This is a genomic window from Streptomyces sp. NRRL WC-3626 (genome assembly GCF_000718785.1).
Taxonomy (GTDB): domain Bacteria; phylum Actinomycetota; class Actinomycetes; order Streptomycetales; family Streptomycetaceae; genus Streptomyces; species Streptomyces edwardsiae.
On sequence record NZ_JOCA01000001.1, the window covers coordinates 570,722 to 628,392 of the forward strand.

38 protein-coding genes (2 of these 38 running past the window's edge) are annotated in these 57,671 nt (G+C 73.2%); 28 read left to right on the forward strand and 10 right to left on the reverse strand.

All coding sequences use genetic code 11. The features are described from left to right. Positions 1-62: the 3' portion of an AfsR/SARP family transcriptional regulator gene (locus tag IF28_RS0102425; RefSeq protein WP_078620808.1), read on the forward strand. It extends 637 nt beyond the left edge of the window; 62 of the gene's 699 nt are visible here — the last part of the coding sequence; the start codon falls outside the window, past its left edge; it ends in the stop codon at positions 60-62. 10 nt (positions 63-72) lie between these two features. Here the strand turns inward: IF28_RS0102425 and IF28_RS0102430 are convergent, their stop codons facing one another. Then, on the reverse strand, positions 73-1,122 hold the full coding sequence (locus IF28_RS0102430; protein ID WP_324616042.1) for an LLM class flavin-dependent oxidoreductase: 1,050 nt from the start codon (positions 1,120-1,122) through the stop codon (positions 73-75). 246 nt (positions 1,123-1,368) lie between these two features. On the opposite strand from IF28_RS0102430, the gene IF28_RS0102435 reads away from it, so the two are divergent. Both IF28_RS0102435 and IF28_RS0102440 read left to right on the forward strand, forming a co-directional pair. Beyond that, positions 1,369-2,655 carry a DegT/DnrJ/EryC1/StrS family aminotransferase gene (locus IF28_RS0102435; RefSeq protein WP_037892333.1) on the forward strand — a complete coding sequence of 429 codons (1,287 nt, stop codon included), beginning with the start codon at positions 1,369-1,371 and terminating at the stop codon, positions 2,653-2,655. Then, positions 2,642-2,848: a tautomerase family protein gene (locus tag IF28_RS0102440; RefSeq protein ID WP_030213087.1), complete on the forward strand. Its 207-nt coding sequence runs from the start codon at positions 2,642-2,644 to the stop codon at positions 2,846-2,848. The genes IF28_RS0102435 and IF28_RS0102440 overlap by 14 nt, the downstream gene beginning before the upstream one ends. 64 nt (positions 2,849-2,912) lie before the next feature. Here IF28_RS0102440 and IF28_RS0102445 read toward each other — a convergent pair whose 3' ends face one another. Beyond that, positions 2,913-4,658, reverse strand: coding sequence for an ABC transporter ATP-binding protein (locus IF28_RS0102445; protein ID WP_030213090.1), 1,746 nt, complete (start codon positions 4,656-4,658; stop codon positions 2,913-2,915). Further along, positions 4,658-6,469, reverse strand: coding sequence for an ABC transporter ATP-binding protein (locus IF28_RS0102450; protein ID WP_051713578.1), 1,812 nt, complete (start codon positions 6,467-6,469; stop codon positions 4,658-4,660). The genes IF28_RS0102445 and IF28_RS0102450 overlap by 1 nt, the downstream gene beginning before the upstream one ends. A gap of 199 nt (positions 6,470-6,668) precedes the next feature. On the opposite strand from IF28_RS0102450, the gene IF28_RS0102455 reads away from it, so the two are divergent. Further along, positions 6,669-7,397 (forward strand): TetR/AcrR family transcriptional regulator, encoded by a 729-nt coding sequence (locus IF28_RS0102455; protein ID WP_037892335.1) that lies wholly within the window; start codon positions 6,669-6,671, stop codon positions 7,395-7,397. Between the two features lie 362 nt (positions 7,398-7,759). Here IF28_RS0102455 and IF28_RS0102460 read toward each other — a convergent pair whose 3' ends face one another. After that, positions 7,760-9,058 (reverse strand): phenylacetate--CoA ligase family protein, encoded by a 1,299-nt coding sequence (locus tag IF28_RS0102460; protein WP_030213099.1) that lies wholly within the window; start codon positions 9,056-9,058, stop codon positions 7,760-7,762. Between the two features lie 240 nt (positions 9,059-9,298). Between IF28_RS0102460 and IF28_RS0102465 the strand changes: the two genes are divergently transcribed. From IF28_RS0102465 to IF28_RS0102500, 8 genes are all read left to right on the forward strand, one after another. Continuing rightward, on the forward strand, positions 9,299-10,378 hold the full coding sequence (locus tag IF28_RS0102465) for a ketoacyl-ACP synthase III family protein (RefSeq protein ID WP_030213102.1): 1,080 nt from the start codon (positions 9,299-9,301) through the stop codon (positions 10,376-10,378). Next, complete coding sequence (locus IF28_RS0102470; RefSeq protein ID WP_051713579.1) at positions 10,378-12,057, forward strand: (2,3-dihydroxybenzoyl)adenylate synthase; 1,680 nt, start codon at positions 10,378-10,380, stop codon at positions 12,055-12,057. Before IF28_RS0102465 ends, IF28_RS0102470 begins: the two co-directional genes overlap by 1 nt. A 53-nt stretch (positions 12,058-12,110) precedes the next feature. Beyond that, on the forward strand, positions 12,111-12,392 hold the full coding sequence (locus tag IF28_RS0102475) for a phosphopantetheine-binding protein (RefSeq protein WP_030213108.1): 282 nt from the start codon (positions 12,111-12,113) through the stop codon (positions 12,390-12,392). Then, a complete protein-coding gene (locus IF28_RS0102480) occupies positions 12,389-13,909 on the forward strand; it encodes an amidohydrolase family protein (protein WP_234324831.1) in 1,521 nt (506 codons plus the stop codon). The genes IF28_RS0102475 and IF28_RS0102480 overlap by 4 nt, the downstream gene beginning before the upstream one ends. Further along, the gene (locus IF28_RS0102485) at positions 13,906-14,742 is read left to right on the forward strand and encodes a 2,3-dihydro-2,3-dihydroxybenzoate dehydrogenase (protein WP_051713580.1); all 837 of its coding nucleotides are present in this window, start codon (positions 13,906-13,908) and stop codon (positions 14,740-14,742) included. Before IF28_RS0102480 ends, IF28_RS0102485 begins: the two co-directional genes overlap by 4 nt. A 90-nt stretch (positions 14,743-14,832) precedes the next feature. Further along, positions 14,833-15,519: an isochorismatase family protein gene (locus IF28_RS0102490; RefSeq protein WP_030213113.1), complete on the forward strand. Its 687-nt coding sequence runs from the start codon at positions 14,833-14,835 to the stop codon at positions 15,517-15,519. Continuing rightward, entirely contained in the window at positions 15,516-17,468 is a 1,953-nt protein-coding gene (locus tag IF28_RS0102495) for an anthranilate synthase family protein (protein ID WP_037892338.1), read from the forward strand. The genes IF28_RS0102490 and IF28_RS0102495 overlap by 4 nt, the downstream gene beginning before the upstream one ends. After that, positions 17,468-18,697, forward strand: coding sequence for a 3-deoxy-7-phosphoheptulonate synthase (locus IF28_RS0102500; protein ID WP_030213120.1), 1,230 nt, complete (start codon positions 17,468-17,470; stop codon positions 18,695-18,697). The genes IF28_RS0102495 and IF28_RS0102500 overlap by 1 nt, the downstream gene beginning before the upstream one ends. A 286-nt stretch (positions 18,698-18,983) precedes the next feature. Here the strand turns inward: IF28_RS0102500 and IF28_RS39665 are convergent, their stop codons facing one another. Continuing rightward, positions 18,984-22,094, reverse strand: a complete 3,111-nt coding sequence (locus tag IF28_RS39665; RefSeq protein WP_030213122.1) for a helix-turn-helix domain-containing protein — start codon at positions 22,092-22,094, stop codon at positions 18,984-18,986. Between the two features lie 538 nt (positions 22,095-22,632). Here IF28_RS39665 and IF28_RS0102510 point away from each other — a divergent pair. The 9 genes from IF28_RS0102510 (at position 22,633) to IF28_RS0102550 (ending at position 44,462) form a co-directional block, all read left to right on the forward strand. Beyond that, a complete protein-coding gene (locus IF28_RS0102510; RefSeq protein ID WP_030213124.1) occupies positions 22,633-22,899 on the forward strand; it encodes an acyl carrier protein in 267 nt (88 codons plus the stop codon). Further along, positions 22,883-23,806 carry a thioesterase domain-containing protein gene (locus tag IF28_RS0102515; RefSeq protein ID WP_051713581.1) on the forward strand — a complete coding sequence of 308 codons (924 nt, stop codon included), beginning with the start codon at positions 22,883-22,885 and terminating at the stop codon, positions 23,804-23,806. Before IF28_RS0102510 ends, IF28_RS0102515 begins: the two co-directional genes overlap by 17 nt. Continuing rightward, positions 23,803-29,946 carry a type I polyketide synthase gene (locus tag IF28_RS0102520; RefSeq protein WP_030213127.1) on the forward strand — a complete coding sequence of 2,048 codons (6,144 nt, stop codon included), beginning with the start codon at positions 23,803-23,805 and terminating at the stop codon, positions 29,944-29,946. The genes IF28_RS0102515 and IF28_RS0102520 overlap by 4 nt, the downstream gene beginning before the upstream one ends. A gap of 92 nt (positions 29,947-30,038) precedes the next feature. Further along, the gene (locus tag IF28_RS40115) at positions 30,039-37,241 is read left to right on the forward strand and encodes a type I polyketide synthase (protein WP_030213129.1); all 7,203 of its coding nucleotides are present in this window, start codon (positions 30,039-30,041) and stop codon (positions 37,239-37,241) included. 31 nt (positions 37,242-37,272) lie between these two features. Beyond that, positions 37,273-38,892, forward strand: coding sequence for a PfaD family polyunsaturated fatty acid/polyketide biosynthesis protein (locus IF28_RS0102530; RefSeq protein ID WP_030213132.1), 1,620 nt, complete (start codon positions 37,273-37,275; stop codon positions 38,890-38,892). Further along, positions 38,889-40,607: an acyl-CoA dehydrogenase gene (locus IF28_RS0102535; RefSeq protein ID WP_030213134.1), complete on the forward strand. Its 1,719-nt coding sequence runs from the start codon at positions 38,889-38,891 to the stop codon at positions 40,605-40,607. The genes IF28_RS0102530 and IF28_RS0102535 overlap by 4 nt, the downstream gene beginning before the upstream one ends. Beyond that, positions 40,607-42,412, forward strand: a complete 1,806-nt coding sequence (locus IF28_RS0102540; RefSeq protein ID WP_030213136.1) for an acyl-CoA dehydrogenase family protein — start codon at positions 40,607-40,609, stop codon at positions 42,410-42,412. Before IF28_RS0102535 ends, IF28_RS0102540 begins: the two co-directional genes overlap by 1 nt. An 8-nt stretch (positions 42,413-42,420) precedes the next feature. Beyond that, positions 42,421-43,143: a 4'-phosphopantetheinyl transferase family protein gene (locus IF28_RS0102545; RefSeq protein WP_106981963.1), complete on the forward strand. Its 723-nt coding sequence runs from the start codon at positions 42,421-42,423 to the stop codon at positions 43,141-43,143. 17 nt (positions 43,144-43,160) lie between these two features. Further along, positions 43,161-44,462: an NAD(P)/FAD-dependent oxidoreductase gene (locus IF28_RS0102550; protein ID WP_030213141.1), complete on the forward strand. Its 1,302-nt coding sequence runs from the start codon at positions 43,161-43,163 to the stop codon at positions 44,460-44,462. Between the two features lie 6 nt (positions 44,463-44,468). On the opposite strand, the gene IF28_RS0102555 is transcribed toward IF28_RS0102550, so the two are convergent. Beyond that, a complete protein-coding gene (locus IF28_RS0102555; RefSeq protein WP_030213144.1) occupies positions 44,469-45,134 on the reverse strand; it encodes a MerR family transcriptional regulator in 666 nt (221 codons plus the stop codon). A gap of 103 nt (positions 45,135-45,237) precedes the next feature. On the opposite strand from IF28_RS0102555, the gene IF28_RS0102560 reads away from it, so the two are divergent. From IF28_RS0102560 to IF28_RS0102590, 7 genes are all read left to right on the forward strand, one after another. Further along, a complete protein-coding gene (locus tag IF28_RS0102560; protein WP_030213146.1) occupies positions 45,238-45,660 on the forward strand; it encodes a DUF3291 domain-containing protein in 423 nt (140 codons plus the stop codon). A gap of 65 nt (positions 45,661-45,725) precedes the next feature. Then, positions 45,726-47,222 carry an MFS transporter gene (locus tag IF28_RS0102565; RefSeq protein ID WP_234324832.1) on the forward strand — a complete coding sequence of 499 codons (1,497 nt, stop codon included), beginning with the start codon at positions 45,726-45,728 and terminating at the stop codon, positions 47,220-47,222. 95 nt (positions 47,223-47,317) lie between these two features. Further along, on the forward strand, positions 47,318-48,532 hold the full coding sequence (locus tag IF28_RS0102570) for a sensor histidine kinase (RefSeq protein ID WP_051713582.1): 1,215 nt from the start codon (positions 47,318-47,320) through the stop codon (positions 48,530-48,532). 101 nt (positions 48,533-48,633) lie between these two features. Next, entirely contained in the window at positions 48,634-49,254 is a 621-nt protein-coding gene (locus tag IF28_RS0102575) for a response regulator (RefSeq protein ID WP_030213153.1), read from the forward strand. A 166-nt stretch (positions 49,255-49,420) separates the two neighbouring features. Continuing rightward, on the forward strand, positions 49,421-51,166 hold the full coding sequence (locus IF28_RS0102580) for a hypothetical protein (RefSeq protein WP_030213155.1): 1,746 nt from the start codon (positions 49,421-49,423) through the stop codon (positions 51,164-51,166). Next, positions 51,163-52,479 carry a hypothetical protein gene (locus tag IF28_RS0102585; protein WP_051713583.1) on the forward strand — a complete coding sequence of 439 codons (1,317 nt, stop codon included), beginning with the start codon at positions 51,163-51,165 and terminating at the stop codon, positions 52,477-52,479. Before IF28_RS0102580 ends, IF28_RS0102585 begins: the two co-directional genes overlap by 4 nt. Positions 52,480-52,482: 3 nt before the next feature. After that, positions 52,483-54,138: a nitrite/sulfite reductase gene (locus IF28_RS0102590; protein WP_030213159.1), complete on the forward strand. Its 1,656-nt coding sequence runs from the start codon at positions 52,483-52,485 to the stop codon at positions 54,136-54,138. A 387-nt stretch (positions 54,139-54,525) separates the two neighbouring features. On the opposite strand, the gene IF28_RS0102595 is transcribed toward IF28_RS0102590, so the two are convergent. The 4 genes from IF28_RS0102595 to IF28_RS0102610 all read right to left on the reverse strand — a co-directional run. Beyond that, positions 54,526-55,416 carry an ABC transporter permease gene (locus IF28_RS0102595; protein ID WP_030213161.1) on the reverse strand — a complete coding sequence of 297 codons (891 nt, stop codon included), beginning with the start codon at positions 55,414-55,416 and terminating at the stop codon, positions 54,526-54,528. Further along, positions 55,403-56,134 (reverse strand): ABC transporter ATP-binding protein, encoded by a 732-nt coding sequence (locus IF28_RS0102600; protein WP_234324843.1) that lies wholly within the window; start codon positions 56,132-56,134, stop codon positions 55,403-55,405. Before IF28_RS0102600 ends, IF28_RS0102595 begins: the two co-directional genes overlap by 14 nt. Before the next feature lie 127 nt (positions 56,135-56,261). Further along, positions 56,262-57,353 carry an ABC transporter substrate-binding protein gene (locus tag IF28_RS0102605; protein WP_030213165.1) on the reverse strand — a complete coding sequence of 364 codons (1,092 nt, stop codon included), beginning with the start codon at positions 57,351-57,353 and terminating at the stop codon, positions 56,262-56,264. After that, positions 57,350-57,671 carry the final stretch of a sulfate adenylyltransferase subunit 1 gene (locus tag IF28_RS0102610; protein ID WP_030213167.1) on the reverse strand. 1,004 nt of this gene lie beyond the right edge of the window, so the window shows 322 of its 1,326 coding nt (coding positions 1,005-1,326); its start codon lies beyond the right edge, outside the window — the gene reads right to left on this strand; its stop codon occupies positions 57,350-57,352. Before IF28_RS0102610 ends, IF28_RS0102605 begins: the two co-directional genes overlap by 4 nt.

The window sequence follows — 57,671 nt, forward strand, 5'->3', positions numbered from 1 at the left end:
TGCGCTCCCAGGTCGAGGAGCTGTCGCTGCTCCTGGGTTCCCGGGCGCTCAGCCGCCGCTGACGGGCCGGGCTCAGCCGGTGAAGGCGGGGGCGACCTCCTGCGCGAACAGTTCCATCGCGCGGGCGGCCCGGCCGTAGGCGAGGCCGCCGGGGTTGAACTGCAGGCTGACGGTCAGGTCCGCGCCGAACTCCTCGCGGGTGCGCTCGAGTTGCGCGCGTACCTGGTCCGCGTCGCCGGCGAACACCTTGTTCGCCGCGAGGGAGGCCGCGAAGTCGTAGTTCCTGGCCTTCTCGAGGAATTTATCGTAGCCCGGGTAATCGGCCCGGTTTCCCTTGGCGAGCGGCTCCACCGCCTTCGCCATGTGGTCGATGTAGGAGCGCTCGTAGAATTCTCCGGTGCGGCGGGCCTCTTCGGCGTCGTCCGCGAGATAGCAGGTGTATTTGATCTGAATGCGGCGGGCGGCCGGGTCGTGGCCGGCCTCGTCCCAGGCGGCCCGGTATTTCTGCAGCATTCCCGAGAGCTGTTCGGCGCTGGTGACCGACGGCACCACCTGGAGGTGGTGGCCGGCCGTGCCGGCGGCCGCGCACGATTCCGCGCTCGTCGCGGAGGCGATGAACACCGGCGGGTGCGGGGCCTGGTAGGGCCGGGGCAGCAGGGTGACGGGACCGAAGCGGTGGAAGCGGCCCTCGAAGACGACGTCCTCCTCGCTCCACAGCCGTACGCACGCCTCGACGCCCTCGTCGAACCGGGCGCGGCTCTCGTCCATGGGGATGCCGAACGCCTCGAACTCCGTGGGCAGGAAGCCCCGTCCGAAGCCGACGTCGAGCCGCCCGTGCGAGAGGTGGTCGAGCATGGCCAGCTTGCCGGCCAGCTTGACGGGGTGGGTGAAGGCCGGGACGACCGCGCCCGTCGTGATGCGGATACGGCTGGTGCGGGCGGCCATCGCGGTCAGCAGGGTGACGGGGTCGGGGCTGTAGCCGCCGTACCCGGTGAAGTAGTGCTCCACGGTCTGGACGTGCTCGTAGCCCAGCGCCTCCGCGAGTTCGACGAGGCGGAGGGTCTCGTCGTAGTAGGCCGTGGCGCTCTTCTGCGCGGGATCGATCACCGGAAAGAAATTCACGCCGAATTCCATGAACGCTTCGCCCCTCGTGTCGGCTGGATGTACGGCCCTCTCGTGCGGTCCGTCGTGAATCATCGGCCCGGCCTTTGCGGCGGGGCAAGCTTTCCCGGAAAGATTGACGGGCTGTCAAACCCGTGTCAGGTGCGCCGACTTGCTCTCTGCGCCGCGCGCTCACAAACGTAAGGTCACTCGTGTCGCCTTGTTCGGCGACGGGAAAACCATCCCCGAATCTGCCGGAGGGTACTTATGCGCGGGGCCTACAAAGTTCCGTACGCGAGTCGCGGAAGCATCCTCGGAGCGACGGAGGCGGCGGCTCTGGGACAGCTGCTCGAATCCGGTGAGTCCCTGTCCATGGGTTCCTGGCGGGAGCGGTTCGAGCGGCGTTTCAGTGAGTACGCCGGCACCCGGTACGCGCTGAGCGTCACCAGTGGGACCGTCGCCCTGGAACTCGCCGTCCACCTGCTCGACCTGGCGCCGGGGGACGAGGTCGTCGTCACCCCGCAGACCTTCCAGGCGACCGTGCAGCCCCTGCTCGACCGACAGGTCCGGGTGCGGTTCTGCGACATCGACCGGGAGTCCCTGAACATGGACCCCGCCTCGCTGAAGAGCCTCATCACGGACCGGACCCGGGCGATCCTGCTGGTCCACTACGGCGGCTGGCCCGCCGAGATGGACGAGATCGTCACCATGGCCAGGGAGCGGGGCATCCTCGTCGTCGAGGACTGCGCGCACGCCCTGGGGGCCCGCTACGACGGCCGGCGTCCCGGATCGCTCGGTGACATCGGCTGCTTCAGCTTCCACGCGTCGAAGAACATCACCACGCTCGGCGAGGGCGGCATGCTCACCTTCGACCGGGACGACTGGGCGGAGCGGGTCGACCGGCTGCGCTCCAACGAGATCGACGGCGTGTTCGTCGCCGGCGACGCGTCGCCGCTGGACGCGCCGGAGCTGCTGCCCTGGATGAAGTACTCGTCGTCCGTGTACCGGGACGCCTGCCTGGGCGTGCGCCGCAGCGGCACCAACGCCACCCTGTCGGAGGCGGCCTGTGTGGTCGGGCTGCACCAGCTGGACCGGCTGGAGGACCTCGTCGACCGGCGGCGCGCCATCGCGGCCCGGCTGAACGCGGTCGTGGACCGGCATCCGCACGCGCGGGCCGGCCGTCCCCGTCCGGGGGTGCATCACGCCCAGCATCTGTACACCTGCTTCGTGTCCGGCCCGCGCGGCACCCGTGAGGCGCTGGTACGCGGACTCGACGCACGGGGTGTCGAGGTGCAGCTGCGCTACTTCCCGCTGCATCTGCTGCCGGAGTGGCGCTCGCGCGGTCATCTGCCCGGCGAGTGCCCGGTGGCGGAGGAGCTGTGGTTCACCGAGCACGTCAACCTGCCCTGCCATCCGGGGCTGACCGACGAGCAGGTGGACCACCTGGCCGACGCGCTGGACGCGGCCCTGGACGACGCGCGCAACGTGATCGAGAACGCCGAGAGCCTCACGACCGTACCGAGCATCAAGGAGACCTCGCATGCCGCTCATTGACGTCAAGCTGTACGAGGGCCGCCTGGACGGCGCCACCGAGACGGAACTGATCGCCCGGATCACGGACGCGGTCGCCGAGGTGTTCGGCGACCAGGCGCGCGCGGCGACCTGGATCGTCCTCCAGGAGGTGCCGGCCACCCGCTGGGGCATCGCCGGCGTACCGGGGAAGCCGCCGCTCTCGGCGCGGGGGTGAGCTCCGGGAGCGACGGCCACACCGATCCCCCGGCGGTCCGCGTAAGTGGGCCGCCGGGGGATTCTCAGTTGGCCACGGGGGTCTTGCTCAGGCGCCAGCCGCGGCTGCGGCTGCGCTCGGCCCAGAAGTCGGCGTAACGGCCGTCCTGGGTGATCAGTTCCTCGTGCGTACCGCGCTGGACGATGTGGCCGCCGTCCAGCACCAGGATCTGGTCGGCGGCGCGCACCGTCTGCAGCCGGTGCGCGATCACCAGCAGGGTCTTGTCGCGGGTGAGCTCCGACAGGGCCTGCTGGACGGCCCGTTCGTTCGCCGGGTCCAGGGACGACGTCGCCTCGTCCAGCAGCACGATCGGCGCGTCCTTGAGCAGCGCCCGCGCGATGGAGATGCGCTGCCGTTCACCGCCGGACAGGCCCGCGCCGCCCGCCCCGACCTGTGCGGACCAGCCGCCGGGCAGCCGCTCGGCGATCTCGTCGACCCGCGCCTGCTCGGCGGCCCGGCGCACCTCGGCGTCGGTGGCGTCGGGGCGGCCCGCCCGGATGTTGTCCTCGATGGTGCCCTCGAAGAGGTACACGTCCTGGAACACCACGGAGATCCGGGACATCAGCTCCTCGGCCGGCAGCTCACGGACGTCCACACCGCCCACCCGCACCGCGCCGCCGTGCACGTCCCAGAAGCGGGCGATCAGCCGCGCGATCGTCGTCTTGCCGGAGCCGGACGGCCCGATCAGCGCGGTCATCGTGCGCTCGGGGATACGGAAGCCGACCCCGTCCAGCACCTTGCGGCCGTCGTCGTACGAGAACTCCACCGCGTCGAACTCGATGCCGGTGCCGGCCGGGCGGGCCGGGTGCTCCGGTTCGGGCAGCGGCTTCTCGTCCAGCAGCCGCTGCACCCGGCCGAGGGCCGCGCTCGTCGAGCGCAGCGCCGAGCCCAGGTTGGCGGCCTCCGCCATCGGCTCCACGAACCGGGCGGCCAGCACCAGCAGGGCCAGCAGTTCGGGTACGTCGAGCGAGCCGCCGAGGGCGAGATAGGTGCCGTACACCAGGATCACCGTGAACGCGGCCTGCACGGTGAGGGTGAAGCCGACCTGGCCCGGGACGCCCGCCACCATGACCTGGCGTCCCGCGTCCCGCTGGGCGGACAGCGCCTCGTCGAGGCGGTCGCCGCCGGCGGCCCTGGAGCCGGGGAAGGCGCGCAGCACCGGCTGGACGTCGGCGTACTCGATGACCCGGTTGGCGCCCTCGGTCATCGCCCCGGCGCGCAGCCGGTCGGCGGCTGCGGTGCGGTGGGTGCTCCAGCGCAGCACCAGGGCGATGAACGGGGCGGTGCAGGTCGCGGCGAGCGCGAGCCGCCAGTCGAAGAGGTACATCAGCACGACGACCGCGGCCGGGGTGAGCAGCCCGTTGATCAGCGGGCGGAACAGATAGCCGGGGACGCGCATGATGCCCATCACGGACTGGGTGGTGAGGTTGCTCAGCTCTCCGGTCCTGGTCGGGCCGAACCAGCCGAGGGGCAGCATGGAGACGTGGTCGCCGATGCGGTGGTGCAGCACCCTGGAGAGGGCGGCGCCCGCCTTGAAGCCGGTCTTGGTGGCCAGGTAGTGGACCACCGACTGGGCCACGGCCGCGGCGGCCAGCGCCCATACCCAGGGCCAGGCCTGCTCCGGGTCGTCGCCGAGCAGTCGCTCGAGCACCGGCACGATCAGGACGAACGCCACGGCCTGGAGGATCGCCCCCACGACCTGGAGGGCGAGTACGTTGCGCAGCAGCCGGCGCTCGGCGGGGCCGACCACGGCCATCAGTTGACGGATCATCAGACGGCCTCCTCGACCGCGGGGCGGTTGCCGGTGACGGCCTCGTGCGCGGCGGCGGGTTCCTCCGCGCCGCCGGGCCGCCATACGGTGCTGCGCTCGTGGGCCTGCCACATGCCCGCGTAGGTGCCGCGCAGGGCCAGCAGTTCGGTGTGCGTGCCCCGCTCCACCACCCGGCCGGCGTCCAGGACGACGATCTGGTCGGCGTCCTTCACCGTGGACAGACGGTGCGCGATGACCAGCAGGGTGCGGCCGTACGTGAGCTCCGACAGGGCGTCCTGCACGGCCGCCTCGGACTCGGGGTCCGCGTACGCGGTCGCCTCGTCCAGGACGAGGACGGGGGTGTCCGCGAGCATCGCGCGGGCGATGGACAGGCGCTGGGCCTCGCCGCCGGAGAACCTGGCGTCCTCGCCGACCACGGAGTCGTAGCCGCGCGGCAGTTCGGTGATCCGGTCGTGGATACGGGCGCGCCTCGCGGCGTCCATGAGCTGTTCGTCGGTGGCGTCCGGGCGGGCGATCAGCAGGTTGGCGCGGACGGTGTCGCGCAGCAGCCGTACGTCCTGGAAGACGAACGACATCCGGCGGTAGATCTCCTCGGGGGCGAGGTCCCGCAGGTCCTTGCCGCCGACGCGGACGGTGCCCTCGTCCGGGTCCCAGAAGCGCGGCAGCAGCGACGCGAGCGTGCTCTTGCCGGCGCCCGAGGGGCCCACCAGCGCGGTGGTCGTCCCGGGGGCCAGGGTGAGGTCGACGCCGTCGAGGACGCGGTGCTCACCGTCGTGGGAGAAGGTGACGTTCTCGAAGGTCACCGCTCCCGGGCCCGCCTTCGCGGGGTGCACGGGCAGGGCCAGTTCGGGGGTGGCCAGCACCTCGCCGATACGGTCCGCGGCGGCCTTCGCGGCCCGGACCTCCTCCTCGGCGAAGCTGATCGTCAGCACCGGCGTGGTGATGCCCACCGCGAGCAGCGCGAACGGGATCAGGTCCTCCGGGGCGGTGCGTCCGGCCGTGATCAGCGCGGTGCCGCCGAGCAGCACCGTGAACAGCATCGTGGGCGCCGACAGCACGATCTCCGACAGGGCCCTCGGGGTGACCAGCGAGTCGACCCAGCCGCGGAAGAACGCGGCGAACCGGTCCGCCGCCTCGGTGTAGCGGCGGTGGGCCCGGCGGGTCTGGCCGAACGTCTTCACCACGGCGATGCCCTGCGCGAACTCGACGGCCGAGCCGTTGATGTCCGTCATCGCGGCGTCCAGCGCGGGCAGGTTCTTCTTGAACGCGGCACCGGTGCGGCCGAACAGGCCGATGCCGAGGACCAGCGGGATCATCGTGATCAGGGCCATCCGCCAGTCCACCCAGAACAGGTAGGCGAGCGTCGACAGCGGCACGATCACCGCGGCCGTCAGCTCCAGCAGGGAGTGCGCGACCAGGTGGTGCAGTGCGTGTACGTCGTCCTGCACCGCCTTCTTCACGGCGGCTCCGCCCCGGCCCGAGAACCAGCCCAGCGGGACTCTGTCCAGCCGGCCGATCAGCAGCCTGCGGACGGAGAGCTGCAGGTCGTTCTCCGCGAGGTGGCTGACCACGCTCGCGGCCACCAGGAACAGCAGCCGCACCAGGAGACAGGCGCCGGCCAGCGCCGTGACCGTCCAGGCGCGGTCGCGGTCCACCGGGCCGTCCGCGAGCAGCACCCGGGCGAGCTCGGCGACGGCGACGAACGGGGCGATGTTGAGCAGGGCGGCGACGGCCTGGCAGAGCACCGCCAGAGCCAGCCGCCTGCGGACGGGCTGCAGTAATGACGGGAGCGCGGCGGGTTCCGCGGGCATCGTCGTCCTCCAGATCGGGATACGGGGGGATAGGGGTGGGCGGGGGTGTGAGCGCTACGAGGGGTTACTACCCAGTGGGTAATACTAGATGCTACTACCCACTGGGTAATAAACTCTGCCCACCATACGATGGACCGGGCGGGCCGGGTCAAGAAGTACCGGGACGCCTGGACACAGAGGAGTGGATACATTGCGTGCCATGCCCAGCTCACCCGCACCCGGTGGCCGTGGGCGGCGGCCCGCCGACCGGCCGCCGATCACACCCACGGGCATCGTCGACGCGGCGCTGCGGCTCACCGAGACGGACGGGCTCGACGCCTGGTCCACCCGGCAGCTCGCCGCCGCGCTGGAGGTCTGGCCGCGCGCCGTCTACCACCACGTCGGGGACCGTGACGCGGTGGCGGACGCCGTGGCCGACCGGGTGGTGAGCATGATTCCGCTGCCGCCGCGGGAGCTCGAGTGGCGGGAGTGGTTCAGCACGCTGCTGCTGGAGGGGCGGCCGCTGCTGCGGCGGTACCGGGGGGTGGCGCGGCGGCTGGTGCGGATCGGGCCGATCATTCCGTCGGCGCTGACGATGATGGACCGGGGGATCCTGGTGCTGCAGCAGGCGGGGTTCGCGGACGGGGCGACGGCGGCGTACCGGTATCTCACGAACTCGGCGTTCACGCTGGTGATGGTGGAGGACGACCGGGCGGAGAACCTGCCGGAGGCGCGGGTACGGCTGGCGGGTGCGCTGGCCGCCCACCGGGACGATCCGGAGCGGCGGGGTCTGGCCGCGGTGGGCGCGGCGGTCACGAGCCGGGGCACGGACGATCCGGAGGCGATCGCGGCACTGGAGGACGACTTCTACGCGTACACGGTGGCCCGCTCCCTGGACGGCGTCGCCACGGTCCTCACCCGCCCGGACCGCGGCGGCCTGCCCGGCTGAGCGGCCTCGGACCTGACGCCCGCGCCCCCACCGTCCGTCCGGTGGGGGTTCGGGCAGCGCCCAGGCGGCCCCCCGCCCTCCGCGGGCACTCGTGCCGCTGGGGCGGCACGGGTGGGCGCGACGGCACCCCGTAAGCGCCGGCGCCCGCCGCACCCCGCCCTCCGCGGGCAGTCGTGCCGCTGGGGCGGCACGGGTGGGCGCGACGGCACCCCGTAAGCGCCGGGCTGCGCGAAGACCCCCCGGCCCACACCAACGCCGGGCACCCGTACGACACCGGGGCCCGGCCCTTTCACCACCGCGCGGGTGGGCGCGACGGCGACCGCAGGCGCAGGGGGCGCAGGCCCCGCAAAAGGCCGGCCAGGTCAGTAGTAGAGGAGGGCCTGGGCCCAGTCCTCCTCCGGGCCGAAGAGTCCGCGCGGCTTCAGTGCGTCGGGGTTCGACGTCAGTACCGACGTCGGGACCAGGGAGCCCGGCGCCAGCGCCTCCACCCGGCACGGCACCCCGAGGGACCGGGCCACCGCCTCCGTGAGCCGCCGCTCCACTCCCGCCGCCTGCGACTCCACCTGGATGTGCAGAAGGTCCCGCCCCGCCCGCGCCCGCCAGAACAGCACGCCGTCCGACGCCGGCAACCCGAACACCAGGTCCTCCACCTGCTGCTGATCCACCGTGCCCGTACCCACCGGCCACGCGAACCCGCCCCGCCCCAGCACCCGCACCACCGGCAGCCGCCACCCGCAGGCGCAGTCCGTGTACTCCACCTCCACCTCGTCGTCGAGGTTGTACCGCAGCAGCGGCATCGCCTCGCGGTACAGCGGGGTCACCACCAGCCGCCCCCGGCCCTCCTCCGACAGCTTGCCGCTCGACGGGTCGAGGACCTCGCACAGCACCCGGTCCGCCCACAGATGCAGCCGGCCCTGCGGGCACTGCCCGGCCAGTGTCCCCGTCTCCGTGGAGCCGTACTCCTCGACGACGGGGGCGTTCCACAGGGAGCTGATACGGGCCCGCCGGGCCGGGGACAGCGGCTCGCCGCCGACGAACAGGGCCCGCAGGGAGGGGAAGTCGGTCGCCGGGTCCAGGCCGGCCGCCCGCGCCGCCGCCGCCCACAGCAGGGCCTCCGTCGGGTTGGACCACGTCAGCGTGACACCGAGGCGGTGCAGCAGCCGTACCGTACGGGCCGCGGGCGTCGCCGCGGAGCGGCTGTCGGCCGGGACCACGGTCGCCCCCTTCGAGCGGGCCGCGGCCTGCGCCAGATGGCCCGTGATCATGAGGGCGTAGGGCGTGCGGACCAGGAAGACGTCGCTCGGCTCGATGCCGACCCACTTGCGGGCGTAGCGCTCCGCGAGGTCCGCCCAGTCGCCCTCGGTGTAGTAGGAGGCCGTGGGCTGCCCCGCCGAACCGCTCGACTCGTGGTAAGTGGCAAGCTCCGTACGGTTCACCGCGAGCAGCCCGAACGGGTACGCGTCCCGCAGGTCCTGTTTGCTCGTCGGCTCCAGCGAGCGCAGGTCGGCCGCGGTGGCGGGGGCCGAGCGGCCGCTCTCGCGGGCCCGGTAGAAGGGGGAGCGGGCGGCTCGGGCGAGGAGCGGCGCCAACTGCCGTTCCTGGAGCGCGCGCAGTTCCTCGATGCTCTTCCAGTCACCGATCTGCGGCCTGGTCACTGTCATGGCGGGTGCCTCCTCGGGACGTCGCCCACGCCTGTCGGGTCAGCACAGCAGCCGGGAGGCCGGTCCTCGTGAGTGCGCGCCACTCATCCCCCCGCGGTCGCGTCGCACACCCGAAGGGGCGCTGTCCGGGGCGGGCGGCGCGTCAAGCTGAGTGACTGCTACTCAGGTGGGCCCCCTCGCCCGGATGTTGTGCTGACCGGCATCCACCGTGTGCACACAGCCAAGAGGAGAGGGGCCGGGGTGAAGGTCGAGGACATTCATCTGGCGGGCGTGGGCTGCTACGTTCCCGAGCTCGTGCCGACCGACGTGGCGGTCAAGGAAGGCCGTCTCGACGCCGGAGTCCGGGAGGCGTCGGGCATCGAGTCCGTCGCCGTCGAGGACACCGTGCCGGCGCCGGACATGGCGATCCGCGCCGCCCGTACGGCACTGGCACGATCCGGGCAGCAGCCCGACGACTTCGCCGCGCTGCTGCACAGCAGCGCCTACCACCAGGGGCCCGACGGCTGGTCGGCCCCGCACTACGTACTGCTGAACACCCTCGAGCGGAACATCCCGGCGATGGAGATCCGGCAGGGCTGCCTCGGCATGGTGGCCGGCCTGGAGGCCGCCGCCTGCCGACTGTCCCTGGACCGGTACACCGGCGGCACGGGCCCGGACAGCGTCCTGCTCACCACCGGGGACAACTTCTCCACCCCGATGGTCGACCGGTGGACGTCCTCCAAGCTGTTCCTGTTCGGGGACGCCGGCTCCTCCCTCGTGGTGTCGCGGCGGCCCGGCTTCGCCAAGGTGCTCGCCGTCGGCTCGCTGTCGGACCCGCGCATGGAGGCCCTGCACCGGGGCGGCGAGGCCCTGCTGCCGCCGAGCGTCACCGCGGGCATCCCGCTGGACTTCGACTCCCGCGTCCAGTACTGGCGCAAGCAGTGGGCGTCCGGGGTGAAGCCGCCCATCGGGCACTTCGGCGACCAGGTCGCGGCGATCGCCGAGCGCACCGCCGCCGAGGCCGGTGTCGCGCTGTCCGACATCCGCCGCTTCTGCCACGTCGGCTTCAACGAGGACCCGCTGCTCACCATGTTCCTGGAGCCGCTCGGCGTCAGCCTGGAGCAGGGCACCTGGGAGATCTGCCGGCGGATCGGCCACACCGGGGTCAGCGACTTCGTCATCGCCCTGGAACGGCTGTGGCTGGACGGCGAGGTCGGCCCCGGTGACCACGTGATGCTCATCGGCGCCGCCACCGGCATGGAGGCCGGGTGCGCCGTACTGGAGATCACCGCGGAGCCGACGGCCGAGCAGCGTGCGGTGACGTCGGGCGGGGAGGCGTGATGCTGGAGCACTGCACCGCCTGGCCGGCCGACCGGGCCGAGCGCTACCGCCGTGAGGGGTACTGGCGGGGCGAGAGCCTGGTACGGCTCCTCGCGGACGCCGCGCGCACCCACGGCCCGAAGACCGCCCTGGTCGGCGCCGGACGGCGGATCAGCTACGCCGAGCTGGAGCGGGAGGTGCGGCGGCTCGCCGCCGGCTTCCGGGACCGGGGCATCGGCGACGGCGACCGGGTCGTGGTCCAGCTGCCGAACACGCCGGACTTCGTCCGGGTGTGCTTCGCCCTGTTCACCGTCGGCGCCCGGCCCGTCTTCTCGCTGCCGGCGCACCGGGATGTCGAGATCCGCCATCTGTGCGAGCTGTCCGGGGCCGTCGGCTATGTGCATCCGGGGCTGCTGCGGGGCTTCGACCACGCCGCTCTCGCCCGTCGTATCCGGGGTGAGGTGCCCACGCTGCGGCATCTGTTCGTGTGCGGGGACGACCCGTCCGGTACGGCGGACGATCCCGTCGTGCCGCTGTCCGAGGTGGACGGCGACCCGGAGGCGGCCGGCCCGTTCCCGGTGCTCGATCCGTCGGACGTGGCGTTCTTCCTGCTGTCCGGCGGGACCACCGCGCTGCCCAAGCTGATCCCGCGCACCCACGACGACTACACCTACCAGGTGAGGGCCGCCGGTTCGGCGACCGCGCTGACCGAGCGGGACGTCTATCTCGCCACGCTGCCGGTGGCGTTCAACTTCACCTGGGGCTGCCCCGGGGTCGTGGGCACGCTGCGGGCCGGCGGCACGGTGGTGTTCGCCGAGGACCCGACGCCGGAGACCTGCTTCCCGCTCATCGCGGCCGAACGGGTCACCGTCACCTCCGTGGTGCCCAGCGTCGTCCAGCTGTGGCTCGAGGGCGCCGAATGGCTCACCGACGACCTGTCGAGCCTGCGCACGGTACAGATCGGCAGCGCCAAGCTGCACCGCAACATCGCCGAGCAGATCCAGCCCACGTTCGACTGCCGTCTCCAGCAGGTCTTCGGGATGGCGGAGGGGCTGTGCACCTTCACCCGGGACGACGACCCGGCGGAGACGGTGCTCGCCACCCAGGGGCGGCCCATCTCGGCCGCGGACGAGATCCGCATCGTGGACGAGGACGGCAAGGAGCTGCCGGCCGGCGGCATCGGCGAACTCCTCGCCCGCGGCCCGTACACCCTCCAGGGCTACTACCGCGCGCCCGAGCACAACGCCCGCGCCTTCACCGAGGACGGCTTCTACCGCAGCGGCGACCTGGCCAGGCTGACCGAGGACGGCAACCTCGTCATCGAGGGCCGGATCAAGGACGTCATCATCCGCGGCGGCGACAAGGTGTCCGCGGCCGAGGTCGAGGAGCACCTCCAGGCACTGGACGGGGTGGCCCGCGCGGCCGTCGTCCCGGTGCCCGACGACTTCCTCGGCGAGCGGACCTGTGCCTGCGTGGTCCGGGCCGAGGGCGCCGAGGAGATGCTGCTGCCGGATCTGAAGCGGGCCATGCACGCGCGCGGGCTCGCCGAGTACAAGCTGCCCGACCGGCTCGTGTACCTCGAGGAACTGCCCCTGACCGGTCTCGGCAAGACGGACAAGAAGGCGCTGGCGGCGCTGCTGCGCGGCGAGACCCCGGCCGAGGCGGGGGCGTTCGTGCCCTCCCGCGAGCGTACGGGCTGAGCACCGCCGCCGCGCCCTGTCATCCCACGACCGAAGGAAGGCCCGTACCGCCCATGGACACCAGTACATCGACCGGGGACCAGGAGCTGCGCACCCAGGTGCGTGACGCCGTCGCGAAGCTCCTCGGTACCGCGCCGGGGGAGATCCCGGACGACGCCAACCTGATCCTGCTGGGGCTCGGTTCGCTCGAAGTCATGCGGCTGAGCAGCCGCTGGCGGCGCGGCGGCTTCCCCGTCGACTTCGACTCCCTGCTCGCCGACCCGACCGTGGCCGGCTTCAGCCGCTCCCTCGCCGAGGCCAGGGCGCGGTCCGAGACGACCGGAGGTGCCGCGTGAACGCGCCCGAGCCGCTGCTGGTGCGCGGCGCCCATCTGTGCACGGCCGACGACAGCGAGCGGGTGCTGACCGAGGGGTCGCTGCTGGCCGTCGACGGCCGGATCGCCGCCGTCGGTACGGTGGCCGAGGTGGACGCCGCCGTCGCCGCGCTGCCGCCGGAGCAGCAGGCCGCGCTGCGCACCGTGGACGCCCGCAGGATGCTGGTGCTGCCCGGCTTCGTCAACGCGCACTGGCACGAACTGTTCTCCACCCGGCTGCCGTTCAACGGGGCCATGCGGCCCGCCGACGACCGTGGCGACCAGGCCGGGTTCCTCGGCAACGGTGGCGACATGCACCGTATCTCCGCCGTCTTCGACTCCTTCCACGACCTTATCGCCGGGCTCACCCCCGACGAGGGCGAGGCCATCGCCCGCTACTCGATGTGGACGCAGCTGCGGGCGGGTGTCACCACCCTCGGCGACGTCGGCTCGGTCAACCGTCCCGAGGCGCTGGCGGCCGCCGCCGTATGGCTGGGCATGCGCTGTTCGGTGAGCACCTGGGCCACGGACGCCGTGTGCCGGCCCGGGGAGAGCGCGTTCGTCCGCAGCCGTGACACGGACGCCGTACTGGCGGAGATCGAGGCGCTGGTCAAGACGTGCGCGGCCGACGGGACGGGACTGCTGCGGGCCCGGCCCACCGCCGTCTACGGCACCAACATGACCGACGAACTCGGGCGCGGGCTGGCCGAGATCGTGCGGGGCCACGACACCGGGTTCGCCTCGCACATCGGCGCCCAGCGCCACGAGGGCGAGTTCGTGCGGACGTACTTCGGTGCCACGCCGGTGCGCCGGTTCGCCGCGCTCGGCCTGCTGGACGAGCGGCTGATGTCCATCCACACCGGGTTCGCCGACGACGAGGAACGGCGGATGCTGCTGGAGGCGGGGGTGCATCTGAGCCACTCCCCCGCCAAGTACGGGCCGGCCGGCGAGTCCGCGATGACGGAGACCCGGCTGATCCCGGAGCTGCGCCGCGAGGGCCTCGACGTGTCACTGTCCACCGACGGGCAGCCGCTGGTCTTCCCCGGAATGCCCGAGCAGATGCGGGCCGCCTGGCAGACCCACAACGAGATGTACGCCGATCCGACGCTGGTACGGCCCACCGACGCCCTCGCCATGGCCACCCGCATCGCCGCGCGCGGACTGCGCTGGGAGGAGGAGATCGGCAGTCTCGCCCCCGGCAAGCAGGCGGACCTGGTGATGGTGCCGCTGGAGGACTGGCGGTACGTGCACACGCCCCGCCCGCTGGAGGCGTTCCTCGCGGTGGGCGGCTCCGGCGACGTCGACACGGTCGTCGTCGGCGGCCGGGTGCTGGTGGAGTCGGGCCGGGCCACCGGCTTCGACGAGGAGCGGCTGCTAACCGACTACGAGGCGGCGCTGCGCTCCTACTCGGAGCGCTGCCTGAAGGTGCCCGGGGAGAAGATCGACGAGGTGTTCGCCCGCACCACGCGGCGCGGCCCCGGTACGGGGGTGGCCCGATGACCGTACTCACGCACGCGGCGGACCAGGACGGACTGGGCCTGGACGGCCGGGTCGCCGTGGTGACCGGCGCCGCCGGCGGCATCGGCGCGGAGATCGTCGCCCAGCTCGTGCGGCACCGGGCGGCCGTCGCCCTGGTCGACCGGGACGGGGCGGCGCTCGAGGAGCTCGCCGAGCGGCTGCGCAAGGAGGCCGCGGCCGATCCGGACGCCGCCGAACCGCGGCTGCTGGCCGTGCCGGCGGACGTGTCGGACGGCGGCGAGGTGGCCGCGGCGGTGGAACGGGTGGAGGAGGGCCTCGGGCCCATCACCCACCTCGTCAACGCGGCCGGCATCCTGCGCCCCGGTCCGGTGGCCGGACTGAGCGAGCGGGACTGGGACGACACCCTGGCGGTGAACGCCACCGGCGTCTATCTGATGAGCCGTGCCGTGGCCGCCCGGATGGCGCCGCGCGGCTTCGGGGCGATCGTCACCGTCACCTCCAACGCCGCCCGTACCGCCCGTACCGGGATGGCCGCCTACGCGGCGTCCAAGGCGGCGGCGCAGGCGTTCACCAAGTGCCTCGGGCTGGAGCTCGCCGGCACCGGTGTCCGCTGCAACGTGGTCGCGCCCGGCTCCACCGACACACCGATGCTGACCTCCCTGTGGGAGGGCGAGGACGCGGGCCGCCCGTCGATCGAGGGCGCCCCGGAGGCGTACCGCGTCGGCATCCCCACGGGGCGGCTGGCCCGCCCGCACGACGTGGCCCAGGCGGTGCTGTTCCTGCTCTCCGAGCGGGCCGGCCACATCACTCTGCAGGACCTCACGGTCGACGGCGGCGCCACGCTCGGCGTGTGAGCCGTCCGCCGTGGTCCGGGCCGCGTCCGCCGGTGCCGCCGGCGGCCGCGGCCCGGCTCCCAGACGCTCGAAGACCCAGAAGGGCACACCATGACGCAGGCTGCCGTTCCCGAGATCGTCCCCCATGCCATGCCCACCGCCGCCGAGTTGCCGCGGAACACCGCCGGGTGGGTCCTGGACCCGGACCGGGCCGTGCTGCTGATCCACGACATGCAGCGCTTCTTCGTGGAGAAGCTGCCCGCGTTCCGGTCGCCGCGCACCGAACTCGTCCGGCACACCGTCGCGTTGCGTGAGGCCGCCGTCCACGCGGGTGTCCCGGTCCTCTACACCGCCCAGCCGGGCGGCATGAGCCCCGACGAGCGCGGGCTGCTCGCCGACTTCTGGGGCCCCGGCATGAGTACGGACCCCGAGGACCGGGCGGTCGTCGACGAGTTGGTGCCCGACGAGGGCGACACCGTGCTCACCAAATGGCGGGCCAGCGCCTACCACGGCGGGGAGCTGCTGCGGCTGCTGCGCGCCTCGGGCCGCGACCAGATGGTGCTGTGCGGGATCTACGCCCACGTGGGCGTGCTGCTGACCGCCTCCGACGGGTTCGCGCACGGCGTCCAGACCTTCGTCGCGGGCGACGCCACCGCGGACTTCTCCCGGGGCCACCACCGGCTGGCGCTGTCCTACATGGCGGCGCGGTGCGCGATGGTGCTGCCGACCGGCGGCCTGGTGGCCGCGCTGGACGGGAGCCGGGTGGCGGACGCCGAGCCGGCGGGGGCACGGTCGTGAGCGCGGGCGCGGGGTCCTCCCTGCTGCGCCGGATCGCGGACGGCTCGTACGACGGCCCGTTCGCCCTGCTGCACCGCCCCGAGTCGGGGGCGGCGGACCGGATCGACGTCCTGGCGGGGCCCGTCGACTCGTACGAGACGCTGGCCGGTCTCCCGCTGGAGGAGTCCGGCGGCGACGGGTTCGAGCTGCTCGCCCTGGTCCCGCACCGGCAGATCGGCGAGCGGGGCTTCGACCACGTCGACGACGGTACGCCGCTGGCCGGACTGCGGATCGCCGAGCAGGAGTCGGTGGTGCTGACCGAGGTGCTCGCCGCGCTCCCCCGGTCCGCCGACCATCCGCTGCGCCTCGAGGACGGCGGTTTCGCGCTGGACGACCGCCGGTACGCCGAGACGGTGCGCCGGGTCCTGGACGAGGAGATCGCCACCGGGGCGGGCGCCAACTTCGTACTGCGCCGCGACTATTCGGCCCGGCTCGCGGGCTGGTCGGTGCCGGCCGCGCTGGCCTACTACGGGCGGCTGCTGCGCCGTACGTCCGGACAGCACTGGACGTTCCTGGTCCACCTCGGCGACCGCACGCTGGTCGGCGCGAGCCCGGAGCGGCATGTGTCCCTGGACTCCGGGCGGGCCGTGATGAACCCGATCAGCGGCACCTACCGCTACCCCGAGGAGGGGCCGGAGGCGGAGGGGCTGCTGGAGTTCCTCGCCGACGACAAGGAGACCAACGAGCTCTTCATGGTCGTCGACGAGGAGCTGAAGATGATGAGCGCGGTCTGCGCGGACGGCGGCCGGGTACTCGGTCCGCGGCTGCGCATGATGCCGCACATCGCGCACACCGAGTACTTCATCGAGGGCCGTACGGGCCTCGATCCGCGCGAGATCCTGCGCCGTACGCTGTTGGCGCCGACCGTGACCGGGAGTCCGCTGGAGAGCGCCTGTTCGGTGATCGCCCGGTTCGAGCCCGGCGGACGCGGCTACTACTCGGGCGTGGCCGCCCTGGTGGGCCGCAGCGCGGGCGAGCGGGTCATGGACTCGGCGATCCTGATCCGCACCATGGACATCGACCGGGCGGGTGCGCTGCGGCTGGGGGTGGGCGCGACGCTGGTGCGCGACTCCGACCCGATGGCCGAGGCCGCCGAGACCCGCGCCAAGGCGGCGGGGCTGCTGGCGGCCGTCGCCGGCACGGCCGACGAGGACACCGCCCCGCCCGCCGCCGCGGACCGCCGGCTGGCCCAGCTCCCGCCCGTGCGGGAGGCGCTGGTGCGGCGCAACGAGCCGCTGGCGCCGTTCTGGCTGACCGATCCGGGAGCGCGCGCCAGCCGGTGGCCGGCGCTGGAGGGGCTCGATGTCCTGATCATCGACGCCGAGGACCACTTCACCGCCATGGGCGCCACCCTGCTGCGCTCCCTGGGCTGCGACGTGCGGGTACGGCGGTACGACGAGGACTACGCGCTGCAGGGGCCGGACCTCGTCGTCGTGGGGCCGGGGCCCGGTGACCCCCGCGACCGCGAGCACGCGAAGATCGACATCCTGTACGAGGTCACCGGTCAACTCCTCGAGCAGGACACGCCGTTCCTCTCCGTCTGCCTCGGCCATCAGGTGCTGAGCCGGACGCTCGGCCTGGACCTGGTGCGCCGCCCGGTGCCCAACCAGGGTGTGCAGCGTGCCGTCGACCTCTTCGGCGCGCGTGAACTGGTCTATTTCTACAACTCGTTCACCGCGGTCACCGGCGCCGACGAGATCCCCAGCGCCCCGGTGCGTCCCGGCACGGTCCGTATCGCGCGGGACGTGCCGACCGGTGAGGTGCACGCGCTGCGCGGTCCCGGGTTCTGTTCCGTGCAGTTCCATCCGGCGTCGGTGATGACCAGGAACGGTGACCGTGTCCTGGGTGATCTGCTCACCGGCCTGCTCGCCCCCGTCCGTCCCTCGCCCGACCAGGGAGTCCCGGCGTGATGTCCGTACCGCAGTCCCCCGTGCCACCGGCCGCCGCACGCGCGGCCGGTCAGCAACCGCAGTGGCCCGACCCCGGCGAGGTGACCCGCGTCCGGGAGCGGCTGGCCGGTCTGCCCCCGCTCGTACGCCCGGACGACAGCGACCGGCTGGCCGCGCTGCTCGGCGAGGTCGCGCGGGGGCGTGCCTTCCTGCTCCAGGGCGGCGACTGCGCCGAGATGATCGAGCGGGCCACACCGGCGGCCGTGCACGGCACCGTGGAGACGCTGTCCCGGCTGGCCGGCACCCTGGAGCGGTCCTTCGGCCTGCCGGTGGTGACGGTCGGCCGTCTCGCCGGGCAGTACGCCAAGCCGCGCTCCAGCCCGCTGGAGACGGTACGCGGGCTCACCCTGCCGGCGTATCGCGGTGACGCGGTCAACGGCGTGGCCTTCACGGAGCAGGACCGCACCCCCGACCCCCGGCGCATGCTGCGCGCGTACGAGGCCGCCGCCACCACGCTGCGGCTGATCGCCGACCGTCCGGTGCCGGGGCCGGCCGCGCGGGACGTGTTCGTGTCCCACGAGGCGCTGCTGATGGACTACGAACTCCCGCTGGCCCGGGAGGACTCCCGCACGCGGCGCGCGTACGCGGGCTCCGGGCACCTGCTGTGGGCGGGCGAGCGCACCCGGGAGCCCGACGGGGCGCACATCGCGTTCCTGTCCCGGATCGCCAACCCCGTCGCCGTGAAGATCGGCCCCGGCGCCCGCCCGGACGACCTGCTGCGGCTCGCCCGGCTGCTCAACCCCGGCGCGGTGCCCGGCCGGCTGACGTTCATCGTGCGCACCGGCGCGGGCGCGGTGCGGCGGGTGCTGCCGGAGCTGGTCGGCGCGGTCGCCGGCGCGGGTGTGCCGGTCGTCTGGGTGTGCGACCCGATGCACGGCAACACCGTGCGCGTGAACGGCCGCAAGACGCGGTACTTCGACGACGTGTACGAGGAGATCGCCGGCTTCTTCGAGGTGCACCGCTCGCTCGGTACGCATCCGGGCGGTGTCCATCTGGAGATGACCGGCGCGGAGGTGACGGAGTGCCTGGGCGGCGGCTCGGGCGCGGTGTGGAGCGCGGGCGTGCGCCCGGCCGACCTCGGCTCCCGCTACGAGTCGGCCTGCGACCCCCGTCTGAACCGCACCCAGACCCTCGAACTGGGCCGGCTGATCGCGGGGCTGCGCACCCCGTCCCTGGTGGCGGCCGGCTGACGGGCAGGGCGGCGACGCCCTGCCCGCGGGGCCCGGCCCGGTGCGTCACGGGCCGGGCCCCGCGGTACGCCGGCCCGTCCGGGGCGGGGCCGTGACGCCGGCTCCTGGCAGCCCCTGACCGCACGCGCGGAAACCGCCGGACACGCGGCGCACCCCCCGGCGGGCGATCCCGGCCCCTCACGCGGCCCGGCCGCAGTGCGTCGGGCCGGGCCCGGCAGTACGCGGAGCGGGCCGTGATCCCGGTACTGGACCACTCATCCGGCGACGTCCCGGTCGGACGAACCCCTCACGCGGCCCGGCCCAGTGCGTCGCGGGCCGGGCCCTGGAGCGCGCCGCCCAGGTCGGAGCGGGCGGTGATGCCGAGTTTCTCGTACACCCGGTACAGGTGGTTCTCGACCGTGCGGACCGAGACGACCAGGCGCTCGGCGATGTCCCGGTTGGACAGGCCGCCGGCGGCGAGGGCGGCGACCTCGCGTTCGCGGCTGGTCAGGGGGGCGGTGCGGTCCGGCTGCCGGTGCTCCCGGGGGGCCGCCCACGGGACCAGCGCGCAACCCGACTCCGCGAGGAGCCGGGCGCTCGCGGCACGGGCCAGCCGGCTCGCCCGGCGCCGGCCGTCCTTGCGGTACACCTCCGCGGCCTGTGCCGCCGCCTCGGCCGCCGGGGCGACCGCGCCCATGGTGCGGAAGCGGGACGAGACGTCCTCGAGGGCCTCGCCGTCCGCGCGGGTCAGCGCGGCGACGTGGTCGGCCTGGAGCCGCATCAGTTCCGAGCTCGCGCCCGCGGCCAGGGTGGCCGCACGGACGGCGGCGCGGGGCGCGTCGGCGACCCGCACGGCCAGGTGCAGTGCCGTCAGCGCGGTCGCCGGGCGGGCGGCGGCCCGCTGGACGACCTCCAGGGCCCGGCAGGCCGCGCCGGACCGGTCGCCGGTGTGGGCGAGCACCAGGGCGTGCTCCAGGAGCAGGGCGTCGTCGGCGAGCGGGTAGGCGGGGGCGTCCCGCCGGGCGGCCTGGGCCTCGACCAGTGTCTGCAACGCCTCGGTGGGCCTGCCCGCCTCGGCGAGCGCCCCGGCGAGCTGCGCCAGGGTCCAGGAGGGGGTACCGAGCCAGTCGCGGCGTACGCGCAGGGCGCTGGCGCCGCGCAGCAGGGTGACCGCCTCGGCGGGCCTGCCGAGCAGCCGCAGCAGACGGGAGCGGAGCAGGGCCAGCTGGAGCTGGCGCAGGTCGTCGCCGCGGGTGGCGAAGCGGCCGGTCTCCTCGAGGGCTTCCACGACCCGGCCGAGGTCGCCCTGGGCGAAGGCGCAGCGCGCGGTCACGACCAGGCAGCGCAGGCGGGCGTCGTCGTGCCAGCCGGCCAGGTCGTGCGCGTGACGGTCGATCAGGGCCAGCGCCTCGGCAGGCCGGCCGAGCTCGCTCAGCGCGAAGGCGGTGGGCGGCAGCAGGTGCTGCACCACGGCGGAGTCGGGCGGCTCCCCCGGCAGGAGGGCGCGGCCGGTGCGCACGGCGTCCTCCGGGCGGTCGGCGAGCAGCGCCAGGACGGCGTGGAAGCCGTGGCGTACGCCCGTGCCCTGGTCGCCGAGCCCGTCGGGCAGGGCGTCCACGACGGCGGCGGCGTCGGTACCGCGGCCCAGTCCCCAGGCGGCGTTGTCGGCCCGGTCGCGTACGGCGGTGATCAGCTCGTCGCGCGGCACCGCGCGTGTGACGTCCTCCGTCCGCCCGGCATGAGCCCCCGCGAAGACCTCCTCGGCCTCCCGGTGCCGCCCCTGCCCGGCCAGCGCCCGCCCCAGCAGGAGCGCGGCACGGGCGGCATCGGCGGTGTTCACGCCCGCGGCGGGCGCGTCCGCCCCGTGAATCGGGCACGGTCCGCCCTCCCCGGAAGGACCGCCCACGGGCCCGCCCGCGACCGGCCGTCCACCGGCCGGCACGACCGCCGGAGCGTCGCCACCGGCCCCCGGCCCGACAGCACCACCGACCACCGACGGGCCACCGGCCGGCACCGGACCGCTCCCGGCCGGCCCGCGCGTGGCGTCACCGGCGACCGGCGGGGAGACCCCGGCCGACCGGCCACCGGACGGCATCCGGCGTGAGGCCCCGTCACCGGCGCCCGTACCGGGAGCACCACCGTCGGCCGGGGGCTCGTGCGTCCTCTCGCCGAGGACCGTCCCGGAGCCCGCGACGTCGGCGCCCGTCGACAACGCTGTCGCGGGGGCGGAGGAAGCCGGCGGGAGGGCGTGGGAGGCGCCGGGCGTCTCCGACGCGGGCGCGGGGCCGTCGCCCAGTACCGCGCGGCACAGGCGTTCCGCGAGGGGGAAGTCGCGGCGGTGGGCGGCGGTGCGGGCTGCCGCGAGGAGTACCGACGGTTCCGGGACGCGGCCGGCCGCCATCCGCAGAGTGGCCATGCGGACGACGTCGTCCTCCCGCCGCGCCCCCGTCGCCTCGATGGCGTCGGCGAGCTGCAGCCGCAGCCGCTGGGCGGTCAGCCCGGACATCCGGTCCGCGACGACCGCCCCGGTGAGCGGTTCGGTCAGCCGGATGCCGACCCGGCGCCCGCTGTACTCGATCTGCACGAGCCCGCGTTCGTCGAGCGTCTCCGCCGCTCGGGCCAGTCCGAGGCGTTCGGCGAGCCCGTACTCCACCTGCCCGACCACGGCCAGCACGTTCACCAGTTCCTGCTCCCCGGGCGTCAGGTCGCGCAGCCGGAGGCAGACGATGTCGGCCAGCCGCTCGGGCGGCCGCGCCGGGAGACCGTCCCAGTGCCAGCGTCCGTCGACGCGGCGCAGCGAGCCGTCCGCCAGCGCGTACTCGACGAGTTCGTGCAGGATCAGGGCGTTGCCCCGGGTGGTGGCCCACAGCCGTTCCAGGGTGGGTGAGTCCACGGGCCCGCCGACCCGGCTGCGCAGGATCGAACTGACCACGTCCTGGGCGAACGGCAGTACCTCCAGGCGTTCCACGAGGCGCTCCACCCAGAGCTTGTCCACCCCGGCGGGCAGCGCGGCGTCGCGGCGGGCGGTGGCGGCGACCGCCACCCGCCCGGACGCGGTCAGCCGGTACAGCCGGTGGGCGGCCGGCTCGTCCACGAGGTGGGCGTCGTCGAACCCGACGACGGTGCGCCGCGCCGGATCGCTGTGCCGGCGTACGGACTCCAGCCGGTCCAGACACTCGGCGAGCGAGCAGAAGTTCTCCGCGCAGCCGGTCTCGGGACCGCCCGCCCCGCCGACCGCCACGACGGTGCGGCCCTCGGCCGCGGCACGTTGCAGGGAGGCGGCGAGCAGGCGTGTCTTGCCCACACCGGTGGTGCCGGTGAGCAGGATTCCGCCGTGGTCCGTCAGCGCGGAGTCGATGGCCCGCAGTTCCCCCTGGCGAGCCGTGACCGCCCAAATCTGTTCGATGTCGGTCGGCATTTCGGTCCTTGTCCACTCGTGGTGAGAAGGAATCGATCACGGGATGTACGGAATTGAAATTCGCCCTTTACGAGAGGCCGCTTTCGAGGAAAGTCCCGGGACGGGAGGAACAGGTGGGACGGCGACCCCGAAATGTGTCCCACGGAACACCGCTCACGATAGGAGAGCCGTCGGACGCCGCACTGAGGTGATTCTGACGGCGCGCTGACACGGCAACTGAGCCGTGACCAAGGCTGAGTCGGGTCCCGCCCGCGAAAGCCGGGCGACCGAAGCCGGCCCGTCGGCCGCCGAAGCCGTACGGCACGGCGCTGACCTGGGTGAACATGGTGTTCCCGGGGTCATCGCGGCACCTCACCCACCCCCGTCGCATAGCCCGCGATTGAGTTGCGCGAAGGCTATCCGCCTACCTACGCTCCGAAACTGCGAGCGGCGGCCTGACCGCCCTTTGTTCTCCCGAAGAAACCCGCCCACTCCGGCATGCGCGAAACGGCACGTTCGGAGTGCACGCGTACGTATAGGCACGAGAAAGGAACGGGTCATGGGCAAGGTCACGGCCGACGAGGTGCAAAAATGGCTGATCGACAAGATCGCGGAGCGGCTCGGTGAGCAGCCCTCGGCCATTCCTCCGGGCCAGTATTTCGACGAGCTCGACATGGACAGCACGGAGGCGCTGATCATCGCCGGCGAGATGGAGAGCTGGCTCGGCTTCGAGCTGGGCACCACGGCGCTGTGGTACCACCCGACCATCGAGGCCCTGTCGGCGCACATAGCCGAGGAGAGTGCGCGGCATGGCGCGACGGCCTGACGCGACGTCACCGCCGAAGCTGCTGTTACGGCACCGGGACGCCGCCCCCGGCGCGGGCACCGTCTACGCGGTGCACCCCGGTGCCCTGCCCGTCGGCCTGTGGACCGGCCTGTCCGGGGCACTGCCGCCGGAGACCGGGTTCGCCGTACTGGACCTGGGCGCGGTGCCCGAGTACGGGGAGGCCGCGCTCGCGCCGGAGAGCTCCCGGCTGACCATCGACCACCTCATCGACCTGCTGACCACCGCCTACCGCGCCGACCGCGACCGCACCGGCGCGGACGACGCCGGCACCGTGCTGGTGGGCTGGTCCTTCGGCGGTGTGCTCGCCCACGGCCTGACCGAACGGCTGGAGCCGCGGGAGCGGCCGCTGAGCGTGGTGCTGCTGGACAGCATCGCCCCCACGGACGCCTACCAGCACACCGAGGGCGACGAGATCGACCCCTCGCTGGTGCTGCGCTGGTTCGCGATGTTCCTGGGCGCCCGGCGCGGCGCCGAGGTCCGTCCGAGCCCCGTACCGGACGGTGCGGACGCCGAGGCCGCGCTCACCGTGCTGCTCGCGGACGCGATCGGCGCGGGCGCGCTGCCGCCCGGGACGCCGCTGTCCGGTGTGCGCAAGCTCTTCGAGGCCTATACGGCGGGGCTGCTGCGCAACAACCGGCTGACGGCCCCCTACCGGCCGGCACCCGCCACCGTCCCGCTGGTGCAGATCAAGGCCGGCGACAGTCTCATCCCCACGGACCCCACGCTCGGCTGGGAGGAGCTGGCCGGCCGCGGGATCTCCGCCCACTCGGCGCCCGGCGACCACTACACGATGCTGATCCGCCCGGACGCCTCGCAGGCCATAGCCGGACTGGTACCGCCCCTCCGGCCGGCGCACCTCGTCTCGACCCGGAGGCCCTCGCCGTGAACGAATCACAGCAACGCACCCTCGACCGACGGCTGGCCCGCGACCCGATCGCCATCGTCGGCCTCTCCGCGCTCTATCCACAGGCGCGCAACCTCCAGGAGTACTGGTCCAACGTCGTCGCGGCGGCCGACTGCACGACGGAGGTGCCGACGACCCACTGGGACGTCGGCGAGTTCTACGACCCCGACCCCTCGGCGCCCGACAAGACGTACGCCAAGCGCGGCGGCTTCATCCCCGACATCCCGTTCAATCCGCTCGAGTTCGGGCTGCCGCCCAACACGCTCGAGGTCACCGACGTACTGCAGTTGCTCAGCCTGGTCGTCACGCGCGACCTGCTGAAGGACGCGGGCGCGGAGCGGGAGTGGTACGACGCCTCGCGCACCGGTGTGGTGCTCGGCATCACCGGCGCCAACCAGCTGACCCAGCCGCTCACCGCCCGGCTGCAGAGCCCGGTGCTGAAGGAAGTGGTCCGCAGCTGCGGTCTCTCGGACCGGGACGCGGAGGAGATCGCCGCCAAGTTCCGTATGGCGTACGCCCCGTGGGAGGAGAACTCCTTCCCCGGCATGCTCGGCAACGTCGTCGCGGGCCGGATCGCGAACCGGTTCGACCTCGGCGGGATCAACATGACGATCGACGCCGCCTGCGCCAGTTCGCTGGGCGCCGTCCGCACCGCCGTCAGCGAACTGCTGGAGGGCCGGGCCGACACCATGCTGGCCGGCGGGTGCGACGCCGAGAACACGATCTTCATGTACATGTGCTTCAGCAAGACCCCCGCGCTGTCGAAGTCGGGTGTCATCCGGCCGTTCGACGGCGAGGCGGACGGCACGCTGATCGGTGAGGGCATCGGCATGCTGGCCCTGCGCCGGCTGGCCGACGCCGAGCGCGACGGCAACCGGATCTACGCGGTGCTGCGGGGTCTGGGGACCTCCAGCGACGGACGTTTCAAGTCCATCTACGCGCCGCGCAAGGAAGGCCAGATGGTGGCGCTGAACCGCGCCTACCGGGACGCCGACGTGTCCCCGGACAGCATCGAGCTGTTCGAGGCGCACGGCACCGGCACGGCGGTCGGCGACGCCACCGAGATCGGCGCGCTCACCGAGGTGATCGGCAAGGACGGCGGGGAGCGGGAGTACGCGGCCATCGGCAGCGTCAAGTCCCAGATCGGGCACACCAAGGCCGCGGCCGGCGCGGCCGGGCTGATCAAGCTGGCGCTCGCCCTGCAGCACAAGGTGCTGCCCCCCACCATCAACGTCAATCGGGCGGGTGCCGCGTTCGGTCCGGACAGCCCGTTCTACGTCAACTCCGCGACCCGGCCGTGGATCCGCGACCCGAAGCGGCCCAACCGCCGCGCGGCGGTGTCCGCGTTCGGCTTCGGCGGCACCAACTTCCATGCGGTGCTGGAGGAGTACGGCGACGGCGACGACGTCGCGGTGCGGTTCCCGGTGGCCAGGGTGCACCTGTGGCACGCCCCTGACCCGACGGCCCTCGCCGACGCGCTGGCCTCGGGTGCGGCACCCACCGGGGGGCCGGTGCCCGAGGGGCACGCCCGTGTCGCCTTCGCCGCCCGGGGCGAGGAAGACGCCCGCGCGCTGCGGGAGATCGCGCTCGGTGAACTGCGGTCCCGTGCCGGGGAGTCGGAGTGGGCCCACCCCAAGGGCGTCCACTACCGCCGCTCGGCCGGCGCGACCGGCCGGGTGGGCGCGCTCTTCGCGGGCCAGGGAAGTCAGTACGTGGCGCCGGGACTGAGTGCCGTACTGGCGCTGCCGCCCCTGCGTTCCTCCTTCGACCGTGCCAACCGCCACTATCCGGAGGACACCCCGCTGTCGCGGGTGGCGTTCCCGCCGCCCCTCGTCGACGAGGTCGGCCGCGCCGCGCAGGAGACGGCCCTGCGGGCCACCGCCTACGCGCAGCCGGCGATCGGCGCGCTGTCGGCCGGCCACTTCCGGTACCTGACCGAACTCGGCTTCGCGGCGGAGGGTTTCCTCGGCCACAGCTTCGGCGAGCTGACCGCGCTGTACGCCGCCGGGGTCTACGACGAGGACACCCTGCACCGGCTGGCGCGGGCCCGCGGCAGCGCCATGTCACCGGCGTCCGGTCAGGCGGACGACACCGGCACGATGGCGGCGGTGTTCGCGCCGGAGGAGCGGGTCGCCGAACTGCTGGCGCGGCGCGAGGGCCTGCTGGTCTGCAACCGCAACGCGCCGGACCAGATCGTGGTGGGCGGCGCGACGGCGGAGATCGAGCTGCTGCTCGCGGACGCGGAGAGCGCGGGCGTGCGGGCCCGCCGGCTGCCGGTGTCCGCCGCCTTCCACACCCCGTTCGTGGCCCACGCGGTCGACGACTTCCGTACGGCGGTCGAGGCCGCCGAGATGGCCGCCCCGAGCGGCAGGGTCTACGCCAACACCTCCGGCGCGGACTACGGCGCGGACGTCGCCCGGAACCGCCGGGTGCTCGCCGAGCAGCTCATCCACCCGGTGGAGTTCGCCGCGCGGGTGGAGGAGATGTACGCCGACGGGTTCCGCGTCTTCGTCGAGTTCGGGCCGGGCACGGTGCTCGCCGGGCTGGTGGGCCGGATCCTGCGCGGACGCCCGCACACCGCCGTGTCGCTGGACGGCGGCGCCGGCCGGGACGCGGACCTGACGCTCAAGCAGGCCGTCGCACGGCTCGCGGTCCTGGGTCTGCCCCTGGCCACGACCGACCGTTACGCGGCCGAGGCGGAGCAGGAGGTCCCGGCCAAGGGCATGACGGTGATGCTCAACGGCATCAACTACGTGTCCCCGCAGCGGCGTGCGGCGTACCAGGACGTGCTGGCAAGCGGCTACAAGGTGGCCCTGCCCACCGCACCGGCGCCCGTCGTCGTGGCTCCCCCGCCGCCGGCGCCGTCACCGCAGGCGGCTCCCGAAGCCGCCGTCTCCCGGCTGCCGGCCGTTGTTCCGGAACCGGACCATCCCCGCACCGCCCAGGAGAACACACCCATGCCGAGCGACCGACTCACCGAGCTCATCTCGGACCATCTGTCCCTCCACGACGAGTATCTGAACGGCCAGTTGCAGAGCGCCGAGCGGCTGACCCGGCTGCTGGAGCGGGCGGACGACGAGGGCAGGCTGGACCATGTGCTGCCCGGGATCAGCTCGGTCAAGGAGCACGGGCTGGCGATCGGCCGCACCCATGTCCGCGCCAACGAGGTGCTGGGCCGGCTGGCCTCCCTGGAGCTCGGCGCCGAGGCGGCGCCGGTAGCGCAGGCACCGGCGCTTCCCGCGCCGGCACCCGTGGCCCAGGAGCCCGCGCTTCCCGCGCCGGCACCCCTTCCCCTCCCGGAACCTGCGGTGGCCCCCGCGCTGCCCGCGACCTGGACGCCCGCACCGGCCCAGGCGCCCGCTCCGGAACCCGCGCCCGCTCCGGCACCCGCCGCGGGGATGGACGCCGGCAAGGTCCGCTCGGTCCTCCTGGAGGTCGTCGCGGACAAGACCGGCTACCCCGCCGACATGCTCGACCTCACCATGAACGTCGAAGCCGACCTCGGCATCGACAGCATCAAACGCGTCGAAATCATGGGCGTCACACTGGGCGACATCGTCGACTTCATCGCAGGCGAGACCACGACCACGACCGTGGCCCCGGCCGCCCCGTCGACCGGCCCCGACGCCGACACCGTCCGCGCCACCCTCCTCGAGGTCGTCGCCGACAAGACCGGCTACCCCGCCGACATGCTCGACCTCACCATGAACGTCGAAGCCGACCTCGGCATCGACAGCATCAAACGCGTCGAAATCATGGGCGTCCAGGCCGCGCTCGTCGAACTCTCCGCTTCCGACCCGCTGCTCGACGCCTACCACCCGGACCACGGCGCCCTCGTCGTGGACGACGGCTCGCAGCTGGCCGCACGGCTCGTCGAACGGCTCACCGGCACCGGCCGGCGGGTGCACACCCTGCGTCTGCCGGGAGTCCCGGCGCGCTCGAACGACGTACACGACCACGCCCTCACCGGCTGGGGCCCCACCGAACTCGCCGCCCAGATCGAGGAGATCTTCGCCGACCGCATCGCCCTGGTCGTCGACGTCACCGCACAGCCCCGCGCCGAATGGGCCGAAAGCACCCGGCGGCTGGCCCACTCGCTGCTTGTCGCACGGCATGTCGTGGCACCGCTGACCTCGGCGGCCGAGCACGGCCGTGCCGCCTTCCTCACCGCGACCGTCCTCGACGGCGCCTTCGGGCTCACCGGCGTCGCCGAGGAGCTGGCTCCGGCCGGCGGAGTGGCGGGCCTCGTCAAGACGCTGGCGCTGGAGGCGCCCGCCCTGTTCTGCCGCGCGGTCGACCTCGACCCCGCGCTCGACGCCGCCACCGGGGCCGCGCTGCTGCTGGACGAGGCGGCCGACTCGGCCCCGGAGCCGGTGCAGGTGGGCCTCGACGGAACACGCCGGGTGGGGCTGACACTGGCCGAGCGGCCGCTCGCCGAGGAGCTGCCCGAGGTCGGCGCGCCGACCTCCGACGACCTCCTGGTCGTCACCGGCGGGGCGCGCGGCATCACCGCCACCTGCCTGCTCGAGCTGGCCGAACGGCACCGCCCGGGGTTGCTGCTGCTCGGCCGCACCCCGCTCGACGCGGAGCCCGGCTGGGCGCAGGGCGTTCCCGACGCCGGGCTGAAGGCGGCCGCCGCGGCCTCCCTCACCGCGTCCGGCGAGAAGCCGACGCCGAAGAAGGTGGGGCGACTCGCGGCGGACGTGACGGGCGGCCGGGAGATCCGGGCCACGCTCGACGCGCTGCACGCGGCCGGAAGCGAGGCCGAGTACCTCGCCGTGGACATCACCGACCAGGCCGCGACGGCCGCCGCGCTCGCCCCGCACCGGGACCGGGTCACGGGTCTGGTGCACGGCGCCGGGGTCCTCGCCGACCAGCTGATCGCCCACAAGAAGGCCTCGGAGATCGAGCGGGTCTTCGCCCCCAAGCTGGCCGGACTGCGGTCCGTGCTAGCCGCGCTGCCCGCCGAACGGCTGCGTCACGTGGTGCTGTTCTCGTCGGTGGCCGGATTCTTCGGCAACCAGGGGCAGTCGGACTACGCGATGGCCAACGAGGTCCTCAACACCTGGGCCGCGTCCGCCCGCCGGCGGCTGCCCGGCGCCAGGATCACCTCGCTGAACTGGGGCGCCTGGGACAGCGGCATGGTGTCCCCGCAGATCAAGGCGGTGTTCGAGGAGCGGGGCATCCCGCTCATCCAGGCGCCCGAGGGGGCCCGGCTGTTCGCCGAGCAGTTCGCGCCCGAACGGGCCGCGGACACGGTCACGGTGCTCGGCCCGACGACCCCGCTGAGCTCGCGGGAGCGTCCGGCGCCGGCGTCCGTGGCGACCGTACGGCGGTCGCTCACGGAGCTGGCCGGCACCCCGCTCGTCACCGACCACCTGATCGACTCCGTGCCGGTGCTGCCGGCCACCGTGGCGATCGGCTGGGCGCTCGGCGCGGTGGAGCACGCCGAAGGGCGGCGCGCGGTGCGGCTGCGCGACTTCTCCGTGCACAAGGGGATCGTCTTCGACGGCACCGGGCCCGACGAGTGCCGTGTGGTGATGACCCCGGCCGACGGCGAGGTGACGGTGGCCGTCCGGTCCGTGACGAAGGACGGGGCGATCCGGCCGCACTACGCCGCCACCGTGGTCACCGGGCCCGCCCCGGCACCGGCCGCCCCGCTGACCGGACTGCCCGCACCGGGCGGTGGCGCGGACGCCGCCGGCCTGTACGAGGACGGCACGCTCTTCCACGGGCCCGCGCTGCGCGGACTGCGGCGCGTGCTCGCCGACGAGGAGGCGCGGCTGGTGCTGGAGTGCGAGCCCGTCGCGACGGCCGTACGGACGTCCGCCGCCTCCTGGTACGCGGCCGGTCCCGCGGATCTGCTGCTCCAGGCCGCGCTGGTCTGGGTGCGCCGCTTCCGGTCCGCCGCCGGGCTGCCGCTCGCCGTCGGAGGAGTCGAACTGCACGCGCCGCTGACCTCGCCGGGGACGTTCCTCGTCGTGGTGGAGCCGGTGCGGCACGACGGCCCGGACTCCCGGCTCACCGTCACCGCCTGCGCCCCTGACGGCCGGGTCCTCGCCCGGTTCACCGATGTGTCCGTGGTCTCGGCCCCGCAGCTGGCGGCCAAGTTCACGGGCTGACCCGTGGCCTGTGCCGGACGTACCGAGCGGGCGGCGGTTCTCCGCCGCCCGCCCCACAGGATCCCCCGTTCGGGAAGGAACCTCCCCCTGTCATGAGCAGATACGCGATCGTCGGGATCTCCTGCCTGTTCCCCGGCGCCCGGACTCCCGAGGAGTTCCGGCACAACCTCCGAAGCGGCACGGACAGCCGCCGCGACGGCGGCGAGGAGGTCTTCGGGCCGGCGCTCGACGAGCGTGACCTCGACCCCCGCCACCGCATCACCTCCCGTCGCGGCGGGTTCGTCACCGGCTTCGAGTTCGACCCGACCGGCTACCGCCTCGACCCCGGCCGGCTCGCCCGGCTGGACCGGATCTTCCACTGGTCCCTGTACGCGGCCCGGGAGGCGCTGCGCGACTGCGGCGTGGACGAACGGCCCGAGACCCTGGCCCGCACGGGCCTGGTGATGGGCAACTACTCCTTCCCCACGCCCGCCTCGGCCGAGGTCAGCGTCCCGCTGGCGCAGGAGGCCGTACTGGCCGGACTGCGCCGCGCGGACGCGCCCGAGCTGGCCGGGCTGCCGCAGGGCCGCCCGCTGATCGACCGTACGGCCGTCGTCCCGGAGAACCTGCGGGTCAGCGGGTCGCCCGCCGCCGTCACCGCCGCCGCGCTGGGCCTCGGCGGGCCCCGCTACTGCCTGGACGCGGCCTGCTCCTCCGCGCTGTACGCGCTCAGTCTGGCGTGCGGCCATCTCGCCTCCGGGCAGGCGGACCTGGTGCTCGCGGGAGGGGTCTGCGCCCCCGATCCGACGCTGATCCATCTGTCGTTCTCCGATCTGCACGCCTATCCGGAGAACGGGTTCAGCCAGCCCTTCGACCGCCGTTCCGGTGGCATCGTCACCGGTCAGGGCGCCGGCATGGTCGCGGTCAAGCGGCTGGCGGACGCGCTGCGCGACGGTGACCGCATCCACGCGGTGGTGGACGGCATCGGGCTGTCCAACGACGGCTCCGGACGCCATCCGCTGGTCCCGCGCAAGAGTGGTCAGCTCGACGCGCTGGCGCGGGCGTACGCGGACGCGGGGGTGGACCCGGCCGGCATCGACTACCTGGAGTGCCATGCCACCGGCACGCCGATCGGGGACGCCACCGAGGCCGAGTCCGTCGCCGAGTTCTTCGGCGCGCACGGCGGGGTGCCGCTGCTCGGCTCGGTCAAGGGCAACATCGGGCATCTGCTGACGGTGGCCGGTCTGAGCAGTCTGCTCAAGGTCGTCCTGGCCATGGACGACGGTACGATCCCGCCGACGACCGGCGTGGCGGAGCCGCTGTCCTCCCCCGACGGCGGGGTCGGCGAAGGGGCCCTGGTGCGGTCCGCGCGGGCGTGGCCCGAGGGGCCGGGCCCGCGCCGGGCGGCGGTCTCGGCGTTCGGGTTCGGCGGCACCAACGCGCACGTCGTGCTCTCGGACGCCACCTCCGCCGCTCACGACGACACCGGACCCGCCGTGCCGCCCGCCCTGGACGTGGTGGGCCTGGGCGCGCACTTCGGGTCGCTCGAGACCGTGGAGGCGTTCGAACGCGCCGTGCACCGGGGCGACGACGATCTGCGCCCGCTGCCGGAGCAGCGCTGGCGCGGCCTGGACCGTACCGACGGCGGCACCCTGGAGGAGGCCGGACTCACCGCTCCGCAGGGGGCGTTCGTCGACGGGGTCGAGGTGGACCCCGTGGAGCTCCGGGTGCCGCCGTCCGACCTGCGGATCTACAACCCGCAGCACGCGCTGATGACCAAGGTCGCCGACGAGGCGCTGCGCGACGCCGGTTACCGGCTCGGCGCCGGGCCGGGCGACACCCCCGATCCGCGCCGGGTCGCCGTGGTCGTGGTGACGGAGATCGAGCCGTACACGCACGCCCGGCTCAGCCGTCACGGGCTCGGGGCGTTCCTGCGCCGCGAGTTCGACGAGGCGGGCCTGGAACTCACCGAGGAGCAGCGGGCGGCACTCGCCGCGGTCTCCCGGGACGCCGTGGTGGACCCGATCGGCGCCAACGAGGTGCTCAGTTACATCGGGAACATCATGGCCGGGCGGATCTCCTCCCGGTGGAACCTGACCGGACCGTCGTTCACCCTGTCCGCCGACGGTGCCGGTACGGCCGAGGCCCTCGAGGTGGCGCGGCTGCTGCTGCTCGACCCGGACCTGGAAGCGGTGCTGGTCGGCGCCGTCGATCTGGCGGGCTCGGCGGAGAACCTGCTGACCTGGCCCGAGCTCGACGCCGGGGCGGGGCTGTCGTTCAACGACGGCGGCCGCGGGCGGCGGGTGGGCGAGGGCGCCGGCGCCCTGGTCGTCACCCGCGCGGACGCGGCCGGGAGCACCGGCCGGGTGCACGCCCGGGTCGACGGGACGGCCGTACGGTACGCGCCCGCCGACGGCGCGCTGCCCGGCGCGGACGCCGGGGAGCTGGCAGAGGCCGCTCGGGCGGCCCTGGCGCAGGCCGGTGTCGACGCCGCCGAGGTGGGCTATGTGGAGGCCCACGCGGACGGTACGCGGGACGCGGACCGCGCGGAGATCGCGGGGCTCGCGCAGGTGTACCGCGCGGGCGCCGGCGACACCGCCCTGGGCAGTGTGAAGGCGCAGCTCGGTGACACCGGGTGCGCGAGCGGGATGGCCGGGCTGCTCCGGGCGGTCCTGTGTCTGCGGTACGCGTATCTGCCCGGTACGCGCGGCTGGTCGCGGCCCGCCGACGAGCTCGCCGACGCGTTCGAGGCGTCCGCCTTCCATGTACCGGAGACGTCGCGGCCCTGGCTGCGCGAACGTGCGGGCACTCGCCGGCACGCGTCCGTGAGCATGCTGGGCGCGGGCGGCTCACACGCCCATCTCGTGCTGTCCTCGGTGCCCGGCGCCGACCGGCCCCGGCCGGTCGCCGACTGGTACCGGGCGGGCGGTCCCGTCCTGCTGGCCGTCGGCGCGGACACACCGGACGCGCTGGTCGCGGAGGCCGGGCGGTACCGGGCTCTGCTCGACGACGGCGCCGACCCGCACGCGCTGGCGCGGGAGGCGGCCGGCCGGCTCGACGGCCGGCGGCTGCGCGCCGTCCTGGTCGGACACGGCCGCGAGGAGCTGGTGAGGCAGCTGGAGCTGATGGCCCGTGACGTGCCCGTGGCGCACGCCGAGGGCCGGGAGTGGGCCACTCCGTCCGGTTCCTTCTTCACGCCCCGGCCGCTCGGCCCCGAAGGCCGGGTCGCCCTGGTCTACCCGGGCGCCTTCAACAGCTATCCGGGGCTCGGCGCGGACCTCTTCCGCGCCTTCCCCGCCCTGCTGGACCGTTTCGAGGGGCAGGCCGCCGAGCCGGCCCGGATGCTGCGCGCCGCGCATCTGTACCCGCGGTCGCGTGAGGCGCTCACCCGGCGCGATCTGATGAAGCTGGAGGAACGTCTCGGCGGTGACGTGCCGTTCATGCTCGCCACCGGCACCAGCTTCGCCATCCTGTACACCGCCCTGGTGCGGGAGGTGCTGGGCGTCACCGCGCACGGCGGGTTCGGCTACAGCCTGGGCGAGTCGAGCATGCTGTTCGCGACCGGCGGCTGGGACCCGGCGGGGCGCAGCGACTCGCTGATCAGCGACAGTCCGGTCTTCCAGGACCGGCTGTGCGGCCCGCGGCGCACCGTGCGCGAGGCGTGGGGGCTGCCCGAGGAGACCCCGGACCCGTCCGTGTGGGCCTCCCATGTGCTGCTCTCCGCCGCCGAACCGGTGCGTGAGGCGCTCACCCGCCACGACCGGGTGTTCCTGACCCATGTCAACACGCCGGGTGAGCTGGTGATCGCCGGTGATCCGGCGCAGTGCCGGGCGCTCATCGAGGAGGTGGGCTGCCGCGCGGCCCGCTCGCCGGTGAACGTGGTCATGCACTGCCCGGTCGTGGACGCCGAGTTCGACGGTCTGGCCCGGCTGAACGACTATCCGACCGGTTCCTTCGGGGACCTGGAGCTGTTCAGCGCGTACGACTACGAGCCGCTGGCCGCCGACCGGCTGGCCGATTCGCCGCGGCGCATCGCGACGACCCTGCGTTCGACGATCGACTTCCCGAGGCTGGTGCACGCGGCGTACGAGCGCGGCTACCGCTACTTCATCGAGGTGGGCCCCGGGGCCACCTGTTCGCGGTGGATCCGCGACACGCTCGGCGACGCGCCGCACATGGCCGCCTGCGTGGACCGCCGCGGGGTGTCCGCCACGACACCGCTCGCCCAGCTCGTGGCCCGCCTCGTGGGGCACGGAGTGCCGGTGGACCTGTCGGCCCTGCTGGGCCCCGAGCCGGCCGCGCGGCCCGTGCCGGCCGGCCGCCGGCTGCCCACCACCCGGGTGGGTCTGGGTGAGCCCGTTCCCGACCGCGTCGCCCGCGAGGCGGCCGAGGTCCTGTCCGCCCTGCGTCCCGGGGTCGCCGAGCCGTCCGCGGCCCGGCCCGAACCCGCCGTCCCCGTCCTGTCCGCACCGCCGGAGGTGCCCGCCGCCATGCCCGCCGACCCGACCCTCGAGATGTCCGAGGTCATCACCTTCGACGGGGAGCCGGCCACGGTCCTTCCCTGGACCCCGCCCGCCCCGGCGCCGGCCCCCGCCGCACCACCCGCGCCTGCGGCCCCGCCCCGCCCGGCCGCCCCTTCGGCGCCGGCGGCCGCCCGCACCGGCACAGGGCCCGCCGCGGAACTGGTGCGGGAGCTGCGCCGGGAGATCGTCGCCGCGCACGGTGTGGTGATGGAGACCCACCGGGTGCTCCAGGCGGCCACCCTGGACCGTACGGAGGCACTGCTCGGCACACCGGCACCCGCCGTGCCGCGCGCCGCGCCCGCCCCGGTCGCACCCGCCGCCGTACCGCCGCCCGCGCTGCCCGCGCCGTCCGCGCCGTCCGCGCCGTCTCTGCCCCCGGCACCGCGCGACAGCGCCGCGGACGACGGTGTGGTGTGGGACGAGGCGCAGCTGCTGGAGTTCGCGACCGGCTCGGTGGCCGAGGTCTTCGGCCCCGAGTTCGCCGAGATCGACACCTTCAAGGCGCGGGTGCGGCTGCCGGCGCCGCCGTACCACTTCGTCACCCGCGTCACCGAACTGGACGCGAAGCCGGGTGTGCTCGAGCCCGCGAGGATCACCACCGAGTACGACGTGCCCGAGGACGCCTGGTACGCGGTGGACGGCGGGGTCCCGCCGGCGGTGACCGTGGAGTCCGGGCAGTGCGACCTGCTGCTGGTCGCCTATCTGGGCATCGACTTCCGCAACAAGGGCGAGCGGGTCTACCGGCTGCTCGACAGCTCGCTGATCTTCCGCGGCGGGCTGCCCACCACCGGGCAGACGCTGCGCTACGAGATCTCCATCGACCGGTTCGTCCACCAGGGCGACACCACGATCTTCTTCTTCAGCTACGACTGCTACGCCGACGGCGAGCTGATCCTCGAACTCCGGGACGCCTGCGCCGGGTTCTTCAGCAAGGCGGAGCTGGACACCCCGCTCGGCGTCGTCATCACCGACCAGGAACGGGCCCGCCGCGCGGCCCTCCCGAAGGGCACCTTCAAGCCCCTCGCGTACACCGGCAAGAACCAACTCGACGCACGCGACCTGGAGTTGCTGGCCCAGGGCCGGCCCGGTGACGTGTTCGGCCCGGACCACGCGCAGGACCCCGGCATCAACCCGGCGCTGCGGCTGCCGGACGCCCGGCTGCGGATGGTGGACGAGGTCGTCATCGACCGCAAGGGCGGGCCGTGCGAACTCGGCGCGATCAGTGCCGTCAAGCGGCTGGAGCCGGACGCCTGGTACTTCACCTGCCACTTCCCCGACGACCCGGTACTGGCCGGCTCCCTGATCGCCGAGGGCGCCATCCAGATGCTGCAGATCTACCTCATGCACCAGGGCATGCATCTGACCCTGCCGGACGCCCGCTTCCAGACGGTCACCGACCGGCGCATCGACGTCCAGGTGCGCGGCCAGGTCACCCCGAAGGACGCCGAGATCCGCTACGAGGTCGAGGTCACCGAACTGACCCTGCTGCCCCGGCCGACGGTCATCGCGGACGTCCTCATCCACCTCGGGGACAAGCCGGTGGTGCGGATGCAGAACCTCGGTCTGCAGATCGTGGAGAAGCCCGGTACCCCGTACCGGCCCGAGGCCGGAGGCGTCCCCGCCTTCCTCGGCCGCCGCAACCGCAGCGGCGAGGCCGCCATGATCAACGAGCTGCATCTGGCGCACTCCGCCAAGGGTCTCCTCGACATGGCGATGGGCCCGGAGTTCGAGATCTACCGCGACAGCAGGGCGCCCTACATCCCCAACGGCGACTTCCAGTTCGTCGACCGGGTCATGTCGCTCACCGGCACCCGCGGCGATCTCAGCCCCGGCTCCGAGATGGTCACCGAGTACGACTCCCCGGACGACGCCTGGTACTACCGGCAGAACTCCTCGCCGTACATGCCGAACTGCGTCTACATGGAGAGCTCGCTGCAGGCGGCCATCTTCCTCGGCTACTACCTGGGCGCGACCCTGCGTGAGCCGCGGGAGCAGTACGCGATCCGCAACCTGGACGGCCGGGCCACCCTGGTCAAGGACATCGACCTGCGCGGCAAGACCGTACGGCACCGCTCGAAGCTGCTGATGACGAGCGTGGTCTCCGGCGCCGTACTGCAGAACTTCTCCTACGAACTGTCCGCCGACGGTGAGGTGTTCTACACCGGCGAGTCCCTCTTCGGGTACTTCTCCGAGTCCGCGCTCGCCAACCAGGTGGGCCTGGACAGCGGCACGTACAAGCCGACGTGGCTCGAGGAGGAGAAGCCCGCCCCGGAGCGGGTGAGGCGGCTCGAACTGGGCCCGGACGCACCCGCGTTCCGCGACGACTCCGGCGGCGGGCTGCGTCTGCCGGGCGGGCGTTTCGACCTGGTGGACCGGGTCGACCTGGTCGCGGACGGGGGCCGGCACGGCGCGGGCTATCTGCACGGGCACCGCGGTATCCGGCCCGACGAGTGGTACTTCGACTGCCACTTCCACCGCGACCCGGTGATGCCGGGCTCGCTCGGCGTCGAGGCGGTGCTCCAGGCGCTGCGGCTGTTCGTCCTGGACCAGGACCTCGCCCGCGGTATGACCCGGCCCCGCTTCGCCATGGCCACCGATGTGGAGATGTCCTGGAAGTACCGGGGGCAGATCCTGCGCGACGACCGCGAGCTCTTCTTCGACGTGCACGTCAAGGAGGTCCGCGAGGAGGCGGGCCGGCTGCTGCTGATCGCCGACGCGGACCTGTGGAAGCCGGGGCTGCGCATCTACGAACTGACCGACGTGGCCATCGAGGTCCGTCCGGATGCCGACTGACCGCAGGCACGGCCGAGGAGTTGTGTTGTCCATGAGCACCACGTCCGAGACGCTCCGCTGGTACGGGGGCGGATATCCGAGTACGGAACCGGCCGGGATCCAGCAGGTCCTGGCCCAGGTGGAGCAGCCCTGCTTCATCGTGTCCACGCCGCAGGGCGTCGGCGCCGCCGCCGGCGGCACGGCGGCCGCGGGCGGGGACGGGCCGGCCGTGCTGGCCGCCGCCCCCGCGCTGCCGCCGCATCGGCTGGGTTCGGCCGCGTTCCGCGCCGCGCACGGAGTGCGGCAGTCGTACATGGCCGGCGCGATGGCGGGCGGTATCGCCTCCGCCGATCTGGTGATCGCGCTGGCCCGGCAGGGTTTCCTCGCCTCGTTCGGCGCGGCCGGTCTGCTGCCGAGGACCATCGAGGAGGCCCTGGCCCGCTTCGCCGCCGAGATCCCCGGACTGCCGTACGCCGTCAACCTCATCCACAGCCCCAGCGAGGAGCGGCTGGAGCGGGAGGCCGTCGAGCTGTTCCTGAAGCACAAAGTGCGCTGTGTCGAGGCGTCGGCCTTCCTGGGGCTGACCCCGCATCTGGTGCGCTACCGGCTGGCGGGGCTGCGCCGGGAGCCGTCCGGCCGGATCGTCGCCGAACACCGGGTCATCGCCAAGGTGTCCCGGTCCGAGACCGCCGAGCGGTTCATGCGTCCGGCGCCCACCGCGATGGTCGACGCCCTGCTGCGGGACGGATCGATCACCGCCGAGCAGGCACAGCTCGCCCACCATCTGCCGCTCGCCGACGACATCACCGTGGAGGCGGACTCCGGCGGGCACACCGACCGCCGCCCGCTGCCGGCGCTGTTCCCGGTGATCCTGCGGCTGCGCGACCAGATCCAGCACGAGCACCGCTACGCCGTCCCGGTCCGGGTCGGCGCGGCCGGCGGCCTCGGCACCCCGGCCGCCGTCGCCGCCGCCTTCACCATGGGCGCCGCCTATGTGGTGACCGGGTCCGTCAACCAGTCGTGCCTGGAGTCCGGCACCTCCGCGATCACCCGCGAGCTGCTGGCGCAGGCGGAGGTCACGGACTGTGTGATGGCACCGGCGGCCGACATGTTCGAGATGGGCGTCGAGCTGCAGGTACTGCGCCGCGGCTCGATGTTCCCGATGCGCGCCGCCCAGCTCTACCAGCTCTACCAGGCGTACGACGGCATCGACGCGCTGCCGCGGGCGCAGCGCGAGCGGCTGGAGTCACAGGTGTTCCGGCGTCCGCTGGACGACGTGTGGGAGGAGTGCGTCGCGTACTTCAGCCGGCGCGACCCCGACCAGCTGCGCCGGGCGGCCGACAGCCCCAAGCGGCGGATGGCCCTGGTGTTCCGCTGGTATCTGGGCATGGCGTCGCGCTGGGCGGTGACCGGGCAGCGGGACCGGGCCGCCGACTACCAGATCTGGTGCGGTCCCGCGATGGGCAGCTTCAACGCCTGGGTGTCCGGCAGTTATCTGAACACCCCGGAGAACCGGACGGTCGCCGACGTCGCCCACCATCTGATGCGGGGCGCCGCCTTCCACACCCGGACCGCCCAGCTCGCCACCGCCGGTGTCACCCTGCCGACGTCGGTGGCGGACTACCGCCCCGTGCCGCTGGAGCCGGCCGCGCTCACGGAGGCCGCCCGATGAACCGCGCGCCGGCCCCCGAGGAGGTCGAGGAGCTGCTCGGGGACCCCGGGGACCCGGGCAACCCGTACGGTTTCGCCGCGGCCGTCGCCCGTGACGAGGCGGACGCCCCTCCCGACGAGCTGTGCCGGACGCTGGTCTCGGCCGGTTTCCACCTCAACTACCTGCCGCGTGAGTGGGGCGGGGCGTTCGACACGTTCGACCGCGGACTGACCCTGGTACGGGCCGCCGCCCGCCGGGACGTGAACGTGATGCCGGGCACCATGTTCAGCATCATCGCCGCCACCTGCCTCCAGCTGCACGGCAGCGAGCGGCAGCGCGAGCGGGTGGCCCGCATCCTGACCGGCGGCGGCTCGGTGGGGTTCGCCCTGACCGAGGCCGCGCACGGCAGCGATCTGCTGGCGGGCGAGGTACGCCTCGACGGGGACGGGCGGCTGCACGGCGAGAAGTGGATGGTCGGCAACGGCCTGCGCTGTGACGCCCTCTACGTGGTCGCCCGCACCGGCGAGCGCGGGCCGGGCGCCTTCTCCGCCTACCTTCTGGACCCCGGCGCCGACGGACTGGTCCGCGAGCCCGCCCCGCGCACCGGCGGCATGCGGGGCGTGGACACCGCGCGGGTGCGCTTCGACGGGACACCGGTGCCCGAGGACGCCCTGGTCGGCAAGGCCGGCGAGGGTCTCGAGGTGGCGGTCCTCGCCCAGCAGGCCGTACGGCTGATGAGCATGGCGGGCAGTCTCGGCTGCGCCGACACGGCGCTGCGGCTGACGCTGGACTTCGCGGCCGGGCGCAAGGTGGCGGGAACGCCCCTCGTCGAGGCGCCGCACTCCCGCCGGGAGCTGGCCGTCGCCTCGGCGGCGCTGCTGGCGGCGGACGCGGTGGCGCTGGCCGCCGCCCGGGGTGTGCACGTCGTACCCGAGGCGTTCAGCGTGTGGGCGCCGGCCGCCAAGCATGTGGTGGCCGAGGCGTGCGAGGAGCTGGTGCGGCGCTGCGCCGCCGTCCTCGCCACCCGCTCGGTGCTGCGCGAGGGCGCGCCGGGCGCGGGACTGTTCCAGAAGCTGCAGCGCGACACGGCGGTGGTACGGGTGATCGACGCCAGCCCGCTGGCGAACCTGCGCTCCTACGCCGCCCAGATCCCCACCCTCGCCGGCCGGCAGGAACAGCCGGACCCGAACGTCCTCGAGCGGCTGTTCGACCTCGGGGCCGGGCTGCCGCCGTACGAGCCGACCCGGCTGGACCTGGTCGTGCGCGGCGCCGATCCCGTACTGACCGGGCTGCGCGGTATCGCCGGGCCGGTCCGGGCGCAGCTCGCCGATCCGCGCGCCGGGGCGCTGGTGCGCCGGGTGTCCGACGCCGTCGCCTCGCTCGGCGCCGAGGCCGCCTCGGCGCGCCGGCGCGGCGCCGACCCCAACGCCCTGGCCGACGTCGCCGAGCGCTACGCCTGGCTGCACGCCGCCGCCGCGTGCGTCCACCTGTGGTGGGCCAACCGGCACCGGCCGCTGTACGGCGGCGAGCCGGGCGATTCCGGCTGGCTGACCGCCGTCCTGTCCTTCCTGCTCGCCCGCGCCGCCGGCACCGACCCCCGCCGGCACGGCCCCGATCTGCTGCCCGCCCTCGACACCACGGACGCCCTGCGCCGGGGCAACCGGCTGATGACCGCGCTGCCGGTCCCCCTCGCGCCCGTCACCTCCCGCCCGTACGACCCGATGGAGACCTCCTGATGTCCCAGGCCGAGCTGACCGATCTGGCCCGACGGTTCGAGCAGTACCTCGGCGACCCGCACGACCCGGCGAGCCGGATGCCGTTCACCGCCGTGCTGGACCACGACGAGCACGACACCTTCCCGTACGCCTTCGTCGGCATGCTGCGCCGCTGGGGCTTCCTGGACTACGGTCTGCCGGCCGAGCAGGGCGGCAAGGCCGGCAATCCGGAGACCGGCTTCACCCTGATGCGGCTGGTGGCCCGCCGTGACGGCGCCACCGCGATCGCGCTCGGTCTGACGCAGGCCGCCTTCACCCCGGTGTGGATCGCCGGCACCGACGAGCAGAAGCGGCGCCAGATCGCCGACATCCACGGCGGTGTCGGCCTGTCCTGGGGGCTGTCCGAGGCCGCGCACGGCAGCGACCTGCTGAACAACGAGGTCGTCGCCGAGCGGGTGCCGGGCGGCTACCGGCTCACCGGTGAGAAGTGGCCGATCGGCAACGCCACCTACTCCGACCGCATGGTCGTCTTCGCCCGCACCGGGCCGCGCGGCGGCGCCGGGGACTACTCGATCCTCGTCGTCGACAAGTGGCGGGCCGAGGCGGAGACCGTACGCGAGACCCACCCGGTGAGGCAGCACGGTGTACGGGCCCTGGACCTCAGCGGGCTGCGGTTCGACGGCGTGTTCGTCCCCGACTCCGACCGGATCGGCGCCGAGGGGCAGGGCCTGGAGATCGCGCTGAAGACCAGCCAGACCGCCCGGCTGGTGATCCTCAGCCTCGCCCTGTCGGGGGTGGACACCTCGCTGCGTACGGCCCTGGAGTTCGCGCAGGACCGGGTGCTGTTCGACCGGCCCGTCGTGGACGTGCCGTACACCGGACGCCAGTTGGCCGAGTCCTTCGCCGAGCTGATGATCGCCGACGCGGTGTGCCTGGGCGCCGTCCGCAGCCTCCAGGCCTCCCCGGCCCAGGTGAGCGTGTGGTCGTCGGTGGCCAAGTACGTGGTGCCGACCCTGCTCGAGGAGACCCTGTCCCGGCTCAACGTGGTGCTCGGGGCCCGGGTGTTCCTGCGGACGCACCCGCGCTTCGGCATGCACCAGAAGATGCTGCGGGACCTCCTCGTCACCAACATGGCCGACGGCAACACGGTGGTGAACCTCCGCAACATCGGCCATCAGCTGCCCTCGCTGCTCCGGCAGGGCCTCACCGCCGACGCCGGAGTCCGTGCCGCGGCCGCGGAACGCGTGGCCGTGCTGTACGGCATGGACACCGAACTGCCCGTGTACCGGCCCGAGGAGCAGGAGCTCTCCAGCCGGGGCATGGACGACGCCGTCCTGGCCGCGCCCCACTCCCTGGAGCGGCTGCGGGCGCTCGCCGAGGAGGCCACCGACAAGGACCGGGACCGGCTGCTGCTGGCGGCCGGCATCGCGGAGGAACTCCTCGGCCGGCTGGACCCGTTGCGGGAGCGGCAGGACAGGCTGCAGGCGGAGCTCGGGCGCGGCTACGCCCACTCGGCGGAACTCTTCGACCTGGCGCAGGAGTACTGCCTGGTGCACGCGGCCGCCGCGTGCGTCCACACCTACGTCCACTCGCACGGGACCATGGCCGGTCCACTGCCCAGCGCGGCCCTCCTCGTGCTGCAACTGGAGCGGCTGCGCCTGCGGTTCGCCCCGTACGAGCCCTACCGGGACCCGGACGCGGCCGGTGAGGTGCTGGACGTGCTGGTGCGGCTGCACGCGGAGAACCGGCTGCTCTCCCACTGGCCGGTCACCCTGGCCGACCGGACCGCGCCCGACGGGGACGTCCGCGGCGCCGAGGCCCGCTGACACCCCCGATGGCCGACCTGTGGACGCTGCCCGAGGAACAAGTGCCCGAACTGGCGGACCGGTTGGGCGGCCTGGAGCTGCTGTCCGACGCGGAGCGGGCGCGGCACGACCGGCTCCGTACGCCGGGTGCGCGGCTGCGGTTCCTGGGCGGGCGGCTGCTGTGCCGGACGGCGCTCACCGTCCGCACCGGGCTGCCGGTGGACACCTGGCGTTTCGTCCGCACCCGCCACGGACGTCCCGAACTCGCGGACGGCCGCGGCGGTCTGCGCTTCAACCTGTCCCACACCGACGGCCTGATCGCCTGTGCGGTCACCCGGGGGCGGGCCTGCGGCGTCGACGTGGAACGGACGCCCTTCGACCGTGCCACGGCCGGCCCGCTGCGCGGCCGTTTCGACGACGCGCAGCGGGCGGCGCTGGACTCCGCCCCGGACCCGCTCCTCGCCCTGGGCGAGCTGTGGGTCCTGACCGAGGCCTATCTGAAGGGGCTGGGCACCGGACTGGCGCACGGGGTGCGGGGGACGCGGTTCGAGCCGTGCGGCTCCGGCCGGTTCACCGTGACCGACGCGCGGCGCCCGGACTCCGGCCGGCGCTGGCGCCTCGACCTGCTGCGTCCCGGCCCCGGCCATCTGCTGGCCGTCGCGGTGGACGGCGGCACGGCCCCGCCGCACCACCACGACCTGGGCGCGGACCCCGCGCCGCCCCGCCCCCCGACTCCCCGACCACCGTTGTGAACCCGGAAGGACCTCCCATGCCGCAGCACACCCCGCCGACCGTCGCCGTGATCGGTTCCGGCCCCGCCGGACTGTCCGCCGCCTACCATCTGCGCGACCGCGCCCGGATCACCGTCTTCGAACGCGAGAACCGCCCCGGCGGCCACGCCAACACCGTGGAGGTGGAGGAGAACGGCCGGGTGATCGGCCTGGACACCGCGTTCATCGTCTTCAACCGCCGTTTCTACCCGCAGCTGTGCGGCTTCTTCGACGACCTCGGCGTGGAGACCGTCGCCCACCCGGGCGGCTTCACCTTCTTCGACCTCGACAGCGGCCTGGAGTTCGGCACCGAGGAGCTGGAACTGGACGAGGCCGCCGTCGAGGCGCGCTACGCCGAGCGTCACCCCGGATTCCCGGACGTGTGGCGGGAGGTGCGCCGCTTCCACGAGGAGAGCCGGCGTGACTTCGCGCGCGGGCGCGCGGACATGTCGATGGGCGAGTACCTGGACCGGGGCGGCTACAGCCAGGAGTTCCGCCACTCGTACCTGATCATGCTCTGCTCGGCCGTCTGGTCGGTGCCCGCGGAGCTGGTCTGGGAGATGCCCGCCGCCACCGTGATCGCCTTCTTCGTCGGCCATGACGAGGGCGGCCTCGGCGGCCGGCGCGTCGACTGGCGCACGGTGGGCGGCGGTTCGATCTCCTACGTCCGCAAGGCGCTCGCCGCGACCGGCCCCGACCTGCGGGTCTCGGAGCCCGCCACCGCCGTACGACAGGACGCCGACGGGGTCACGGTGACCACCGCGTCCGGCACCACGACCTTCGACTACGCGGTTGTGGCCACGCACGCCGACGAGGCCCGCGCCCTCCTCGAGAACCCCACGCCCGCACAGGCGACGGCGCTGGAGGGGATCCGCTACAGCCGCTCCAAGGTGGTGCTGCACACCGACCCGTCGCTGATGCCGGCCGGCCGGGAGGGCTGGCTGGCCTGGAACTACGGCAAGGTCGCGGCGGACGGCGCGACCCGCTGCTTCGTCACGTACTACCTCAACCGGCTGCAGGACTTCACGGCGGAGCGGGACTACTTCGTCACCCTGGACCCGCCGCGTCCGGTGGACCCGGAGACGGTGATCGCCGAGTTCGACTACACCCACCCGGTGATCGACATGGCGCTGCGCGAGCGGCAGTCGATGATCCACGGGGCGAACGAGGGCACCCGGGTGAAGCTGGCCGGGTCCTACTTCCACTCCAAGGAGCTCGGACCGGACCTGATCGGCTCCCACGAGGCCGCGTTCTCCGCCGGGGCGGAGGCCGCCGGCCGGCTCATCGGCGAACTGTCCTGACCCGTCTCACGCCGTCTCTCCCCCGCCCGGGCTGCCGCTGAACAGGCGGGCGGACTTGTCCTCCTGGGCGAGGCGGCGCAGGGCCAGCAGGGCGGGTTCCAGCAACACCGAGACAAGAACGGCGCGTTCGGCCAGCTCCAGCAGGTCGGACGCGCCGTTCATCTGTTTGACGTCCAGCTCCGAGATGCGGTCCGTCAGCCGCGCGTACGGCAGCAGGGACTGCCAGCCGATGCCCGCGTCCACATCGGACAGCGCGTCCAGCACCTCGCCGAGGGTCTGGATGGCCGCCGTGCCCGGAGACACCTCCCAGCCCATCTCGGTGATCAGCCGGCGCGCGTCCGCGACACCTTCCGTGTCACCCCCGGCCGTCTCCTCCCGGTCCTGCTTCCGCAGCTTGGTGGCCGGCCGGGCGTCGATCACGATGCCGAAGATCTGGTGCAGGTCGCCCTCCTCGGTGATGGCGCCCAGGATCTCCCTGACCGCGCTCACCGACAGCCGCCGCACACCGACCAGGGTCCGGATCAGCCGCAGCCGCCGCAGATGCTCCTCGCCGTAGTCGGCCTGGTTGGCCGCCGTCGTCAGCTGTCCCTGGGGCAGCAGGCCATCCCGGAGGTAGTACTTGATCGTGGGGATGGACACCCCACTGCGGCGGCTGAGCTCCGAGATCTTCATCGAACTCCACTTACGTTCTAGTATCCACTGGATAACGGATAACGGATCGCGCTACTATCCATTATGAGCTTAGCCGGTCGTCTCCTGGAAGGTGGGTGTCGCGATGCCGACTCTCGGCTGGATCACCCCTCACCCCGCCCCTGCGAACACGCGCGTCTACGTCATGGCGTCGCGCTTTGAACTGAAGTCCCTGTCGGACGTGCCGAAGTTCCTGGTCCACTCCCTGCGCTCCTGGAGCCAGGTGAAGACCGCACACGGCGTGTACGGCGCCTCCCTCGTCGCACAGCCGCTGCGGCGCACCTTCTTCACCCTGTCGGCCTGGCAGGACCGCGACACGCTGTTCGCCTACGCGAAGACCGACCCGCATCTCACCTCGATGCGGGCGTCGCGGGCGGCCTGCCGGCGTTCGACCTTCGTCTACTGGGAGGCGGGCTCCGCGGAGCTGCCGATCAGCTGGGACGAGGCCAAGCGACGGCTCGACGCCAAGGCGCGCGAGGACGCCGCGCAAAGCGGCCACGCCGCCTGAATCCGCCCCACTCCACTCCCCTTCTCTCCCGCCCTCGCACGGGCCCGCACCATGGAGGTTTTGTCATGAGCACGATCAAGTCTGGGGAGGGCGGAGCCGTGCCTCGGCTCGCCGCCCGGGGCGCCGGGGAGAACCGGAGGCCCTTATGGGTGGTCATCGTCGCGTGCAGTCTGCCGATGTTCATGGTCGCGCTCGACAACCTGGTGGTGTCGACGGCGCTGCGGACCCTGGCCGTCGACCTGGAGGCGTCCACTCAGCAGCTGCAGTGGTTCGTCAACGCCTACGTCCTCAGCTTCGCCTGTCTGCTGCTGACCGGGGCGGCGCTGGGTGACCGGTTCGGCCGGCGCCGGGTCTTCGTGGCCGGCATCGCGCTGTTCACCCTGGCCTCGATCGGCTGCGGCCTCTCCGACAGCAGCGAGCAGCTCATCGTCATGCGTGCGCTGCAGGGCCTGGGTGCCTCGGCCGTGATGCCGCTGTCGCTGACCCTCCTCGCGGAGGAGGTTCCGGACAAGAAGCGCAACCTCGCCCTCGGCCTGTGGTCCGCGGTCAGCGGTATGGCCGTGGCCCTCGGTCCCGTGGTGGGCGGCGCGGTGGTCGACGGGCTCGACTGGCAGTGGATCTTCTGGATCAACGTCCCGGTGTGCCTGGTGGCCATCCCGCTGATCCTCGCCGTACTCCGCGAGAGCTCCCTGGACGGGACCCGGCTGGACCTGCTCGGCATGCTCCTCGCGACGGCGGGACTCCTCTCCATGGTCTGGGCGATCGTGAACGGCGAGGACAGGGGCTGGAGTTCGGGCATCATCCTGTCGGCGTTCGCCGGCGGTGTCGTCCTGCTGGCCCTGTTCGTGATGTGGGAGCGCCGGGCACCCCAGCCGCTGCTTCCGCTGTCGTTCTACCGCAAGCGGGCCTTCGTCTTCTCCAACCTGGTCTCCGCGACCATGTACTTCGGCGTTTTCGGGTCGATCTTCCTGCTGGCGCAGTTCTTCCAGATCGCCCCGGTACGCACCCCGCTGGAGGCCGGTGTGCTCACCCTGGCCTGGACCCTGATGCCGATGTTCGTGGCGCCGGTCGCCGGTGCCCTGACCGACAAGGTGGGCGGCGGACGGCTGATGGCGGCCGGTCTCTTCCTCCAGGCGATCGGACTGGCCTGGATCAATCTGGTCGCCTCCTCGGACACTCCGTACTCGCGTATGGTCGGCGCCATGATCGTCGCGGGTATCGGCATGGGCCTCGTCTTCGCCCCGACCGCGGCGGTGGTGCTGGGCTCGGTCGGACCGCAGTACCGCGGTAAGGCGTCGGGCGCCAACAACACCGTCCGTGAGATCGGCGGCGCCCTCGGCACCGCCATCCTGAGCAGTGTGTTCATGCACTACGGCGACGACCGCACCGCCCAGGGCTTCGTCGACGGCATGAAGCCGGGCATCTGGATCGGTGTCGCCGTGGTCCTGGTCGGCGCCCTGTGCGCCCTCGCGATTCCCCGCCCGCGGCCGGACCAGGACACCCCGGCCCCGGCGGGCGCGGGCCGGGAGAACGACCGGACTCCCAGCTCGGCGACCCCGTAGATCCGGCCGCCGTTCCTCCGGGAACGGCGGCAGGCCGGTGCAATCCGCTCGAAACCGCGAGGACGAACGTCGAATCGGGGGTCAGGGGATCTGTGATGCAGCTGAAGTCATCCTGTCGCGCCAACGGACTGTGCCAGCCGGGTGTCAGCCGACTGCTGGCGCTGCTGATCACGGCCACGCTCGCCGTGTCGGTCCTGGTCCACAGCTCGCTTCGGGACAGAACCCATCCCGCGACCGAGGTGGTGATGGTTCCGCTGCTGGCCGGAGTGCTGCTGGCGCTCCAGGTGGGCGTCTTCATCACCCAGCGCTCCGGCCGTGACGGCGGACCGGCCCGCAGAGCCGCCGTCGCGCTCGTCGGCCAGATCCTGGTCGTCGCGCTCTCCGCCGAGGTGCTCGACGTGGAGTTCTGCGTCCTGGCCGGCTATCTGGCGGGCACACTGCCCCTGGTACTGCAACCCCGGTACGCCTGGCCGCTGTTCGCCGTCGTGGTGATCACCGGTCCGCTCGCCGCCACCCGCGCGGACGGCTCGCCCGTCCACCTCGTCTCCATGGGCCTCGGACTCCTGGTCACGGGACTCATGGCCTTCATCCTCTCCAGCACCATGCTGATGGTCCGTCACCTACGGCAGTCCCGCGCGGACTTCGCGCGTGCCGCCGTCCAGAACGAGCAGTCCCGCTTCGCCCGCGATCTGCACGACCTGCTGGGCCACACCCTCTCGGCGCTCGCGATGCGCGCCGAGCTGCTGCACCGCACCTTCCAGTCCCGCCCCGAGCTGGCCGCCGCGCAGACCGACCAACTCCTGCGTACGGCCCGGCAGTCGATGGCCGAGGTCCGGATGGCCGTACGCGGCTACCGGGAACTGCCGTTGTTCAGCGAGGTGCGGGCCGCGGCCTCGCTGCTCGACACCGTCGGCATCGACGTCACGCTCCAGGTGACCGCGCTGCCGTCCCGCGGCGAGGCGGGCACCGCACTGTCCGCGGTTTTGCGGGAGTGTGTCACCAATATGCTCCGGCACAGTGACGTCTCCCGCTGCGCCGTCCTGCTGACCGCGGGACCCGGCACCGTACGGCTGGAGGTCGTCAACGACGGCGCCACCCGCGCGGGGCGCGGCTCCTCACCCGGCGGCGGCAGTGGCCTGGGCAATCTCCGCCAGCGGGTGACCGCCCTCGGCGGCACCCTGGAGAGCCGGCGCTCCCCCGGCGGGACCTTCCGGGTGGTCGCCGTCGTACCGTCCGCCACCCTGTCCGTACCGCCGGGAGCATCGGCGCATCTGCAAACCAGTCTGGGCAAACTGGCCAACGCGGCGTAACACCGCGCTTCCGCCGGAACACCGACCGCAGCTTTTCCGCGACATGTTCGCGCCTCGCATGTCTATGATTCTGGCCAAGGCCGGGACCATCTGCGGGGGGGATGTGTGTGATACGTGTTCTCTTGGCGGAAGATGTACAAATGGTGCGGGAGGCGCTCGCCGCACTGCTGGAACTCGAGGACGACATCCGGGTGGTGGCCGAGGTCGGTTCCGGGGAGGACGTCCTCGAGGCCGCCGAGGAGACCCGTCCCGACCTCGTGATCGTGGACGTGAACATGCCCGGCCTGGACGGCCTCACCGCGGCCGAGCGCTTACGCGACCAGTTACCCGACTCCCGCATCCTGGTGCTCACCGTGCTGGACGCGCCCAATGTGCTGCGCCGCGCGCAGGACGTGCGGGTCGACGGCTACCTCGTCAAGAACGCGCCGGTGGAGCATCTCGTCAAGGCCGTACGCCGGATCATGGCAGGCGAACGCGTCATCTCACCGGAGCTGGCGCTGGCCGCCTGGGAGGGCCAGGCGAGTCCGCTCACGGCACGCGAGGCCGACGTACTGCGGCTCGCCGCGGCCGGGGCGGAGACGGCCGAGATCGCCGAGCATCTGCATCTGTCACCGGGCACCGTGCGCAACTACATGACGACCATCGTCGCCAAACTCGACGCGCGTAACCGTCTGGACGCCATCCGTATCGCCCGTGACGCGGGCTGGCTCCTCAACTCCTGACATCCCGGGGGCACGTGAAACACCTGAAACGCGGCACTCGCGAACTCCCGGAAAACGGCCGGAAGTCGCACCCGATCGCAGCGTCAGTGGCACGTCAGCGGGCTCTGGGAAGGTACCGGCGCCAGTTGGAACACCACCATCGCTCCGCGAGAGGAGCATCCGCGACGTGCGACGATTCAGCCTCGGACGGCCGGGCAGAGCATCCCGCCTGGCCGTCTGTCTCACGACAGCCGGCCTGACCGCAGCCCTGCTGACAGGATCCGGCAACGCCACCGCATCACCCGAACCCGAGCGGACGACGTCGAAGTTCAAGGGCAACGACGGCGTCACCTACACCGCCACCAACAACCTGCTGCCCTCCGCCGGCGGGCGGGGGCGCGAGTGGATGCTCACCTGGGCCGGCTCGGCGGACCCCGCCAAGCCCGACTTCCTCGCCGTCGTCGACGCCACCCGCGACTCGCGGACCTACGGCGAGGTCGTCAACACCGTCACCCTGGGCCCGGGCCTGTCCAACGAGGCCCACCACATGCAGTACGTGTGGCACAAGGGCGACCGCCTCTTCGCGGGCGGCCTGCTGGCGGACACCGTCTTCGTCTTCGACACCAAGGCGCTGCCGGCCCTGAAGCTGGTCGGCGTGAACTCGACGGTCGACACCCCCTGCGGCACCGCGCCGGACGCCTTCCAGGTGCTGCGCGACGGTACCGCGTACGCCACCTACCTCGGCGGACCCGACGTGCCCGGCCCCTGTACCTACACCAACGGTGAGGTCCGGGAGGGCAACGGCGCGGCCGGGTCGCCCGGCGAGATCGTCCGCATGGACGAGAACGGCCAGACGATCGCCGAGATCCCCGCCGCCCTCGCCGAGGGCGAGGACCCCGAGCAGTGCGGCAACGTGCCGAAGCTGTCGAAGGCCACCTGTGCCAACCCGCACGGCATCATGGTCAGCGAAGAGCGCAACATCATGGTGGCGAGCGACTTCGTCGAGGCCCGGCACTTCCTGAGCCCCAAGCTGCCCGACCAGGCGAGCCTGGCCCGCCAGACGGTCCGCGTCTGGGACATCACCAACCGGGACGACCCCGAGCTGCTCTCCGTCAGCAAGATGCCCGACGGACCCCGCGCCGCGCGCGAGGACGAGAAGATGTGGCACGAGTCCCGGGTCGTCATGGAGCCGGCGCTGCCCCACAAGAAGCACCACAAGGGCGCCTTCGCCTCGTCCATGCTGGGCGGAGCGATCTTCTACGCCCCGGACGTGACCGTGCCGAACCCCGAGTGGCGGGAGGTCTTCGACGACACCACCGCCTACCGCAAGGCCGGCGCCGACCGGGACGTCACCGGCGCGGGCGACGCGGGAAGCTGGCTGATGGTCAGCCCCGACGACCGCTATCTGTTCCACACGGTCATGGGCCAGTCGACGCCGTACGGCGCCCCGCTCGACAAGACCACGGGCATGGTCTACGTCCTGGACATCCGCAAGCTGCTGGCCGCGGGCGACAACCCCAAGTGCGACATCGACACGATCCACGAGGCCTACCGCGGCGGCCACGAGCGGGACTGCCCGGCGGTCACCTCCGCGATGCCGATCCGCGACACCACCGACGGCGGCCCGCACTGGGGCGCCATGGACAACTTCAAGCAGGTGCGCGGCGGTCACTACAAGGAGACCGAGCAGATCAGCCGTATCGCCACCTCGAACTACTTCATCGCCGGCTCCTTCAGCGGCGACGGCAACCACGAGGTCTGCATGTACGACCTCGGCAAGTCGGGCAAGCTGCGCCAGGACACCCGGTTCCGTGACGAGAACACCGGGAAGCCCTGCGTGGACTTCGACCGTACGTCGTGGCCGCACGGCGACACCGGTCCTGCCCGCCCGCACGGGATCCTGTTCACCGTCAGCGACAGCGTCCTGAAGTGACCGGGTCCACCGAGACCCAGGTGCCCTCCGCCATTCCCCCGGGCGGTGGGCACCTGGCCCATGTTCAGGAGTCGTCGGCCGGGGGAACACTGCCGCTGCTCGCACTCGCCGCCGTCATCGGGCTGGTGTGCGTCGGATTCCTGGTCCGGCGCAAGACGCTGCCGCGCCCGTATCTCTTCGCCTCCGGCGCGCTGTGCGTCCTGGTGATCTCGTTCGTCCTGGGCGCGGCGCTGCGCCCGGTGGACGCGCCGGACCGTACGACGGCGCACGGCGGCACGGCGCACGGCGAGGCCGTGGCGGACCGGCCGTCCCCGCCCGGGACGCCGGTGCTGCGGACGCTGCATCTGGGCGGCAAGCAGGTCGGCGTCCTGGTGGTGCCCGGCCGTCCCGGCCGCAATCTGGTGGGGATCGGCGCGGCCGACGCGAAGGCCGCGGCCGACGGCGACGCTCCGCGGGAGGGGCGTCGGCAGCCGGGCAGCGCCCAGACCTGGGTCTCGGTGGACCTGCCCGAGGGCAGCAGCACCCTGCGGGTGTCCGCGGGCGGCGCGAACGGATCGCTGACCGTCGACACCGGGAGCGGCCGTACGGCGGCGCCGCGGGCGCTGACGACCGCCGACGCGCCCGAATGCGCCGCGTCGGCGGCCGGGGCGCTCGTCGCCGGCGAGAACCGGCCGCTCACCGCCTGCCCGTCCGACACGCTCACCGCCGAGGACGCGGACGCGCTGCGCGCCATGGTCCGCTTCCTCGCCGGCCGTGACGTCCCGGCCCTGGGCCTGGTCTCCGACGAGTCGCCGCGCGGCCAAAAGGCCGCCGCCGCGGTCCGTGCGCAGGCCCGGCAGGAGGGCATCACCGTCACCGGTCCCGGCAAGGACCGCCCGGTGATCGTCACGTCCGGGTGGGCCGGGGCCACGGAGGTCGCCGACGCCGTGGAGGGCGGGACGACCCGCGCCCAGGGCGTCTATCTCGCCCCCTGGCTGCTGGCCCGTTCGGTGCTCACCCCGAGCGCCGGCCAGCTGATACCGCTGCGTTTCACCCCGCGTACGAAGGAAGCCATGGAGTACACCGAGGCGCTGGCCGCGCGGCTGCCCGGCGAGTACCCGTCCGGCAGCGGCTACACGGCCTGGCAGCGGGCCCGCGGCGAGGAGCCGGCCCCGCAGCCCCGGCTCTACGCCGCCTCCACCGCCTACGTGCCCGGAACCATGATCTCCGCGGACGGTGGGGACACCGGCGGCCACCAGCACGGAGCGTCCGGTGCCGACTGGCTGCCGTCGGGAATGATCTCGCCGGTCAGCGGCCCGATGAGGGAGGGATGAGCGATGACCCGGGACCGCAAGCGCGTCGACGGCCAGTGGGCACTCGGCGAGCGGGAACCACTGAACGACAACGAACGCTTCAAGCAGGCGGAGGATCCGCTGCTGGTGCGGGAGCGCATCGAGAAGGTCTACGCACGGGAGGGCTTCGCCTCCATTCCGTCCGACGATCTGCGGGGCCGGTTCCGCTGGTGGGGGCTCTACACGCAGCGGCGACCCGGCATCGACGGCGGGCGCACCGCGACCCTCGCCCCGGAGGAGCTCGACGACGAGCACTTCATGCTCCGGGTGCGCGTCGACGGGGGCGGGCTGAACGTCGCCCAGCTGCGTGAGATCGCGGCGCTGTCCACCGAGTTCGGGCGGGACACCGCCGACATCACCGACCGGCAGAACATCCAGTTCCACTGGATCCGTATCGAGGACGTGCCGGAGATCTGGCGCAGGCTCGAGGCGGTGGGGCTCTCCACCACGGAGGCGTGCGGGGACTGTCCACGCGTCATCCTGGGCAGCCCGGTCGCCGGGGTGAGCGCCGACGAGGTGCTGGACGCCACCCCCGCGATCCGGGAGATCACCGAACGGTTCATCGGTGACCCGGAACTGTCCAATCTGCCGCGCAAGTTCAAGACGTCCGTCTCCTGGCTGCCCGACGTCCCCTTCCAGATCCACGACGTGTCCTTCCTCGGTGTGGAACACCCCGAGCTGGGGCCCGGGTTCGACCTGTGGCTGGGCGGCGGCCTGTCGACCGCCCCGCGGCTGGCGGACCGGGCCGGCGCGTGGGTGCCGCTCGCCGAGGTGCCCGAGGTGTGGGCGGGGGTGGTCGGCCTCTTCCGCGACTACGGCTACCGGCGGCTGCGCAACCGGGCCCGGATGAAGTTCCTCGTCGCCGACTGGGGGGTGGAGCGGTTCCGGGAGGTGCTGGAGAAGGAGTACCTCGGACGGCGGCTCGCCGACGGCCCCGCTCCGGTGCTGCCGGCCTCGCCGGTCGACCACATCGGTGTGCACAAGCAGCGGGACGGGCTGTACTACGTGGGTGCGGCGCCGGTGGTCGGCAGGGTCTCCGGCACCCGGCTGGCCGCGCTCGCGGACGCCGCCGAGGCGCACGGTTCGGACCGGGTGCGGCTGACGCCGTACCAGAAGGTGCTGGTCCTCGACGTGGCGGACCCGGAGCCGCTGGTCCGCGACCTCGAGGCGCTCGATCTGCGGGTGGACGCCTCGCCGTGGCGGCGGGCCACGATGGCGTGCACGGGTCTGGAGTACTGCAAGCTCGCGATCGTCGAGACGAAGGCCCGTGCCGCGGAGCTGGTGACCGAGCTGGAACGGCGGCTCGGGGACCAGCGGGCGGACATCACCATCAACCTCAACGGCTGCCCGAACGCGTGCGCGCGCACGCAGGTCGCGGACATCGGCCTGAAGGGCCAGCTCCTCCCGGGCCCCGACGGCACGCAGGTGGAGGGCTTCCAGGTGCACCTGGGCGGCGCGCTCTCCCTCTCCCAGGAGGACGAGGCGGCCTTCGGCCGCAAGCCCCGAGGCGTCAAGGTCCTGGCGACCGACCTCCCCGACTTCGTGGAGAACCTGGTCCGCACCTACCGCAGGGAGCGCGCCGACGAGTCGGAGTCCTTCACGCAATGGCTGACCCGGGCCGAGGACTCGACCTTCTCCTGACCCACCCCGAAGGCGCCCCCGGCCTCACCTCAGGTGAAGCCGGGGGCGCCTCCGCACACCCCCACCCAGCCCTCTCCGCCCCCGCTCCCCGCTCCCCGCTCCCGCGGGCAATCGTGCCGCAGGGCGGCACGGGTGGGCGCGACGGCACCCCGCAAGCGCCGGGCCGCGCGAACACCCCCCGCCCCGCACCAACGTGCCGGCACCCGGTCAAGCACCGGCACAGGACACCGCACCGTAACGCACGTACGGCCCCCGCCGACCACCCGCGACCGGGCGGCAAGACGAAGGCCGTACATGGTGTTACCGAAGGCGGCCGCAGGCCACGATGCATCGACCGCACCGCGCTCCCGCGCCGCAACAACTACGACCCCACGGCCGCCCTCGGGCTCAACGCAACCCGCGACTGCGCAGCACCCTGCGCTCCAGCGGGCTGAAGACCAGCAGATCGATCAGCACCCCGACAGCCAGAATCAGCAGGATCCCGAAGAACACCCCCGGCAGATCGATCGCCTCCCGGGAGTTCGCCAGATACCGCCCCAGCCCGACCCCGAGATCCGGCGACGACGCGATCAGCTCCGTCGCCATCAGCGACCGCCACGAGAACGCCCACCCCTGCTTCAGCCCCGCCGTGTACCCCGGCAGCGCCGCCGGCAGCACGATGTACCGCGCCCCGCGCAACCCCGTCGCCCCGATCGTCCGCCCGGCCCGCAGATACAGCGGCGGCACCTGGTCGATGCCCGACACCAGCCCCACCGCGATCGACGGCACCGCCCCGAGCAGGATCACCGTGTACATCGCCGCGTCGGTCAGCCCGAACCACATGATCGCCGCCGGCACCCATGCCACGGACGGCAGGGACTGCAGCCCGGACAGCACCGGTCCCAGCGCCGCCCGCACGAACGGCACCCGCGCCACGACCAGTCCCAGCGGTGTCCCGATGGCGAGCGCGGCCAGGAATCCGAGCAGCCCCCGTTCCAGGCTGGTCCACACGATCTCGAAGAGGGTCCCCTGCCGCCACAGCGTGAGGAAGCTGTCCCCGACGGCCCGCGGCCCCGGCAGCCGCTCCTCGGACACCAGCCCCCCGGCGTGCACCAGTTGCCATGCCACCAGGACGAAGGCGGCCCCCAGCAGAGGCGGTGCCACCTTCTGCCGCAGCACCTGCCCCACCGGCGTCCGGGACACGGGCACCGATTCCAGCGAGTCCAGCCCCGCTTCCAGTCCCGCGAGTTCCTCGTCGGCGCCGGCCGGTTTCGCCGTACGGATGTCAGTGCCGCCCATGGCGCCGGATCTCCTTCCGCAGCTGGTCGGTGATCTCGGCGGACAGTTCGGCCACCGTGGGGTCCTCGATACGACGCGGCTGCGGCATGCCGATGGTCCACTCGCGGGCGATCCGGCCGGGCCGGCACGACAGCAGCACGACACGCTGCGCCAGCCGTACCGCCTCGCGCACGTTGTGGGTGACGAACAGGACGGAGACTCCCGTCTCCTGCCAGATCCGGGTGAGCTCCTCGTGCAGGACGTCACGGGTGATGGCGTCGAGCGCGGCGAACGGCTCGTCCATCAGCAGTACTTCGGAGTCCTGCGCGAGGGCGCGGGCGAGGGCGACGCGCTGCCGCATACCGCCGGAGAGTTCGTGGACCCGCTTGCCGTACGCGTCCTGCAGCCGTACCAGGCCGAGGAGTTCCTCGGCCCGGGCCCGGCGTTCGGGCCGGGACACTCCCCGCAGCCTGAGCACCAGTTCGATGTTCTTGCCGGCCGTGAGCCAGGGGAACAGGGCGTGTTCCTGGAACATCAGGGCGGGCCGCCCGCCGGTGACCTCGATCCGGCCGGAGGTGGGTTCGTCGAGCCCGGCCACCAGGTTGAGCAGGGTGGACTTGCCGCAGCCGGACGCCCCGAGCAGGCAGATGAACTCGCCCGGCGCGACGTCGATGCTGATGTCCTGGAGTACGGTCTGGACGCCCTCGGGCCGGACGAAGGACTTGTGGGCGCCGACCACACGGACGGCCGGGGTGCGGGGTGCGAGGCCGGCCGCGCCGGACGCGGCGTCCTTCACCGTGATCGTTGTCGGATGCACTGGGGTCAACTCCTGGGTGCGGGTACGGCGGTCGGCGCGCTGCCGGGCCTCATGACACTCCGAGCCCGGCGTCGTCGGCGGGCGGCCGGCCCTCGTCCGCGCGGATCGCGTCGAGCGTGCCGAGGTCGTAGATGCCGTGCAGGTCGGGCCGTTCCATCAGCCCTGCGCGGACGGCGTGTTCGGCCTGGGTGCCGAGGGTGCCGGCCAGGGGGTCGTCGGTGAACGTGAGGGACGGCCAGGCGCCGTCGATGATCTCGTCCGGCAGTGCCTTCCCGGTCAGTGCCTTCAGTGCCTCGTTGGTGGAGTCCTTCGCCCGGCCGGGTTCCGCGTTGATCCACGCGTTGGTGCGCACCGATCCGCGCACGACCGCCTCGACGACGTCGGGGTGCTCCGTCAGGAAACGCTGCGACACCACGAGGTTGGTGATCACGAACTTCCGGTCCGGCCACAGGCTCGACTCGTCGAGCAGTACCTTCGCGCCCTCGGCGACCAGCAGGGAGGCCGTCGGCTCGGGAACCCAGGCCCCGTCGATGGAGCCGGACTTGTAGGCGGAGGGCGCCAGTTTGTTGTCGGTGCGCACCACGGACACGTCGCCGCGTCCGGAGGCCGGGTCCACCTTCCAGCCCTGCCGGGCGATCCAGTCGAGCAGGGCCACGTCCTGCGTGTTGCCGAGCTGGGGGCTGGCGATGCGTTTGCCCTTGACGTCGGCGGCCGTTTCGATCTTCTTCGGGTCGACGACGAACCTGACCCCGCCGGAGGTGGCCCCGGCGACGATGCGCAGGCTCTTCCCGTGCGACCGGGTGTAGCTGTTGATCGCCGGGGACGGGCCGATCCAGGCGAGGTCGACGGAGCCGGAGGTCAGTGCCTCGATCGCGGCGGGGCCCGCGTTGAACGTGGTCGCCGACAGTCTCGTACCGCCGAGTTCCCGCTGGAGGATGCCCTCGTGCACGCCGACCAGGGCGGTGGCGTGCGTGAGGTTGGGGAAGTGGCCGACCCGTACCTCGTCCACGGACAGCTTCGGGCCCGAGGGCTCGACGTCGGCGCCGGTGTCGACGCGCTCGGACCCGTAGCCGCAGCCGGCGACGACGGCCAGGGCGAGCAGTGCCGCCACGACCGTACGCAGGCGTCCCGCACCGCTCATGCGCCGGGCCCTCCGGGGGCGCGTGCGGCGAAGGACTCGCCGGCCATGCCCGCGGTCAGGGTCGCCCCGTCGGCCGGGTCGATCAGCAGGAACGAGCCGGTACGGCGGGAGACGACGTACGGGTCCAGGGCGATCGGCTCGGCGGTGCGGACCCGGATCCGGCCGATGTCGTTGGCGACCAGCCGCCCGGGGTCGGGGTGCCGGCTGAGCGGGTCGAGCGTGACCCGGCTCTCTATCTCCCGCACCACCGCCTGGACGGTCCGGGTGGTGTGCTTGAGCAGCACCTTGCGGCCCGGGACGAGCGGCTGGTCGACCAGA

Excerpts from the sequence above, each read along its gene's own strand:
- IF28_RS0102435 (WP_037892333.1), top strand. The coding sequence starts at position 1,369 with ATGCGCGGGGCCTACAAAGTTCCGTACGCGAGTCGCGGAAGCATCCTC.
- IF28_RS0102440 (WP_030213087.1), top strand. The coding sequence starts at position 2,642 with ATGCCGCTCATTGACGTCAAGCTGTACGAGGGCCGCCTGGACGGCGCC.
- IF28_RS0102445 (WP_030213090.1), bottom strand. The coding sequence starts at position 4,658 with ATGATCCGTCAACTGATGGCCGTGGTCGGCCCCGCCGAGCGCCGGCTG.
- IF28_RS0102450 (WP_051713578.1), bottom strand. The coding sequence starts at position 6,469 with ATGCCCGCGGAACCCGCCGCGCTCCCGTCATTACTGCAGCCCGTCCGC.
- IF28_RS0102455 (WP_037892335.1), top strand. The coding sequence starts at position 6,669 with ATGCCCAGCTCACCCGCACCCGGTGGCCGTGGGCGGCGGCCCGCCGAC.
- IF28_RS0102460 (WP_030213099.1), bottom strand. The coding sequence starts at position 9,058 with ATGACAGTGACCAGGCCGCAGATCGGTGACTGGAAGAGCATCGAGGAA.
- IF28_RS0102470 (WP_051713579.1), top strand. The coding sequence starts at position 10,378 with ATGCTGGAGCACTGCACCGCCTGGCCGGCCGACCGGGCCGAGCGCTAC.
- IF28_RS0102475 (WP_030213108.1), top strand. The coding sequence starts at position 12,111 with ATGGACACCAGTACATCGACCGGGGACCAGGAGCTGCGCACCCAGGTG.
- IF28_RS0102485 (WP_051713580.1), top strand. The coding sequence starts at position 13,906 with ATGACCGTACTCACGCACGCGGCGGACCAGGACGGACTGGGCCTGGAC.
- IF28_RS0102490 (WP_030213113.1), top strand. The coding sequence starts at position 14,833 with ATGACGCAGGCTGCCGTTCCCGAGATCGTCCCCCATGCCATGCCCACC.
- IF28_RS0102500 (WP_030213120.1), top strand. The coding sequence starts at position 17,468 with ATGTCCGTACCGCAGTCCCCCGTGCCACCGGCCGCCGCACGCGCGGCC.
- IF28_RS39665 (WP_030213122.1), bottom strand. The coding sequence starts at position 22,094 with ATGCCGACCGACATCGAACAGATTTGGGCGGTCACGGCTCGCCAGGGG.
- IF28_RS0102510 (WP_030213124.1), top strand. The coding sequence starts at position 22,633 with ATGGGCAAGGTCACGGCCGACGAGGTGCAAAAATGGCTGATCGACAAG.
- IF28_RS0102515 (WP_051713581.1), top strand. The coding sequence starts at position 22,883 with ATGGCGCGACGGCCTGACGCGACGTCACCGCCGAAGCTGCTGTTACGG.
- IF28_RS40115 (WP_030213129.1), top strand. The coding sequence starts at position 30,039 with ATGAGCAGATACGCGATCGTCGGGATCTCCTGCCTGTTCCCCGGCGCC.
- IF28_RS0102530 (WP_030213132.1), top strand. The coding sequence starts at position 37,273 with ATGAGCACCACGTCCGAGACGCTCCGCTGGTACGGGGGCGGATATCCG.
- IF28_RS0102535 (WP_030213134.1), top strand. The coding sequence starts at position 38,889 with ATGAACCGCGCGCCGGCCCCCGAGGAGGTCGAGGAGCTGCTCGGGGAC.
- IF28_RS0102540 (WP_030213136.1), top strand. The coding sequence starts at position 40,607 with ATGTCCCAGGCCGAGCTGACCGATCTGGCCCGACGGTTCGAGCAGTAC.
- IF28_RS0102545 (WP_106981963.1), top strand. The coding sequence starts at position 42,421 with ATGGCCGACCTGTGGACGCTGCCCGAGGAACAAGTGCCCGAACTGGCG.
- IF28_RS0102550 (WP_030213141.1), top strand. The coding sequence starts at position 43,161 with ATGCCGCAGCACACCCCGCCGACCGTCGCCGTGATCGGTTCCGGCCCC.
- IF28_RS0102555 (WP_030213144.1), bottom strand. The coding sequence starts at position 45,134 with ATGAAGATCTCGGAGCTCAGCCGCCGCAGTGGGGTGTCCATCCCCACG.
- IF28_RS0102560 (WP_030213146.1), top strand. The coding sequence starts at position 45,238 with ATGCCGACTCTCGGCTGGATCACCCCTCACCCCGCCCCTGCGAACACG.
- IF28_RS0102565 (WP_234324832.1), top strand. The coding sequence starts at position 45,726 with ATGAGCACGATCAAGTCTGGGGAGGGCGGAGCCGTGCCTCGGCTCGCC.
- IF28_RS0102570 (WP_051713582.1), top strand. The coding sequence starts at position 47,318 with ATGCAGCTGAAGTCATCCTGTCGCGCCAACGGACTGTGCCAGCCGGGT.
- IF28_RS0102575 (WP_030213153.1), top strand. The coding sequence starts at position 48,634 with ATGTGTGTGATACGTGTTCTCTTGGCGGAAGATGTACAAATGGTGCGG.
- IF28_RS0102590 (WP_030213159.1), top strand. The coding sequence starts at position 52,483 with ATGACCCGGGACCGCAAGCGCGTCGACGGCCAGTGGGCACTCGGCGAG.
- IF28_RS0102595 (WP_030213161.1), bottom strand. The coding sequence starts at position 55,416 with ATGGGCGGCACTGACATCCGTACGGCGAAACCGGCCGGCGCCGACGAG.
- IF28_RS0102605 (WP_030213165.1), bottom strand. The coding sequence starts at position 57,353 with ATGAGCGGTGCGGGACGCCTGCGTACGGTCGTGGCGGCACTGCTCGCC.